Genomic DNA, 57,671 nt, shown 5'->3' on the forward strand with positions numbered 1-57,671 from the left:
CTAGCTTAAGTGCTTCGGCTTTAAATTCAGGAGCATGTTTGATTCGTGTTTTCTTAGTTGTCATTGTTCACCTCGTTAGTGATTGTACTCACTTAACTCAGTGTCCAAAACTTCTGGTGCGGATCAGGTATCTAAGCCCAGTTAACTTTGAACAGCAAAATATCGCTTAATGTAGTGTCCAGTCTTGCTGGAGCAGATCATACAAAGCAACTTAATGATAAACCTGAAATTGTCTTGACTGGTGATAGAGCGACAGGTCCATTACATCTCGGTCATTACGTCGGCTCATTAAAGCAGCGCGTAACTTTACAGGCAGATCATGAGCAAACGATCCTCGTTGCTGACATGCAAGGTCTTACTGATAATGCCCACAATCCGAAAAAAGTATCATCTAACATTCTAAATGTCGTTGCTGATTATTTGGCTGTTGGTATCGACCCCTCTAAAACTACTATTTGCCTTCAATCACAACTACCAGCCCTTGCTGAGTTAACTATGTATTACAGTAACCTCGTAACCATCAGTCGGCTAGAGCGAAATCCAACAGTAAAAAGCGAAATACAAAACAAAGGGTTTGAACGGTCTATCCCAGCAGGCTTCCTAACATACCCTATATCTCAAGCTGCTGATATAACAGGATTTAGTGCATCTTTAGTTCCAGTTGGAGATGATCAGTTACCTATGCTAGAGCAAACCAACGAGATTGTGAGGAAGGTGAACGCTCTAGCGGGTCGTAGTGTATTAACTGAGTGTCGACCTTTATTGAGCAATGCACCACGGCTTCCTAGTACAGATGGAAAAAATAAGATGTCTAAATCGATGGGTAATGCCATTAACCTTGGGGCTAGTGAAAGAGAAATCTCTGCCGCTGTAAAATCTATGTATACCGATCCCAACCATCTAAGGATCGAAGATTCTGGTAAGGTTGAGGGAAATGTTGTGTTTACCTACCTTGATGCTTTTCACTCTGATACAGATTATGTCAAGCAATTGAAAGAACACTATCGACGTGGCGGGCTTGGCGACGGTACAACGAAAAAGGTGCTGGAAGAGTGCCTGCAGGAAATACTTCGACCAATAAGAGAAAGTAGAAGCCAGTTTTTGAATGATAAAGCCCAACTAGTTGATATTTTAGTCAAGGGAAGTCAAGTCTCCAGAGAAAAAACATCCAAAGTGCTTTTTGATGTTAAAGACATTTTTGGTCTGAATCTTTTCTGAATATCATTTTTCAAAGTCAGCTTCTAGAAGTTCATTAGCTGAATACCTGGAAGCTTATTCCATACTTATGACAACCAAACTTATGCGACTGCAGCAGAAATTGGTCTCATGTAATTTATTTTTGTCCAAATCTGAGCTAGCTGATGTGGCTAGCTCAGATTTGTCGAGTAGACGACACCTGTTACCAAGTGTCGTCCCTCTAAGAACCCAGCATGCAACTTTCACCGCACTAGGCTCAAGCCTTCACGAAGGCACCGATTGGCACCCAGCAACTTATAAAGCAGTGAGAGCAGGCTCATGCCAAGAGTTACGGCATTGCTTCTTTGATTTTCTCTTAGCCAAGTATTCTTGGTATTGAGGATCAAAAGGTGTAGCGGCACTCCTGATTTTCACATGCCTCTCTATTGGCACCTTAGCTATTTGAAACAGATTGAACTGACAATCCATATTCATGATCTTCTGCCAACCGTGAAATTGCCATTGACCTTGACGGTTGATGAAGTATTTAAGGGCGATCCAAGTTCTCGATTTGGTTGGATGACGCCTTTTAGCCCAATGCCATAACGCATGGAATAGCTTGTGACCTACATATCCGAATACCTGTTTCGCAACGCAGTGTCGATAGTAATTCGACCAGCCCCTGAGTTTCGGGTTTATCAACTTGATAAGATCGTTCACAGGGATGGTTGCGTGCTTTTTGATGAGTTCACGCAAGTTACTCAAGAACAGTAGTGTGTTGGATTTGCTTGGTTTAATGAGCAATTTCCCTTTGTACTTCCTATGATTAAAACCTAGGAAATCAAAACCTCTGCTGATGTGGGTAATGTGCGTTTTCTCTTCGGAGAGTGTTAAGCCTCTTTCTGTTAAGAAATCAGCAATCAACGGTTTGATATCGTTCTCCAGCACTTCCTTTGAAGCACAAGTGACGACGAAATCGTCGGCGTATCCAATAAAGTTGGCTCTTGCACCCTTTTTGAGTGCGGTAGACTTTATGCGTTGCTCAAGCCCTGCAAGCGTCATTAGCATCAAGGTTGGGGATATGACCCCACCTTGTGGCGTTCCCTCGTCAGTGCGATAGAACAAGCCTTTATCCATAAAACCAGACTTTAACCATTGTTCCAACATACGTTTATCGATGGCAATGTTATCTATCAGCCATTGATGTCCGATCTTATCGAAACAAGCTTTGATGTCACCCTCAAGAACCCATTGAGCAGAGCGTTTCATAGCCAAGCACTTGAAGCACTGCGCAATAGCATCAGCAGTGCTTCGGTTTGGTCTAAATCCATAGCTGTTAGGGTCGGCAAGTGTTTCTGATACTGGCTCTAGTGCAAGAAGATGAAGCGCTTGCTGCGCTCTATCGATCATACACGGGATACCCAGTGGTCTGAGCTTGCCGTTTTTCTTGGGGATGTAGATACGCTTGAGCGGTTTTGCTTGATAAGCTTTTCTGCTCAATTGATTGGCTGCTTTCATGCGACGCGTATCTGTATTCCAGATAACGCCGTCAATTCCAGGCGTTTTACTGCCTTTGTTTTGTGACACCCGCTTAACAGCAAGAAGTTTTGCTGAGCGCGAGTGAGTCAGTATCCACTGCAATGCTTTCACTTTGCCGTGTTTACCTTCTCGTGTTGCCTTTGCAATACGCATCTGAAGCTTTAAAACGTGGGATTCAACGGCTTTCCAGTTTATGGATTGCCACTGAGCGCTGTCAGGAGAGGCACTAATCTCTTTTGAAATCATCATTTGCGTTTCTCCTTGAATAAAGTTCTTCAAATTCTCTTGCAACGGAAGACCAGTCGGAAGTCAGCTCACTTTCGTGATCAGATATGAATCTGTATCTGCATCGTTACAATACAGCTTTCGCTTTTTCCAACATCCTCTACCTGCATCACTATCGGTCGCAGAGACTTTCCCAGAGGGAGTAATACAGGCTTACCGTGTTCCGTATGTCGCGCAATGTCAGTGTAGATGCCCGCTATAGTGCGGAGAGTTCAATGATCACGAAAGAGCATGGGGCAATCTCTTTCCGACTCTCATGCCTTTTGGCCACAGCGTATTAACCACTTCCGCTGTTTCATAACATAACGCACCTTGGACGGATTCACATATGTTCATCATGCTGACTACCTAGCACTCACCCGAATTTGTGGTTATCAGGAGGATCGTCCTCTCACGATTTAGATCCCGATTGGCAAATGCCAACCTTCGTTACATTGTCAGAGCCGCTACTTTATTCAGGCTCCTAGGTTCATCTGGTGATACAGATGGTTCACTCGTTAAGCGGTGAACAGCGCTTCATACGGCTTCACGTCGCACGCCCCATTCTTTCTTAGAGTAGATGCCCTCAGCCTGTCTTAACCTACAAAACTGGTATGCCTCAACTGAACACGTAAGTAAAACCCAATAGAACAGTAGTAATTGATGGTAAGGGCACTGAGCGAGTTAGATATTGAACTGAATGCTTAAAGGTTGCATCATGTCGCCGGAAAGCGGCACGAGGCCGCATTAAAATAACCCCCTTTACACGTAGAAAGGCAGAAATGGCAGTTTTAAACATTCTAACCGCACCAAATCCTAAGCTAAAAGTTAAAGCCGAGAAGGTAACAGATATTTCTTCTGTGCAAACGTTAATCAACGATATGTTAGACACATTATATGCGACTGAAAATGGTATCGGTTTGGCATCAACTCAAGTTGGTCGGAAAGAGGCAGTTGTTGTTATCGATTTGTCCGAAAGTAGAGACCAGCCATTAATTCTTGTCAATCCAGAGGTTATTGATGGCTCTGATAAAGCTATGGGTCAAGAAGGTTGCTTATCTGTTCCAGACTATTACGCTGATGTTGAACGATTTTCTTCTGTTACCGTCTCTGCTTTAGATCGTGAGGGAAACTCAATTACGGTTGAAAGTGATGAGTTTTTAGCTGTTGTCATGCAGCATGAAATTGATCATCTATCTGGCAACTTGTTTATTGATTACCTTTCACCACTCAAGCGTCAAATGGCGATGAAAAAAGTTAAGAAGTACGTCAAAGCGCACTCCTGAAGCGGATAGTTGTTCGAACTTTCATGAAGGGAGCGTTGCCCTTAGTTCAAGTCAGATGGTTATTGCTGTGCAACGCACCTTTGCCCCTTTTTAATTTTCGACCAATTGATCCGGCAGATGGCTAAATCTACCTTTTACTGAATATTTCTAATGTGTGCTCGCCAGCTGCTCGTAGTAGTATACTACTTGAACTTACATGCTACGATCCTAAATTTTAAGACGGAAAGTAAGTAGTTAAAACAACACTTGAGACAAAGCACAGTGATACAAGCAGCAATTTTTGATATGGATGGCCTATTGATTGATTCTGAACCACTTTGGCAACTCGCTGAAAGAGAGATATTTACTTCGATTGGTGTGAGAGTGACAGATGAGTTGGCAGAGCAGACTGCAACCATGACAACGAGAGAAGTCACAAAGTTCTGGTTTGATCTTTACCCTTGGTCTGGCCTGCGTCTACATGAGGTGGAGAATGCAGTCATAAATAGGGTTGAGGCTTTAGTTGAAGAAAGGGGAAGTGAGTTACAAGGTGTGAGCACAACTCTCTCCCTGCTCGCAAGCAAAGGTATAAAGATAGGACTTTCTACAAACTCACCGTATCAACTTATCCCAGTCATATTAAATAAGTTAGGAATAGCAAGTTTCTTTGATGCGATATCGTCTTCTGATGACGTAAAAAAAGGTAAACCAGAGCCAGACGTCTATCTATCGACAGTCAATAAGTTAGGTGTTGAAGCTAGGCACTGTATTGCATTTGAAGACTCGTACTCAGGAATGCTCGCAGCAACAAGAGCAAACATCAAAACCATCGTTGTTCCCCACCCAAACAAATATCAGCAAGATTTTTCCGAATCACACTTAAAGCTACAGAGTTTGTCTGACTTCAATGAAAGCCACTTAGCAACTTTGATGAGCTAGATCATATTTGCCCCTTTTCAAGTCAGACTTGGTAGAGTCCTCTGTTCAGTTGCCTCTGGCTTGACTGCCTTTTGCTAATGTCGGTAATCTAAGTAAACTACATACAAAATAGTAAGTTAAGCGAGCAAAGTGGACATAAGGAAAGCGAACAAACAAGATTCAAGTAAGCTACTAGAGCTTATTGGACACAAAGCCGATTTCGACCGATCAATGAAAGGGTTTGACGGTGAAATCTCAACAACTAAGGAGAAAATAGAACAAACCTTATTTGGTGAATATCCGTTTGCTCACGCTTTGCTATTGGAAGTCAATGATGAAGTTCAAGGGTTTGTCTTATTTCATTATCGTTATTCCTCCTTTCGAGGAGAGCCGTCTATTTGGCTTGATGACCTGCTAGTTATCGCTAAGCATCGGTCAAAAGGTTATGGTTCGGAGCTTATGCAGGCACTCAAAACAGAAGCTAAAAAATCTCTATCTTCTAGCATTTCATGGACAGCTAGCCCATACAACACCAAAGCACACGAGTTCTACAAGAAATTGGGTGCAGAGATCGAACGGATGGATGGTATGCGACCGTACTTCCGTTGGTTAGAGCAAGACTAACAAAAGATTAGGTATACGGTGACTAAATCGAGACTGCCCCGAAATGCGTTAGCTAGATCTAGAGATCACGATGTCGATTCAGTCACTTATCTTAGCTTTTCTAATGTCCACAAAAGTAAGTTTTACTTATAGTGACAGCTTAAATAAAACGCGGACTAAGTGAGAATTTTATGGGTGACAAGGTTATCTTCCCATTTGTGATAACATTAGCGATGACTAGCATGTTAGTTTCAATACCCCTAGGACTAGCTGTGGCAATTGGCACTTCGAGGTATTTAATCCTTGATTGGTCAGTATGGCCTATCGTAGCTAATCTATTGAGCATGATTGCTGGAGCTATTACTTCGACACAATTAGGAAAATTTGCAAAACTATTATTAGACGACCTTCGAGAGTCAGATAAATAACGAGTTTTTGTCCACCTTTGAGCTAGCTGATGTGGCTAGCTCAGATCTGCGCCAAAGTGTGCCAGAGCTACCTGAGGCCCTCTGGCTGATTGGTCTCCCTTGACTTAGTTTTCTTAATGCCTGTAACGTGTGAGGAAGTTAGATCCCAAAGGGCTAGACAAATGGAATTCAGAGTAGAGCTGGTAAAAGCGTTTGTAGCAAACGGTGAAGGAGGAAATCCAGCGGGTGTTGTTCTCGATGCCGACAAACTATCGTATAGTCAGCGGCTGACAATCGCTCAAACTATTGGTTTTCCTGAAACAGCTTTTGTCTCACGAGATACCGAAGCAGACTTCAAAGTTTCGTTCTTTACGATAACAGAGGAGGTAGATTTTTGCGGACACGCAACCTTAGCAGCCTTTTCAGTAATGCATAAAAAGGGCATATTGCCCGCAGGTATTTACAAGCAGAACACCAAGGCTGGATTGTTAGAAGTTCAGGTCAACTCTGATGGAATGGTTATCCTTACTCAAAAAACACCTGAGGAACTGGGCACTTACAACGCCGAGGATATTTGTGACTTGATTGGCTTAAGCAAACATTTACTAGAAGAAACAAACTTGCCCATTAAGGCCATATCCACGGGACTTGCAGACCTAATAGTGGCAGTTCCAGATGGTCACCTTGATTCGATAAGACCAAATCACTCAGCAATCATTGAGTTTTGCCAAGAGAATAGCTTGATAGGACTTCACGCCTTTGAACTTTGCTCTCACGGAGAGGGTTTGTCTGCGAGGTGTAGAAACTTTGCACCTCTAGTAGGTATACCTGAAGAATCAGCCACAGGCAGTTCGTCTGGTGCCCTAGCTTATTATCTCACCAAGCATGTAGCCCCAAGCGATGAGTTTCTATTTGAACAAGGTAGAGCTATGAAGTGCACTTCTCATATTCATGCTTACGTTACTCGCCATCAGGAAAGCGTTGCCAAGATTGCAGTTGGAGGAATGACGAAGCATGTAGGGCAGCAACATGTGGTGGTATAGCCGACATAGTTATCTTCTATGTCTGATACCTCGAATATGCGCCATTCTACGTTAACGTATCTACTCGGTAGATAATCGTGTTAGTCGATTCTCCATACTTTTGTTACATTTATGATCTTCTATTCACCGTTAAATATATGTTTTAGTGTATTTTAATGTACCAAAACAACATAAAGGATTAGATATGTTGGGTTTTATCTTTATTTTAGCTTCGGTGATATTACAGGCATTTGCTTTGTCTCGTGTCAGTTTCCAGTTTAGTAGCGGGGAGATTATGATTTTCTCTACGACCTCCTTTGTCTTGTGCTCAGTATTTTTTCTGTGCAAACTGGTGGTTACGAAAAAGCTGAATCTCACTAGGGAGAAGGTGCTGTCGTTGGCCAAGATGAATTTATATACATTGCTAGCATTCTTCTCGTTTCATTTGGCTTTGACCTACATTCCAGCTTCAAGTGCAGCTCTATTTGAGTCGGCAGTGGCCGTTGTTGTAGTGTCTGTGGTCACTCGTGAGGCTTTAGGTAGGTTGGCGCAGGCTTTCACCATCGCTTTGCTTACTCTTTTGTTTGCAATTAAGGCCAACGTGATGGATGCAGCGTTGTTGCTGGGTTTGGTTTTAGCTGCATTGGCTGGAATCGGAGCCGCATTAATTTCATTAAAGTCGAATGCTAAGTTTATGGGTGATTTGTCTATTGATGAGATCTTGGCATTTCGTTTTCTATTATCAGGTATTGTCGCTATGGGGGTGATCTTCTCAACGGGTGCTAGTCTTGGCGGGGAGGTGGGTCTTGCCGAAGTGGCAGGGCTTTCTGTATTTGGTTTTGTACTCCCGTTCTTTTTACTTCAGAAAGGAATGGAAATCACTAAGCCTGTATTGACGGTCTGTATGCTATCAGTGATTCCTGCGATCTCTTACTTGTTTGAGTCGGCGCTATATTCGGAGCCTTCGGTTCAAGAGGTGATGTTAATAAGCAGTTCGGTGTCCTTGATAGTCTGGTTTTCGATATCGGACATTATAAAAACTCGAACCAAATCGGTATCGGTGGAAACTTAGTGAAACCTATAGAGACATCAATATGATGTCTCAGGCTGCTGACAAAGGTCTAGTTTTCGAGGTAGACCTTTGATCTAATAGGGGTATCGAAATATGGATACTCCGATATGTGTTCTTTACCAGCTAGACTGGACACTTAACCAAACGACTTTCTGATACTAAAAGTTATCCGTATTCTTCTAATTTAAGTGATTACTCTACGAAGATTCTGTCCAAAAATGAGCCAGAACACAAAAAAAGAGGTTGTCTAACCTCTTTGAAGGGCACGCATAGGCCCACTGGCCTACGCTACAATATCGATATTCCGTTGTTGGACTTTTACAATATTCCAATCTTGGGTCTCTTCTTCAACTCAAGGTGCGTAGTGCTCGCTGAGTGACACGGCTTTGGAAACTGTTCAATGGTTTTCACTTTCATAATACTAACTCCCTAAAGTCATTGTCGATGTCATCTTGGGTTACGCCGATATATCGCAGGGTGATACCCTCAGAGCTATGACGAAGCATACGCATCACTCGGGCGATATCTTTGGTGCTCTGGTAAAGGTGGTAACCCCGTGTTTTACGCATTGAGTGCGTACCGAGCGGCAGTTTCACTTCTTCACCTACAGATGCAAAAGCTTTGCTTACTGAGCGTCGGCTAAGTGGTGAGGCTGGTTTATTGATGGCTTGTTGATTCCGGTACGACTGGAACAAGTAGATATGGTGAGGGTTCTCCTCTTTGATGCGATGGATGATCTCCTGGCTTTTGGGGTTTAAGATGATCTGCGCTGTCTTTCCTGTTTTTTGCTCTCGAATAGTCAGTTTGTCTTCATCGATGTCGCTGAACTTAATTGACAGTAAATCAGAGATACGCAGAGCTAGATTCAAACCTACATTCCAGATGTCGGCCATTTGCTTACTATGCCGTATTTCTAAGAGGTGGCTGATAAGTTTAATTGTTTCGCGACTTTTCACTGCTTGTACTTCTGCCATAGGCTGGTTCCTTTTTTCGATTGAAATGCAGTTTTTGGGAACTTCAGCAGACTAGAAAATCATACTCCCTTGCAGCGCAAGGGCTAGCAAGTTCCCAAAATGCTAAAATGGGAACTTGGATGCTTTTCAGCTTTTGCTGACTTTGATTTGGTCAAACACACCGTCAGATAAATACTCCAAGAAGTTACCTTCCCACGTTCGATAGAAGGACTTCACTTCTCGATGTGCTAAAGCGCAAGGTGCTAAAAACATCTGTCTGAATATGTTGCTCTCAATATTGAAATCAAGCTCGATGGTTAGCTCGGGATACACCCCCCCAGAATAGGCAAAGTCGGTGATGTAACAGAAGTGCCACTGTTGCGCTTCGTCGCGTTGAACTCTGATCTCGATTGGGTGATAACCGCCGCTTTCAGCACCGTAATTGGAGTCACGAAAGTTAATAGTTAAAGAGTTGGATGAGAGTGGGGATGGATGTGCTTGCTGAATGTGTTTATTGATAGCGTTGCATAAGCGATTGGAGACAGGTAAACAACAAGGCTGGAATTGAATCATTTGGCTCTGGATTTTATTTGGCATTGTAAACCTCCTTGGGTTAACTAGATTGAATGGATGGGTGAGTGGGCGTGCTGATATCAACAAGCGTCGCTTGGATATCGTCAAACGAGCCATTTCGGACTTGTGCTAAGAAAGCACGCTCATAGCTCTTATATAACTCGGTCACTTGAGGCTGGTGGATCTCACAGTGTTGAATATCCGGTTGATAAAACCATCCACGAAGGAAGTTGAAGTAGAGCTCAACGTCTACTTTTGAGGCGTGCTCATCTGGATAAGCAAAGCTGGTGACAAAGACGATATGCCAAGGGTGGTCATGTAATTGGTCGCTAGTGCGATACAGCTGAATCTCAACAGGGTGAAATCCACAACGGTCTCGGTAATAGCTTGATACACGAAAATTAAGGGCGATTCGGTTTGCAAAACTTGGGATGTCTAATTGCTTAGTCAGAGCATTGAGATACCTCACTAAGAGCGGATGCGGCTTAGTTTGACTCATAGCCAGCCTCGCTCAGCGAAAGATACGCACTGCTCACCGACTACGATATGGTCTAACACTCTAACGTCAATCAGAGCGAGTGCATCACATAAGCGAGTGGTTATTCTTCTATCAGACTGGGAAGGCTCGGGTGCTCCTGATGGGTGATTGTGACCAAAGATCACAGCAGCGGCATTAGCATCTAAAGCTAGCTTTACGACTTCTCTAGGGTAGACGCTTGCAGCATCAATGGTGCCAGTAAACAGCTCTTCAAAGCGTATTAGTCGATTTTGATTATCCAGTAGCATCACAGCAAAGACTTCTTTGTCGTAATGAGCAAGTTTCATTTGCAGGAATTGCTTACTGGCTTCAGGATTAGCGAAGGTGCCTTGCCGAGCATATTTAGCAGCTAGCATAGATGCGGCTGTTTCTAAAATTTCACGTAGTTCGGTTGGCTGACTATGACGATAGCTTGGTGGGATTCTTGAGTGCATGAGTTCTCCTTTCTTTGGGTCATTGCACTCGGGTAATGTGTATCTGAAAAATTATGGGTTGATATAAAAAAGCAGCCCGCTTTGTATAATACAAGGCAAGGCTGCTTGGTTTTACTTACCGTCCTGCTTTTGAGCCCAGTTGTAGCCAGCAATTACCCCGAGAACAAATAGTTCAACAAGGCTCTTAGTCGCGACGATATGGATCATACCAGTCCTCCTTACTCATGTAGTAGAAACCTGCACCGACGACAAAGCCAGCGAGAAATGCGAAAGGCATGGAGACCTCCTTAGTGATTAGAATAGTGGCAGAAATAATCTGGCGTGAAACAGTAGTCCAGGGTGGCGACTACAGGCAGGTAATATGTGCCTGAAGAAAAGTGGAGTGGTGATTTACGTAGAGTCTTGCTTTTTGAGAGTGAGCAGCTTCAATCTTTCCACTCTATAGAGTATTGTATGCTTCCTTTTTCTCTAGCTGAATGATTACGTGTTTCGAAAAATCATTCTCACAACTAAGGAACATCATGAAAAATCTGCCCTTTCTGTTGGCTGCTTTTGCCTTAAGTGCTTGCACATCAATATCCGATGAACGTATTGAGCAAGTTGATGTACTGTATCCTAATACTGCTACGTTGTTTGATTTATCACCTTCAGGTGAACAGTTGGTCGCTGGAATGGCAATGACACAAAAAATGACTGATATTCACCGCTCTGGTGATAAAGCTTTAGTGTGTATTGAAAATCGTTGTGCATATTCGGTTGCTTTACCGAATGAAAAGTTCGAGTCATTACTTTCTGAGGGGCGGGTATTGCCTATGTCACAAGCGATTATTGAGCTTGATGGTGTTGAGTTACTCCATTAGTAACAGTAATCGAAGCTGATACCCAACTAAAAATTGTCCCCCCTTTAGAAGAGTGCTGAAGCGAATCTGATACATGAGCACTCTTCTAAAGCAAACATAGAACAAAGAGCTGACCATGTTGACTGGTCAACGGTAATAATCAACAACCCTTGAAATGGGATACCTTTCACACCACCAGGCAATTGATAAAGAGCAGAGTAAAAATAGGGTATTTCTGCTATTGACTAAACGCTTTGTTCGTTACCTTAATGAGTTTAGTCACTTGGCTGGTCGATGACTCGATTAGAGCCTCCTTTTCGTCATGAGTGAAGTAGCTAAGCGATATTCTGGAGGTTACATCAAATGGCTCCTCAGTTTGTAGGGCAACAACTTTGACTCCGTCCCCGATAAAATAATTATCTAGCTGTTTGATATCTCGACGTTTAATGTTGATGTTAAACAGTCCCAGATAGGCGAGTGCTTCGTCACCCTGAGTGGAGACAAAGAAAGGCACAACAAATAGAATGTCATCGAGCCTTGTTTGAGAACCCCCCTTTCTTGTAATACTCTCTTCATCCTTTAGGGGGGCATGGTTTAACGTCACTATCTTCAAATAATCAAGGTGTACACTTCCTCGTTCAGAGCCGTCCTGATAATCGCCGCTGACAAAGCGCCTGTCTCCACAGACCCCGATGTCGGTGAGTCTCACTTCAATCTGAGATATTGGCAGCTTGATCGACCAGTTGTTATCGGTTTTGATGCCAAAGAGAGTTAGCATTACCTTATCGCTATCCTCTTCGGTTACATAGAGATCGTTATTGATAAAATTAAAGTGATGCATACCCACCAGCACTATTAGACCCAATATCAACAACAAGAATTTACGCACCATACTTCCTTTTACCTCAATACCTCAAATACAAAGCGAGATTGCTTAAACTAGTAGCAGTACGATACGCTGAGTGAGACTCCTGTTCAATGATATGAGAAGAGAGCACATGCTCTCTTCCATTATGCTGACTTAGCGTCCACTATGGAACGCTATAGTAGGAGTTGAGCTCTATTTGGTACAGTCGTAGAATCCACCATTCCCATTGGTACATTCATACCAGAATGTGCCATCGGCAAATTCATGATAGAAGAAATAATCCGAGTAGCCTCCATTGGGCATTGTCTTATAAAAGTTCAGGCGGTGCTCAATAGTAAAGCTGCCATCTTCATGGTTAGTTCGCTCATCCCATTGCCATTTATCAGATCCCACACTGTTTTGATTCCCCCACTCTAAAGGCAATTGAGACATGTCTGCGATAAATGCATCACGGTCTAAGCCTGTAAGGTTGTCATGAAAGTTGGTCCAGTGAGCATACTCGGAAGGAGCCTCTTTCTCCCACAAGTACCAAGTCCTCAGTTGATTGATCCCCAAATCACGAATCCCAGTTTCTAGTAAGGTAGAGTTGAAAAAGTTCATGTCGCTGTAACCAAACTCTTCACACTCTTTTAAGGTTGTGCCATTCCTAGCTTTTTGGTTTTCAATAAAGTAGAAGTGAGGGGTGTCTTCGGTAAAGATGGTTTCTCCAATAGTACAAGTTGACGAAAAATCGTTGTGTTGAGTGAAGTATCGACGAAGTCCCACCGTTCCAAAGTCATCGAGCTCATTAATATCGTACTGTCTTAGGTACCACTTAACCATGGTCTCCCAGTCATCGTCTAAAATATCGACGCGCTCACGATAGTTCAATCCATCATCGATAACGGCTGACTTGTACCATAAAAGCTCGCTGGCTTGGTTGAGATTCCTAGGATCGTTAATGTAGTACGCAACACTAACATCGGCATCTGGGTGACTTTGCTCTAGCTGTAAGGTTTCATCGAAAGACTTACGAATTGCAATCATGAGATCTTGAGCAAGTTCGTAAACTTCAGAGTGACCAGAAGCGATATAGTCACTCCACAGCTCTTCTTCACTCATGTTGAAGTTGTGTACAAGATCATCAGTGACAGTGCGTATAGCGCTACTGATGCTTGATTTCATTGACTCATCATTTTTTACCAGCTCACAGCTGTAAGCTTCCTCTTTTTGTATTTCGATGCTACGAGCGGCGCTATCCCAAAGAACGGTACTGAATGGGGTGATATTGAGTGACTCTCCATGCTTATCGCTGTCATATACGAACGTGGGCGGAAAACGCAGCGTATATGGCTCTTTTACAATACCGAGATCTTCATCGACAGCCCCAACAGGGACATCAACAATGAGTGGAACATAATCTAAACAGCTTTGCTGCTCAGTAGTCAGGTTGCTTATATCAATGTCGAAAACCCCACCCTCGGTAGTAATCGAGTAAGGCATAGTTGGGTCGAATGTTTTATCACCATTAAAATCGTAGAACACGGTAGCGCCGACGATATACCCATCAATAGCGCGCCCCGATATATTGGTGCGCGGTTTATCAGGAGTTGTGTCGCTATCACTACTTCCACAGCCAGTGATAAGAGCACTTACAACAAGTGCAGAAACGAGAGTTTTTCTCATAGAAAGATCCTTTTTATTAAGGGAATACCGAATAACAGAGACACGGAACAATCATCGATGTATCAATGACTAATCGTCGTGGTTCGATGGTTCTAGTGTGTGTTTGTCCGTGAATTTACGAGTCAGGTTTAAAAGAATAAATTTAATGTAATGCCTGTACAGTTAGTGAGGGTATCAGTTGGTTAGGCATCTGGTGTCGCAGCTAGAGGTGATTAGCTTAGAGTGCTTGATGGTCGAGATTGAGGTTGAGAGCTGTCTATCGATGGCAATGTTACTTTCTTGACACTAGTGATATGCTTTTTGTGTGCCTCTAGCCAGGCCATAAATGGCAATGTATTTGAAACCGTCGCAGTCACATGTAAGAGCGAACATTGATCTAAGATGCATTGATCTTCAGAAAGCGGAGCATGGTAGAGGTGCTCTCCCGCTTGTTTGGTAATGGTGAACTCTATCGTGTAACTGTCGTAATAATTGCGAGTGTATGCCGTGAGTTCATCATGCAAATCAAAATCACGAGGGTAGTCGAATATGAACGTTGACAGTGTTGCTTTGTGTACTTGGCCAATATCAATAAAAGTCGTGTTTTTTGCTCCTTGTTTATAACACACCAACATCAATGTATTACTTTGCTGTACAAGGCCCAAAGGCATGACATTTTTTCGATGTGGGCTCTCTTTCGTACCACATTGCAGGCTTAACCAGCGATTGTGGTAGAGTCCTTGGCCTATGACAGCATAGATATCAGCACTGATATTCTTGCTTAACTTAGCAGTGTTCTGAAAAGCCACTTTTTTGAGCCATTGAGACTCTTTTGAATCTTGAGCTAGCGATCTGAGGCGATAGTTTGCGTCTTCGAACAAAGTATGAAGAGTGTTTGATACGTTTGGAGGGATTAAGTAATGAATATGAGACTCAGCCAAGCATAGCAGTAATGCTTCGTGAATGGTGAACCCAATTAGCGCTTTATGCTGTTTTCGCTGGTAGCCATAGGGCTTGTCACGATCATCGCGTTCAATATCAAAGTATTCGAGCAACACATCAAGGTTGCGTTGAATAGTTCGAATATCACGATGAATACCGACTTCTTCTAAGTGTGCTTTAAGTTTGGAGGCGGTGACTTTGTGCCCATAAGGAATGCGCTTATAGAGCTCTAGAGCGAGAACCATATGCTGGCGAGTGCTCACATGAGTCGTTTTACTCATATGCTCACCTAGGTTGAAGTTAGTCTAAATACGAGGGGATGCATGTAGCTGAGCGCCTGCTATAAATAGGCAAGATGATTGGTTTGGGTTGGTAATATCGCTCTTAGGTACATGCGGCTCTCCGAAAGTTTACTTAGGCGAGCCGATTGTATTGTTAGGTGTGGCATCTGGTGTCGGATCAAACGCCAAAATTGAACTTTGTTCTTATGCTCTATGTTGAGGGGGGGTATCAGCATGGTTTTCTCCTATGTTTGAAAATGCATAGGAGTGATATGTATTTGAAAAATTGTTGAGTAGTTGCTCCTGCCAGTACGTAAATTTGCGCATTTTTTCTTCATCTCATGAGTGAAACTACACAGGACAGAATCATGAGATTAATCAAACTAAAAGAAGTCATCGCAGTAACAGGTCTATCACGTTCATCCATCTATAAGTACATGGATGAAAGGCAGTTTCCACAGTCTGTTTCGTTAGGTGAACGTTCGGTTGCTTGGGTTGAAGATGAGGTCCAAGATTGGATCTTGGAAAGAGTAGCTGAGCGAGATCAGCAAGCAGGATAATCATGCAAATTAGCATAGAGGGAGCGACTAGCTCCCTCTATGCTGTCTTAGGGCTTTCGGTGATAAGTTTTAGCTATATTTAGTCAGTCACCAATAGTGGGGGCGTCAAAATTGGCTCTAGCAGTATCAGAGCAGTAAGCAGAGTCGTTTTTTGTTTGCCTGGTGCGTTTTCGTATCCCATTTAGGACTCTCCTTAGTTTAAATTTGCATGTTAGTTATTTAGTTGGTTTAACAGGCTGAATTTAAAGACCTAAAGTGGTCGCTGTTGGTAATACAATATGGGATTGTCGTTTCCATCACAGAACGCGCAGAAGGCAATGGGTTTAACATTTACGCATAGGCATCATTGCTCATTCCCCAATTTTCCCATATTCTCTCACTATCAATTCTGATAAATAAAACCAACATGAGATAACACTCTGAATGGTAGACCAAATTTTAACCTTGAAAGAGGTGGCTGCTTACCTAAAGTTGGCCGAAAAAACAGCATACAGATTAGCAAGCGAAGGAAAGCTTCCTGGTTTCAAAGTCGGCGGCTCTTGGCGCTTCAAACGTGAAGACCTTGAAGCGTGGATAGAAGAGAATAAGAGCAAGCAATGACATTAATAAATCTCAAAGACTTAGAAGCACACCTTTGGCATGCGGCCCACATTATTACGGGACCAATTGACGCTTCAGACTACAAAACCTACATCTTTCCAATCTTATTTTTTAAGCGTATCTGTGATGTTTACGATGAAGAGTTTGAAGAGGCGATGGAGCAAGTGGGTGATGAAGAGCTTGCAAAGGGCGATATGTTTCACCGCATTCAAATTCCAGCTAACTGTCATTGGAAAGATGTGTTTGCAGAAACCAAGGATATCGGGCAAGCCCTAAAAGATTCATTCCGTGGCATTGAGCTAGAAAACCCACAGCTACATGGCATTTTTGGTGACGCGAGTTGGACTAACAAAGAGCGCCTATCCGACGAACTACTATCAACACTACTCAACCATTTCAACAAGGTTAACCTTGGCGTATCGAGTGTGCGTAATGATGATATGGGCCGTGCTTACGAATACCTAATCAAGCGCTTTGCTGATAAAGCAAACAAGAAAGCAGGTGAGTTCTATACGCCACGTACCATTGTTCGTCTTATGGTCAATATTCTAGATCCACAAGCCAATGAGAGCGTATATGACCCGGCTTGTGGTACAGGCGGTATGCTGCTTGAAACTATCCACCATGTTAAAGAGAACGGTGGTGACCCACGTCTCCTTAAAATCAAAGGTCAAGAGAAGAACCTGACCACCGAAGCCATTGCTCGCATGAACTTGTTCCTACACGGACAAGAAGACTTTGAAATCGTTCGTGGTGACACGCTTCGTGATCCTAAGTTTCTGAAAAATGACCAACTAGAAAACTTCGACTGTGTAATCGCAAACCCACCATTTAGCTTAAAAGAGTGGGGCCATGACTATTGGACAAGTGATCCATATGGCCGAGCAAGCTTTGGTTTAGCGCCAAAAACTAATGGTGACTTTGCCTGGGTGCAGCATATGTTTGCTTCATTAAACGATGAAGGACGCATGGCGGTAGTACTGCCACATGGCGTGCTTTTCCGTGGTGGTGCAGAAGGTAAAATTAGAACCAAGCTATTAAAAGAAAACCGCATCGTGGCGGTAATCGGCGTGGCTTCAAATCTGTTCTACGGTACAGGCATCCCTGCTTGTATTCTCGTATTGCGTAAAGCGAGACCAGAGGAGCATAAAGACCATGTTCTGATTGTAAATGCGGAAGAGATCTTTACTAAAGGCCGAGCTCAAAACACCTTGTCAGAGCCTCAAGCTGATGAGATTTACGACATCTATCAGAAGATGCGTACCAAAGGCCCTAAGGCAGACGACATTGAAGGTGTTGCACGTTGGGTGCCACATAGCGAGATTGAAGAGAACGACTTCAATTTGAACATCGCTCGTTATGTACAAAAGCCGCTAGAAGAAGAAACCATTACCGTTGAAGAAGCATTGAAAGATTTCCAGCAAAAGTTAGTCGCCTTAGAAACGGCTGAACAGGAGCTCGAAGCTTTGTTGATCAAGGAAGGTTTTGAAATATGAAGTTAGAAAAATCCTATTCAATTGAGCTGCAACGAAACATTTCTCCTGTAGAAGCAGATCTTAAATATCGTGAAGGCAGAATTACATCCAAGTTCGCATTTGAATGTCCTGATGACAATTGCCATGCAGCGGTAACATGCGCCAATTTGGATAGACCAAAAGAAAAAAGAAAAGTAGAGCCTTACTACAAAGTCGTTGAGGTGCATTCCGAACGATGTTTGATAGGAAAAGATCTTTCTGGGGTTAAGAGAAAGAAATCTAAATATTCCGATTATTCTGATACTGATGAATATATTTCAAATGCAGTTAGGTTGAACTTGCGTCCTCACAGCACGAAGAGACCTGTTGAAAAAGACGGCGTGTCGGAAGATGAGTTTGTCATTAAAGGACGACCAATACGTGAAAGTGATGGAGAAGAGGGCAAAAGGAAAAAACAAGCTTCGAAAGTACTTTCATCCATGGTTGATTCATTTTTGAACAATGAAAACATCTTAGTGCAATTACCTGAAATAGGTACTATGCCAATTGAAGAGTTGTTCATTGAAATTGATGGGCAAAAGATAGAAAGCTTTGCTGATGAGTTCAGAATCTACTTTGGCAAAGCATGGTTCAATAAGCATGGAGCTGGCTATTCAGTCGTTTTTGCAAATAGGCTAGAGCATGACGAAAATGTTGTACGCCCTTCGTTTTTCATTCCCAATAGTTTAATAGAAGAGACATCTTACCGACTATTTCAAGAGAAAAAGCTAAATGGGCTATTGGATAAAAAGCCAAGGCTAGTTTTTATTGCTAGTGAAACAGGACCTTTTTGCAAGGACAAATACATCAATTTCTGGCTTGAAGGCCTTGAATACTTGGAATATCGCACACAATGAACAAAAACAAATTAGAAGACCTACTTTGGGGGGCAGCCGAGTTCCTGCGTGGCCAAATTGATGCGTCTGATTACAAGCAGTACGTCTTCCCATTGCTGTTCTTTAAGCGCTTGTCAGATGTATATCTAGAAGAATATAACGAAGCGCTAGAGTTGCACGAAGGTGATGCGGAATATGCCGCGATGTCGATGTACCACCGTTTCGATATTCCTGAAGAAGCAAGCTGGGAGAAAGTTCGCAATACCAGTAAAGACATTGGTGAAGCGATTCAAAATGCACTGCGTTTGATTGAAGCAAAGAACGAACGACTACACGGTGTATTTGGTGATGCGCAGTGGACCAACAAAGAGCGTCTGCCAGATCATTTGCTATCAGATCTTATTCAGCATTTCAGTAAAATCCCGCTAGGTATTAAGTCTGTCGCTCAAGATGACTTAGGAGAGGCTTACGAGTACTTGATCAAAAAGTTTGCGGATGACTCAGGCCACACTGCAGCCGAGTTCTATACCAACCGTACCGTTGTGCATTTGATGACCCGTATCATGAAGCTTAAGCCGGGTGAGAGTGCGTATGATCCAACCTGTGGTACGGGCGGTATGCTGCTTAATGCTGTGATGGATCTACGTTCTCAGGGTGAAGAGTGGCGTGGTGTTCATTTGTACGGCCAAGAAGTAAACCTGCTAACGTCCGCAATTGCACGTATGAACATGTTCCTGCACGACATTGAAGAGTTCGACGTCATGCGTGGTGATACCCTAGGCGACCCTAAGTTTATCGAGAACGATCAACTCAAACAGTTTGATGTCATCTTTGCTAACCCTCCGTATTCGATTAAAAAGTGGAACCGTGAAAAGTTCGCCGCTGACCCTTATGGACGCAATATGTACGGCGTTCCGCCGCAAGGTTGTGCTGATTACGGTTTCTACACCCATATCATCAAAAGTTTAAAGCCGGATACTGGCCGTGCGGCTATGCTTTGGCCTCATGGGGTTCTATTCCGCGATTCAGAACAAACTATTCGTAAACAGGTGATTGAGTCTGACATCATTGAGGCGGTGATAGGCCTTGGCCCAAATCTGTTCTACAACTCGCCTATGGAATCGTGCGTAGTGGTGCTTAATTGCAATAAACCAGTTGAGCGTAAAAACAAGATTCTGTTTATCAATGGTGTAGAGCATGTAACTCGCGAGCGTGCCCACAGCCGCTTATCTGGTGATGATTTGGATGTGCTTTGTGAAGCTTATTTCCAACCAGACAACCAAAGTGACATTACTGCTTTGGTTGATTTAGATGATATACGAGAAAACCAACATAATCTTTCGATTCCACTCTATGTGAAAGGTAAAGATGATGAACAATCACATGACGTCGAACACGCTATCGAAGCATGGAAAGTAAGTCGAGTGCAGTTGAAAAAACAGACTAGTAAATTATTCCAGAGCCTTGCAAAGCTTGGGTATACAGATGAAAGCAAGGTGGAGCAGTAAATGACAAAGCGACAATTACCTGAAGGTTGGCAAGTGGTAAAGTTTGGAGACATTGCTAAACATATCTCCAAGCGTGTTGAGCCAAGTGAGACTGGATTGAAAGTTTATGTGGGCTTAGAGCATCTAGACCCCGACAGCCTTAAAATAAAGCGGCATGGGGTTCCTAGTGATGTTGCTGGCCAGAAGTTGCTTGTTAAAAAAGGGCAAATTATTTTTGGTAAACGCCGAGCATATCAGCGAAAGGTTGCGGTAGCCGATTGGGATTGCATCTGTTCAGCTCATGCAATGGTTCTCGAGGCTAATTCTGAGAATGTAATCCCTGAATTTTTACCATTTTTTATGCAGTCGGACGTATTTATGAATCGTGCGATTGAGATTTCAGAAGGGTCACTATCTCCAACGATTAAGTGGAAAGCACTGGCTAGTCAGAATTTCGTATTTCCCTCAAAAGAAAAACAATCTGTCTTATTAAGATTATTGACTGAAGTAGACCGCAATATAGAGGCTTTAGATTTAGCGTTATATAGCCAAGAACAATTAATCGAAGCAATCGTTAATGAGACCCTCTTATGCCCTCAAAGAGTAAAGCAAAACTCGTGTTTAATAAGTGAAGTATGTGAAGAGAAGAGAATACGAGTTAGTCCAGAAGTCTTTGATAAAGAGAGTGTTTATGTTGGTTTTGAGCATCTGACTCCTAAACTGTATTGGGAAACGGGTCACTCAAATTTAGATGGTGTCGTTAGCCAAAAATTTCGATTTGAATCTGGTGATATTCTGTATGGAAAAATTAGGCCGTACCTTCGAAAAGCAGCTTTAGCTGATTTAAACGGTATTTGCTCTTCTGATTTGGTTGTTTTGCGACCACGTTTGGCTGAAATGGGACTGATTCTGGCAGCCCTATTTTGTAGTGATACTTTCTCTCGGATAGCAATGAACTCAGCTAAAGGAACTAAGATGCCAAGAGCAGACTGGAAGATATTAAGTCAGTTAAGGTTTTCAAAGTTGAGTTCAGAAGAAATTAAACAGGTAAGTGCAATCCTGAGGACATGTAAGGATTCTTTCCAGACTTTTAGAGATAAGAAAAGAGCACTTTTGGTTACAAAAATGACTTTACTTAAGGGGTAGTTGTAAATGTTTAACGAACAAACAGTCACTGAAGATGGAATAATTGACCGTTTAAAAGGTTTAAGCGGAGTAAAGTGGAATTACTGCCATGGTGAGAGCTTACCCAAGCAAACACACGATATCTTTGTTGATACTTGGCTAAAAGATGCGCTTTGTTCGTTAAACCCTGATATTGGCAAAAATCCTGATTATGCAGATGAGGTCATCTACAAACTTCGTGGCTTGATGTTGGAAGCAAAACATACAGGGTTAGTCAAAGCCAATGAGAATTTTCATGAATGGTTGATGGCAGAAAAAAGCCTACCGTTTGGTGAGAACGGCGACCATATCACTATCAAGCTGATTGACTTTGATACCCCGGAAAACAACCACTTTGTTGTTGCGCAGCAGGTTCACTTTATTGCCGCGACAGAGGTGTTTTTCGATATCGTTCTCTATGTAAACGGTATTCCGTTGGTGGTGGGGGAAGTAAAATCTGCCACTCGTCCAAGTGTCACTTGGCAAGATGGTGCTGCTGATTTTATGGGTGGTCAAAAGCACTATTGGAAAAATGTTGAGCCTTTCTTTGTACCAAACCTTTTGTGCTTTGCTTCTGAAGGTCGCACCTTCGCTTATGGTGCAATTAATGCACGAGTCAAAGATTGGGGCCCATGGCATAAAACCGACCAGCGAGATGAAATTCCAGCTAGCTTGGCTACCGTACTTGATAGCTGTGAAGGCTTATTAAACGCAGAAACTTTGCTGCAAATGTTAGAGTCATTTGCACTTTTTTCAACAGTGAAGACAGGTAAAGACACACCACCTAAACGCATTAAAATTCTGCCTCGTTATCCGCAATTTGAAGCTGCAAAGCAAATTGTAGAACGAGTAAAAAAGGGTTATCCAAAAAAAGGGCTTATCTGGCACTTCCAAGGTTCAGGTAAGTCTTTACTTATGCTCTATGCCGCTCGTATGCTTCGTGCTGATAACAAATTGAAAAACCCAACAGTGTTGATTGTAGTTGACCGTCGAGACCTTGATAATCAAATCAATGAAACCTTCGGTGGGGCAGATGTTAAAAACCTCATTAAAGTACAAAGCTGTAGAAAGCTTGGTGAGCACATAGAACAAGATAGTCGCGGTATTTTGATCACCACAGTCTTCAAGTTCAAAGATGTCGAAATCGATGAGAGTAATGAAAACGGCCTAAATAGTCGTGACAACATTATCGTGCTGGTGGATGAAGCGCACCGCACTCAAGAAGGCTCTCTCGGCGACAAAATGCGCTGGGCGCTACCTCATGCTCACTTTTATGGCTTAACCGGTACGCCGATTTCTGGTATCGACCGCAACACCTTCAAACTCTTTGGTGCAGAAGAGGATGAGGGGCGCTACATGAACCGCTACAGCTACAAGCAATCTATCCGTGATGGTGCAACGAATGCCGTTAAGTTTGAGCCTCGTTTGGCTGAGCTTCGTGTAGATCGTGCTGCCATTGATGAAGCTTTTGAACAAATGGTCAAAGACAACGACCTGGACGATGGTGAGAAAATGGCATTGTCTAAACGTGCTGGCCGTTTAGCGATTATGTTGAAGGCGCCAAAACGTATGGCGGCGGTAAGTGAAGATATTGCCAATCACTTTGTGAGCCATGTAAAGCCAAAGCAGATGAAAGGCATGGTCGTAGTGTATGACCGAGACGCTTGTGTTCAGATGTATTACTTACTCGGTAAGAAGCTTGGCTTTGATGCGGTTGAAGTGGTCATGAATGTCGACCAAGCACCAATCAAAGATGACGATGAAAGCAAAAAGGGTAAGGTCAATAAAGATTGGCGCAAGTGGAAGCAAGAGCTTGAGCTGCCTATCATCGAGTCAGACTTTGAACGCTGGCAAGAGATTGATGGTAACGACCAAAAGCAGAAGAGTTTGATCGAGGATTACAAAGATCCTAAACAACCACTACAATTGCTGATTGTGACCGCAAAGCTGTTGACTGGTTTTGATGCGCCAATCTGTTACTGCATGTACTTAGATAAGCCACTACGTGACCATACCTTGTTACAGGCAATGTGTCGTACTAACCGTTTGTATGAAACTGATAATGTTAGTAAGCAAATGGGCCTTATCATTGACTATCTTGGCGTGTTTGAAAATCTACGTACCGCACTCGCATACGATCCTGAAGAAATCGACGGTGTTGTAGAAGGTATTGAGGCCTTTAAAGAGCTACTGCCAGCTCAGCTAGACAAGTGTTTAAGCTTTTTCCCTAATGTCGACAGAACCATTGACGGTTTTGAAGGCATTATGGCAGCGCAAGCTTGCTTACCGACTAACGAGAAACGCGATGAGTTTGCGGCCTCTTTTGGTGTGTTAGCTAAGCTGTGGTCGGCGATTAACCCAGATGCTTTCCTTACGCCTTTCAGAGCTGATTATAAGTGGCTGGTACAAATCTATGAATCTGTCCGCCCTGTAGGGCAGACAGGCTCACTTATATGGGCTGCGCTAGGCCCAGAAACTATTAAGATGATTCATGAGCATACTGATATCAATCGCATTCGTGATGATATTGATGAGCTGGTTATGGATGAGCACGCTATCTTCACTTTGACTGAAAAAGAGCAAGAGAAACGAGCAAGTCAACTTGAGATTGACTTGATGGGCCGTCTGCGTGGCAGTGGCAATCCAAAGTTCGTTGCTTTGGGTGAGCGCTTAGAAAAGCTTCGCCAGGACTATGAAGCTGGTGTAATTAAAGCTATCGACTGGCTGAAAGGGCTACTTGATACTGCCAAAGACACGGTGCAAGCAGAGCGAGAGACGGGCGATTCACCAGTAACCCAAGAAGATAATAAACAAGCGCTAACCAAGCTGTTCCTGGAAACCCGCCCAGAGAGTACGCCGAAGCTTATTGGTGATGTTGTGGAGCAAATCGACAAGATAGTTCGTTCTACACGCTTTGAAGGCTGGCAGTCATCCAATAGCGGGCCACGAGAGATTCAGAAGGCACTGCTACTGACACTTGCTCAGTTTGGTTTAGGAAAAGACAAAGAGCTATTCGCTAAGGCGTACGGTTACATTGAGGAGCATTACTGATCATGCCAAGGGCGAACATCAGAGACCAAGCACTTTTATACCATATTACAGATCTAGATAATCTAGAGTCGATTTTGGCTAGTGGATTGCAACCAAGGAGCTTGTTAACCGAGTTTTCTGATGTTGCCGACCCAGGAATACTGCAAGGTCGTGAAGCCTTTGAGCTAGAACATAAAGTACCGTTTCATTTTTTTGCTAACAACCCTTTTGATCGATGCGTTCAAAGAGCTTCTCCCGAAAAAGAGTTTATATTTTTAACGGTCCGGCGGACGTTGGCGCAAGGCCGGAACTGGTCGGTGATTCCTAGACATCCTTTGGCAGCTGGTGAATTTACAGTTCTTGATTACAACCCAGGGATAGAGAGTATTGACTGGGATAAAATGAATGAAAGAGATTATGACGATCAGGAGTCTAAATTGACGTGTATGGCAGAATGCTTGGCTCCTTCCACTGTTGAACCTAGTTTGTTGCTTAGTATTTTTGTTCGGACTGAGCCTGTTAAAGCTCTCGTATTGGGTTTATGTCGCACATATAGTGTTAACCCACATGTCAATGTTCGGCCGCAAATGTTTGTAAATGGAGATTAAGTGAGTTATCAAGATAGCTTAAATCCTGAAAAGGCGCTGATTTGGCGAATAGTCCATCGTGATAACATAGAGTGGATTTTAAAAAATGGTCTTTATGCTGGTAATAGCCCAGTGTGCTCAGATAATTGGGTGAACATTGGTAATCCGGAACTGATTTCCAAGCGTTCTACGCACCCGGTGCCGATCGGGCCTGGAGGGACATTACATGATTACGTCCCTTTTTACTTTACACCTTTTTCTCCAATGCTTAAGAATATCCAAAGTGGCTGGGGTGGAATAAAAAAGCGAGATAACAGTGAGATTGTAATTCTTGTATCTAGTCTAAAAAACATAGATAAGCAGGGTATACCATTTGTATTTACGGATAGCCATGCATACTACATGTGGTCAAGCTTTTACGATGACCTGTCGGACTTAGACAAAATAGACTGGGAAATAATCCAGAAAAGAGATTTTAAACGAGATGCGGATGATCCTGCTAAGTTTGAACGTTATCAGGCAGAGGCTTTAATCCACAACCATGTTCCAGTTGAAGCCCTTGTTGGAATGGCGTGCTTTTCAGATGATGTTAAGCAATACTTAGAGCAATTAGTTCAAAAGTCTGGGCATAGCTTACAAGTTGTAACAAGGCCGGGGTGGTATTTTTCATGATTCATTATACAACAGGCAACCTTTTAGACGCAGACGTCGACGCATTGGTAAATACAGTAAACACGGTTGGTGTCATGGGCAAAGGCATTGCTCTGATGTTTAAAGAACGTTTTCCTTTAAACATGAGCCTATACGCTAAAGCATGCAAGGTAAACCAGGTTCAAACTGGGAAGGTTTTTGTTACAGACACGGGTGAGCTAGTTGGCCCTAAGTGGATTGTAAACTTCCCGACGAAGAAGCACTGGCGCTCTCCATCTAAAATGGAGTGGGTTGTAGATGGACTTGAAGACTTGCGAAATTGGATTGTAAAAAATGAAGTGAAGTCTATAGCAATACCACCTTTAGGGGCAGGTAATGGCGGGCTTTGCTGGGATGATGTTAAGCCCAAAATAGAAGAAGCTTTGAGCTCCTTGTGTGATGTTGATGTTTATGTATATGAACCCACAAAGAAATATCAGAATGTGACTAAGAAAAAAGGTGTTGAAGCTTTGACTCCTGCTCGAGCCATGATTGCTGAGCTTATACGTCGTTACTGGATTTTAGGTATGGAGTGTAGTCTCTTAGAGATACAAAAGTTAGCTTGGTTACTTTCTAGGGAGCTGGAAAGAGAAGGTAAAGCAGATCTATTAAAGCTCCGCTTTAAACCTCATAACTACGGGCCTTATGCAAATAATTTAATGCATCTATTGAACGCTCTTGATGGTAGTTATTTAGGTTCTGATAAGAGAATCCCAGATAGTGATCCTCTTGATGTTATTCATTTTAATGATGATAAAAAAGAACAGTTATCTGCTTACTTGAAATCAGAAGCTAAAGAATACTTACCTGCTTTAGAAAAAACTACAAAACTTATTGATGGGTTTGAGTCTCCATATGGAATGGAACTTCTAGCTACAGTCGACTGGTTGTTGTCAAAAGAATTATGCGATGGCACTCTTGAATCAGTTAAGAGTGGTATCAGAAGCTGGGAAGGGGGACCTAAGTGGGCGTCTAGAAAGTTAGCATTGTTCCAAGATGCCCATTTAGAAATGGTAATTGATAGGTTAGAGAGACTTAATGGTTAGGGTGTCTCTAAATTGGCCATAGTAAAATTTGAACTTGTTATAGAGAGGCTGCCTCGTGCAGCCTCTCTTATATGCCCGCTCCACCAGCACATCATTTCTCGGCGTTGCTCAAGATAATCTGTGCGATTATAAGCTGCTCGCACTTGGTTGCTGTCTACGTGTGCCAGCGCCGCTTCTATCAAGTCACGATTGAACTCTTTTTCATTTAATGTCGTGCTGGCTAAGGCGCGAAGGCCATGACTAACAAGCCTGTTGGCAAACCCCATTCGCTTTAGTGCCATGTTTGCAGTTTGGCTATTGCATGGTTTTTTCGGATCTCTATCTGAAGGGAATATGAACTCGCGATGACCACTGAGTGGGCGCATAACCTCTAACAGTGCAATCGATTCAGGTGTCAAAGGGATAGCGTGCTCACGATTTTTCTTCATTCGCTCAGCTGGTATGACCCAAACTTGCTTCTCTAAATCTATCTCTTCCCAACGCGCACCGGACGCTTCACTAGGGCGACTCATAGTGTGAAGCTGCCATTCAATCAAACAGCGTGTTGTACGTTTGATGCTAGCATTAGCAATAGCTGTGATCAGTTCAGGGAGTTCTTCGGGCCGAAGTGTTGGCATACTCTCTTTCTTTGGGGATTTGAAAACAGATTTGAGGCCCGCAATAGGGTTAGTTTGTATCAACCCACAGTTGACCGCATACACTGTAATTTCGTTTAGTCGCTGAACAACTCTTTTTAGTGTTTCGAGACTACCTTTTGCTTCAAGAGGCTTGAGAATATTGATAACGATAGGTGCGGTGATCTTTTCTATAGGTAGCTGGCCAATATGTGGGAATATGTTTCGCTCTAAAGAGCGCCAGATGTCCAGAGCATGATCGGGCGATACCTCAGATGTCTTTACACTAAACCATTGCTCAGAAACGCTTAGGAGTGTGTTCTCAGCCTGTTGTTTGTTTAGCGCTGCTTTTTCTTGTCTATCAGCCTTGGGATCAATGCCTTGAGCGACAAGCTCACGATTATATTGTTTGAGCTCTCTTGCCTTGGCTAGGGAGATATCGGGATATGTTCCCAGCCCTAAGTTGACGCGCTTCTTAGTCACTGGGTGAATATAATTGAAATTCCAAAGCTTGGAACCATGAGCACGGACTCGGAGTTGAAGGCCTCCCCCGTCCGAAAGAACAAAGTCTTTCTCTTTTGGTTTGGCAGATTTAATTTCTCTATCACTGAGCGGTTTAACTAATTTAGCCATCTAGACGTCCCTGGTTGATTTATGTATTCCTGAGTAGAGCATGTATTGCTAGGAATACCATAAGGAATACAACAGGTCAAAGATTGGGCTGGACGTTATAGGATGTTGATGTACGTTAAGTTATTGATTTTGCGTTGTTGTAGGCACAAAAAAAGACGCCCTAGGACGTCTTTAAATGTTGATTTGGTGGAGCTGGCGGGAGTTGAACCCGCGTCCAAAAATCATTCATCATTGGTACTACATGCTTAGTCGATCTTTAATTTCACCAGTAACCTGCGAACCGACACGCTAGTTAAAGGCTAACCTGAATTATAATTCGCGCTTTTCCTCTCAGGTGGGAGAAGCCACGCTAGCTAGTTTGGGTTTGATCTCTTGTTGGTCCCCGTCTTACGAGCGGAAGCTAGGGCAAGAGAGCTCTGAGCAGGTTATTAAGCTGCTAGTGCGTAGTTTTCGTCGTTTGCGACTATTTTTTTGCGGCTTTTAACGTGGCCAACCGCCCCACGGCATGCACCTCAGACTTCAAAATTCCTGTCGAATCCTAAATCAGCCCCAAGTGTTAAGTGCATAGTACCAGAAAAGCTTAACCTGTCTAGCACTGTGCGTTTAAGTGCTTAAAATTAACGCAAATTACTCTTCATAATTCGTGCTTTATCTCTCGCCCAATCTTTTTCTTTCATATCTGTACGTTTATCGTGCAGCTTTTTACCTTTCGCTACGCCAACTTTAATCTTCGCCCAAGAGCGAGACCAGTAAAGTGCGGTTGCGACAAGTGTCATGCCTTCACGGTTAATACGACCGATAAGATTGTCGAGTTCTTTTCTCGACATAAGGAGTTTACGGATACGTGTAGGGTTCGCCACGATATGAGTACTCGCCTGAGTTAGCGGAGTGATCGTCATACCACTGATGAATGCTTCGCCATCTCGGATGTAGACGTAGCTTTCTGCGATATTAGTTTTGCCTTCACGTAGGGATTTTACTTCCCAGCCTTGTAGCTCAAGCCCCGCTTCTATCTCATCATCGATGAAATATTCGTGGCGAGCTTTCTTATTAAGCGCAATGGTATTACTACCGGCTTTTGATTTTGATTTATTCTTTGCCATAATGGCCTCATTATACGGAATGCACCCTATTTGGGGAATCCTTTTTATTTGCGCTCTGGCCCAATACAATTAAAATTGCAGTTTGTGTTAATGTAACGCTGTCTTTAACAGGAGTCTATATGCCAAAGGTTACTCGTTCAGCATTAGTGTCTTTTAGTGCCGACCAGATGTTCAGCTTGGTCAATGATGTTGCTCGTTATCCTGAGTTTTTGCCAGGGTGTTCTGGTTCTCGTGTGATCGAATCTTCAGATTCTGCTATGGTGGCGTCGGTTGATGTTTCTAAAGCGGGCATCAGTAAAACATTTACCACATCCAACCGAATGTCTGATGGTGCCGAGATCTTGATGGAACTGGTAGATGGCCCGTTTAAGAAGCTACAAGGTGGTTGGTATTTTACTCCACTCGACGAGCAAGCTTGTAAGGTTGAACTTAAGCTTGAATTTGAATTTTCTAGTCGAATGATTGAAATAGCATTTGGGAAAATCTTCAATGAGCTGACGAGCAATATGGTCAGCGCTTTTACTCAACGAGCAAAACAGGTTTACTAAGCCATGACGATTGAATCAGATATGATCCACGTAGAAGTGGTATTTGCACTGCCGCACGAGCAGCGTGTGTTTACCTTGGTTGTTAATAAGAATACCAGTGTTGAAGATATCATTGCTCAGTCAGGTGTGCTGGAGTTGTACCCAGAGATCGACTTGACGAAAAACAAGGTTGGTGTGTTTAGTCGCAATGTTAAGTTAGATGCAACGGTTCGCGATAAAGACCGCATTGAGATTTATCGAGCGTTGCTAGCGGACCCAAAAGAGATTCGTCGTAAGCGTGCTGAGCAAGCGAAAGCGGCCGCTAAGCAGTAATTAACATCGCATAAGTTTAAATCATTGAGAGCTCGCATCGGCGGGCTTTTTGCGTTGGTGGTTGAGAAGAAACGAGTTTAGAGAGCTAAATCGACTAAAGAGTATTCAGCTAGAGAGTATAGGCATACTTGCTCGCCGAACTTAAAAAAACCTGCTCGTGTAAGCAGGCTTTGTAATGTTTATATAGCGAGCAGATGAAAGCTAGCGAAGGCTTTCGAAGAACTCATCACTGGCTTCAAAATCACCATTGATAGTTACTAAAGTTCCTGTCGCATCAAAATTAACAACGAGGTTCTTCTGAACAGGGTCTCCGTGACCTTTCGTTTGGTGGTAAATGTAATACCACGTATCTGGGTAGCCGTTTTCGATCAGCATTGGTGAGCCCATAACGTAACGAACTTGTGTTTTTGTCATGCCAAACTTGAGCTGGTCGACCGCTTCTTGCTCAACATAGTTACCCTGATTGATGTCAATTCGATAAACCAACTTCTCTAATAGAGAGCAACCGGTCAACATTGTTAGTGCAAGTGGAACTGCAACTAACCACTTTTTAATTCGCATAGTTTGAGATCTTTGTTCGCTAAAATACTGTCTGATAATAAACAAGCTCCAGCAAGAAGTAAAAAGCTCCTTGCGCTTTGAGCTTGTTATGACTGGCAATTTTGAGTTTAGTTGCAAAATTACAAAGAATTTTCGATAAATTATCAGAAGGTTGCTGAATATTTAGCCTAAGCAGCGACTAATAGTTCTTTTGCATTGGCTAGAGTCGAGTCGGTAATCTGGCTGCCACCAAGCAGACGAGCAAGCTCTGAAATACGTTGCTGCTCATCCAGAGTGTGCATTTGTGTTTCTGTCTTACCTGATTTAGTGCTTTTAGCGACGAATAACTGCTGATGTCCATAGCCTGCTACTTGAGGCAAGTGAGTCACACACATCACTTGCGTTGATTCACCTAAGGTACGCAGCATTTTTCCGACAACCGCGGCGGTTGGCCCACTGATCCCCACATCGACTTCATCGAAAATTAGGCTTGGTGTATCCACCTTTTGTGCAGTGATCACCTGAATCGCTAATGAGATACGTGATAACTCACCACCAGAAGCGACTTTAGCAATGGGCTGCATTGGTTGGCCGGGGTTGGTTGAAACAATAAAGGTCACATTATCCATCCCCAGTGGAGAAGGGTGAGTATTGGTGTGGTTTACTTCAATCGCAAACTGAGCTTTCTCCATGCTCAGTTCGTGCATACTTTGCGTGATCAGCTTATTGAGCTCTTTTGCATAGCGACTTCGAGATTTATGCAGTTTTTCGGATTTAGCGACGAATGATTGGTATTGGTTTTCTACCTCGTTAGCTAATTCATCCAGCCTTTCATCAGAGCAGTCCAGCGCTTCGACTTGGAGCAGTAGCTCTTGATGGTGTTGATACAGCTCTTCTGGCAATACATGGTGCTTACGAGACATCGACATTACTTTTGAGAAACGCTCCTCAACATAAGCCATACGAGCCGGATCAACATCAATGTTGTCTAGGTATGCTCTTAATTCGTTGTTGGTTTCTTCTATTTGAATAATGGCTTCAGACAGTAAGTTCGGCAGTTCCGTTAATTTTTCATCGAGTTCAGCTAGCTGAATTAGGGAGTTATTGGCTGTTTGCAGGATACCAAGCGCATTAACCTCGTCACCCTCATAAATAAGTTCGATAGCTTGTTGGCAGGTTGAGGCCAGCTCTCCGCTATTGGACAGGCGCTTATGCTCTTGTTCGAGTTCTTCATATTCTTCCTCTCCAATAGATAGCTCATTTAACTCTTTGATTTGGTACTCAAGGAGCTGTTTTTGAGCTTGGTTTTGTTGGCTATTTTCACGCAACTCTTTCAAGTGGTTATCCGCTTGTCGCCATGCTTGGTAAGCATTACGTGTCACCTTTAATAGGTTTAAATGACCGGCGTATTGATCAAGCATCGCAATTTGATGGTCGCTTTTCATTAATTGATGATGCGCATGTTGCCCATGAATGTTGATCAACAGCTGTCCAAGCGATTTCAATTGCGAAAGAGGGACAGGACTACCGTTGATAAATGCACGAGACCGTCCCTCTTTAGAGATAGTTCTGCGCAGGATACATTCACTGCCATCCAGTAATTCGTTGTCTTCTAACCAGCGAGTGGCATGCAGATTGTTCTCAAGTAAAAAAGCAGCACTGACTTCGGTTTTTTCTTCGCCTTGTCTTACCATTCCTGCATCGGATCTTCCCCCAAGACATAAGCCTAAAGCATCGATTGCGATAGATTTACCGGCACCGGTTTCTCCGGTGATTGTTGTCATGCCTTTAGAAAGTTCTAGCTGTAAAGACTTAACAATAGCGAAATTATTAACACTTAAATGAGCCAGCATTTTTAGTTACCTGTATAATTGAACAATACTGTATATAAGCTCAGTATATACTGTTTCTTTATACAGTAAAGGTGGCGAGTGAAAATTTTTTGCGACAGCTCTCAGATTTGAGTTTGTTGTAGATCACTGAAACCACTATAGATTTCCAACTAAGTCGTTCCTCCTTCTTGGGAATGACGGTTTAGTATGTGCTTGGAGCGAGTCATCGTCATTCCGTTAAATGAAGAAGGAGCGAGGATAGAGAATCTGTTTTGTGTTTTGTGTTCGTTGTCGTCATTCCCTACAGCGACGAGGGAACGTGATAGAGAATCTCTCAGGCAATAAAAAAGGCTGACGAATGTCGTCAGCCTTTCAAAATCATTCGCTTTTCTCTTAGAACAGTTTACTCGACCAACCTAACTTGTTACGTAGAACATGATAATAGTTGTAGTCTTTAGGGTGGATAAGTTTTAACACATTCGGACTCTGGTAGATGTGGATCTCATCGCCAGGGGAAACCGGCAGTGAGATTTGTCCATCGCAACTGACTTCCTGAGTTCCTTGATTATCAGGCGATACGATAAGCTTGATATGACGCTTACCATCTACGACTAATGGTCGACTAGAAAGGGTGTGTGGAAACATCGGCACTAATGAGATCGCATTGAGGCTTGATGATAAGATAGGGCCTCCACCAGAAAGTGAATAGGCGGTTGAGCCTGTTGGCGTCGATACGATCAAGCCATCAGAGCGCTGAGAGAAGGCAAAGCTATCATCGATATAGACTTCGAACTCGATCATGTGTGCGACTTGACCAGGGTGAAGGACCGCTTCATTGAGTGCGGCGTTGTGACTTTTTACTTGGCCGTGGCGATGGATTTCAGTTTCAAGTAAGAAGCGCTCTTCTTCAATGAACTCACCTTTCAGAACATCAGTAAGAGTGCTCTGAAAGTTCTCTGGGTTGAGATCGGCGAGGAAGCCAAGATTACCTCGGTTTACTCCAATCACTGAAATATCAAAACGTGACAAGATTCGAGCAGCACCGAGCATGTTTCCGTCACCACCGACGACAATGGCGAGATCGGCCCGTTTACCTAGTTCAATTAGGCTGGAAAAATGGTGTTTTGGGATATCGTCTAAAATACTGGCGAGTCTATCATCAACAAACACTTGGTAGCCTTCAGCACTTAACCATTGATAGAGCTCTCTATGCGTCTGAATTGCTTGCTGATCTCGTGGTTTTCCAATAATGGCGATGACTTCAAATGTCTTTTTCATAACGTTTCCAAACGAATTAGGCTTGAATCAAATTTCTTCATCCCCATAATAAAGGCAAGTTGAACGTCTATGCGAGTGTTTTATATCAATTTAAGGTGTAAACACGCCAGTCACTTGCATTGAAAACGAATTCTGGAGATATCATGAGCAACGAAGAAAATAAAGTAACCGAAGAAGAGCTAGATCAGATCATTGCTGAAGCTGAAAAAGTGGAAGCTGCAGAGCTGAGTGAAGACGCTGCTGATGAGCAGGAATCAAAGATTGCTCAACTAGAAGCGGCCTTGCTTTCTAGTGAGTCTAAAGTGAAAGAGCAGCAAGATTCTGTTCTTCGCGCAAAGGCTGAAGTTGAAAACATGCGTCGCCGTAGCGAGCAAGAAATTGATAAAGCGCGTAAATTCGCTTTGAACAAGTTTGCTGAAGGTCTACTTCCTGTCATCGACAATCTAGAGCGTGCAATGCAAGCTGCAGACGCTGAAAATGAAGTGGTTAAGCCATTATTTGAAGGTGTTGAGCTAACGCATAAAACATTTGTCGACACGGTTGCTAAGTTTGGTCTTAAAGAGATCAACCCAGAAGGTGAAGCCTTCAACCCTGAATTCCACCAAGCGATGTCTATCCAAGAAAGCCCTGATCACGAATCAAACACTGTGATGTTCGTAATGCAAAAAGGCTATGAGCTGAATGGCCGTGTTATTCGCCCAGCGATGGTGATGGTCTCTAAATAATCACCACTACAAATAAGTAAAAATAGAGAGGAGCCCTGTGCTCCTCTTTTTTTTACAAATTTTAAACCTTTCTATTGCTGACTTATCAATAATATTACACTGTCTTGTTTTTTATTAATTGGTTTTATATTTTAATTGTACAATTTTTTTTGGTTTATTATTCTTTATCTGAGTTTCTTGTGAATAGTTGGTAGTTCTTTTCTTTGGCGTCATGATGTGTAATATGACTGAATACTTGGCAGGTAGCCGAGTTTATAACTAATAATTAACACAGATGCATATAATAATCATTGGAGTTGAATGATGGATAAGTCGCTCTCAAGCAAAATACTCATAGGCCTTTTCACTGGCCTTATTTTAGGTACTGCTATTCAATACTTGTTTAGCGGTATCAATTTCATAGACACGTACCTGTTAGGCTTGGCTAACGGTGTCGGAACTATGTTTGTTGAAATGATTAAATTGATGGTTGTCCCATTGGTTTTCTTTTCAATTGTCTGCGGTATTGTTGATCTAAAGGACTTAAGTTCATTTGGTCGCTTAGGCAGTAAAACCTTTTCTCTATATATTTTAAATACTGTTATTGCGATCGTGCTTGCACTGACTATTGGAATGATTTTCCAACCGGGGGCTGGAGCGAATTTAGCGGGAACAGTTTCTGAGTCCGTTGAACTTGCGACAACCGAGACTCCTGATATTTTCTCACTTATCGTTAATATTATCCCAAGTAACCCAGCAGCAGCATTTGCAAGCGGCGATATGTTGCAAATCATCTTTATGGCGATTCTAGTTGGTATCGGTATTCAAGCGATGCAAGATCGCGGGGCACCAATCGCTAACGCATTTAAGCTTGGTAACGAGTTAATGATGAAGCTTATTGGGTTGGTGATGAGTTTAGCGCCTTACGGTGTCTTCGCGCTGATGATTAACTTAGGGGCAACGCTCGATTCAGGCACATTGATGTCGGTGGCGGGTTATGTTGCACTTGTTATCGCAATGCTTATGTTCCAAATATTCATATTTTACCCGACGGCTGTGGCTCTAACGACTCGCTGCTCTTCAAAAACATTTTTACGTGCGGTTCGTGAGCAAATCTTATTCTCGCTTTCAACAGCAAGTTCAAACGCAACGATTCCAGTTACGATGCGCACCTTGACTGAAAAATTAGGGGTTTCAAAATCAGTAGCGGGCTTTGGTGTTCCTCTAGGTGCTACGATGAATATGGCCGGTGTATCCGTTTATATTGCGCTTGGCACTATCTTCGTAGCCAACGCATTTGGTCAACCAATCCAAACCGCAGACATCTTTACGCTTGGTATTACTATTTTGCTACTGTCTATTGGTGCTGGTGGTGTTCCGGGAGGTGGTGTTGTTATGGTAGGTGTTGTATTACATCAACTCGGTTTACCACCAGAAGGCCTAGCTATCATTGCTGCAGTAGACCGTATCAACGATATGTTTTGTACTTCTTCTAACGTAGTCGGTGATACAGCGGTTAACACTATCGTGGCTCAGTCTGAAGGTGAAATCAGTGTTGAACTAAACGAAGACACTGCACTGCAGAAAGTCGAAGCTTAATTTTTGATTAAGACCTGATAATGAGGAGCCTCGCTTAATTTAGAGCGGGGCTTTTTGTTTCTGCTGATAAGAGCTTTGATGTGATTTAAAGGCGTTAGCTAAAAAGAGGAACGTGGTTGGTGCTAAATCTCTTTCGTTTCGAGTCTCAAGTGGCGAGGGATCGGTCAGCCGTTACTTTTATGCAAAAACTGGCGAAGAAAAAATAGATTTTTTTCACTTATTCCCTTGAAAACCAGTTTGCAGCCCTTATCTATGGTGCATACGAAAGCAAATTACATTTGCACTTTAATTTTGTGTATTAGGGTTGATTCTCTAATTACCACCCCCACATATGTGGGTATAGCAAAAACTTAATAGAATATATTTCGGAGATGGCCTGATGGGTAAAATCATTGGTATTGATTTAGGTACTACTAACTCTTGTGTTGCTGTTCTTGACGGCGACAAACCACGCGTAATTGAAAATGCTGAAGGCGAACGCACAACAGCATCAGTAATCGCATACACAGAAGGCGAAACGCTAGTTGGTCAACCTGCAAAACGTCAAGCTGTTACTAACCCTCAAAACACACTGTTCGCTATCAAGCGTCTAATCGGTCGTCGTTTTGAAGATGAAGAAGTTCAACGCGATATCGAAATCATGCCTTTCAACATTGTTAAGGCTGACAACGGTGATGCATGGGTTGAAGCGCAAGGCCAAAAAATGGCTGCTCCTCAAGTATCTGCTGAAGTTCTTAAGAAAATGAAGAAAACAGCTGAAGACTTCCTAGGCGAAGAAGTAACTGGCGCAGTAGTAACTGTTCCTGCTTACTTTAACGATGCTCAACGTCAAGCAACGAAAGATGCTGGCCGTATCGCTGGTCTAGATGTTAAACGTATCATCAACGAACCAACTGCTGCTGCTCTAGCTTACGGTCTAGACAAGCAAGGCGGTGATCGCACTATCGCTGTATACGACCTTGGTGGTGGTACATTCGATATCTCTATCATCGAAATCGATGAAGTAGAAGGCGAGAAGACTTTCGAAGTTCTTTCAACTAACGGTGACACTCACCTTGGTGGTGAAGATTTCGATAACCGCATGATCAACTACCTAGTAGATGAGTTCAAGAAAGAGCAAGGTATTGACCTTAAAGCTGATCCACTAGCAATGCAGCGTGTTAAAGAAGCAGCAGAAAAAGCGAAAATCGAGCTTTCTTCTACTACTCAAACTGACGTAAACCTACCTTACGTTACTGCCGATGCGACTGGTCCTAAGCACATGAACATCAAAGTGACTCGTGCGAAGCTTGAGTCTCTAGTTGAAGACCTAGTTCAACGTTCTCTTGAGCCACTAAAAGTAGCTCTAGCAGATGCTGATCTATCTGTAGGCGAAATCACTGACGTTATCCTAGTTGGTGGTCAGACTCGTATGCCTATGGTTCAAGCTAAAGTAACGGAATTCTTCGGTAAAGAGCCACGTAAAGACGTGAACCCTGACGAAGCTGTTGCAATGGGTGCTGCTGTTCAAGGTGGTGTACTAGCTGGTGACGTTAAAGACGTTCTACTACTAGACGTTACTCCTCTATCTTTCGGTATCGAAACGATGGGCGGCGTGATGACTAAGCTTATCGAGAAAAACACAACTATCCCTACTAAAGCGGATCAAGTGTTCTCTACAGCTGAAGACAACCAAAACGCAGTAACTATCCACGTTCTTCAAGGTGAGCGTAAGCAAGCGACTTACAACAAGTCTCTTGGTCAGTTCAACCTAGAAGGTATCCAACCAGCACCACGTGGCATGCCACAAATCGAAGTAACATTCGACCTAGATGCTGATGGTATCCTGAACGTATCTGCTAAAGATAAAGCGACAGGTAAAGAGCAGAAGATCACTATCCAAGCATCAGGCGGCCTGTCTGAGGAAGAGATCGAAGCAATGGTACAAGAAGCAGAAGCTAACAAAGAAGCGGACAAAAAGTTCGAAGAGCTAGTAACTGCACGTAACCAAGCTGACCAAATGATTCACGGTACTCGTAAGCAAGTAGAAGAAGCTGGTGAAGCTCTACCTGCTGAAGAGAAAGAGAAGATCGAAGCAGCTATCACGGCACTAGAAGAAGTTAAGTCTGGTGATGACAAAGAAGCTATCGACGCTAAAGTTCAAGAACTTATGCAAGCAGCTCAGAAGCTAATGGAAATCGCTCAACAACAAGCTCAAGCACAGCAAGCTGGCGCAGAAGCGGGTGAGCAACCTAAGCAAGACGACGATGTGGTAGACGCGGAGTTTGAAGAAGTTAAAGACGACAAAAAATAATTTTTCGTCGCTATAACACGTGATTTCCGCGTCGAAGGTACTCACTTACACTTGCCTTTTGGTTGGTTAAGAAAGTCCGTGCCTTCTCCTTGAACTAACGTGTTTTAGCTTAGAAAAAGTCGTTTTTCGATTTCTAAATATACGGGCGTCAGAGGTAACTCTCACGCCCGTAAATTTGTATTTAGACTTGTCGATCTAGATAATAGCTTTATTCGGCGTTTCAGCCAGCAGAACTTTTATCTAGATTGATACACAGACTACTGAAGTGATGATTCGGTAGTAGCAATTATTTGGTGACCTAGAACATGTCAAAACGTGATTTTTACGAAGTATTAGGCGTAAGCCGCGATGCATCAGAGCGCGATATTAAAAAAGCGTACAAACGCTTAGCGATGAAATTCCACCCGGACCGTAACCAGGGTGACGACACCGCAGCAGATAAGTTTAAAGAAGTAAAAGTAGCGTACGAGATCCTAACCGATCCTCAAAAGAAAGCAGCTTACGACCAATACGGCCACGCAGCTTTTGAACAAGGCGGCATGGGCGGCGGCGGTGGTCAAGGTGATTTCGGCGATATTTTCGGTGACGTCTTTGGCGACATCTTCGGCGGCGGTCGTCGTGGTGGCGGTCAACAGCGTGCACAACGCGGTTCAGATTTACGTTACAACATGGAACTTTCTCTAGAAGAGGCAGTTCGTGGTGTTTCTAAAGAGATCGAAGTACCAACACTTGTTGAGTGTGATACGTGTGACGGCAGCGGCGCCAAGAAAGGCTCTTCACCACAAACATGTGGTACGTGTCATGGCCACGGCCAAGTACAAATGCGCCAAGGTTTCTTTGCGGTTCAACAGACTTGTCCTACTTGTAATGGTAAAGGCAAGATCATCAAAGACCCATGTAACTCTTGTCACGGTCAAGGTCGCAAACAGAAGACCAAAACCCTTAACGTTAAGATCCCAGCGGGTGTTGATACTGGCGATCGTATTCGTCTATCTGGCGAAGGTGAAGCGGGAGAGCACGGTGCTCCGGCTGGCGACCTTTATGTACAAGTTCACGTTAAAGAGCACAATATCTTTGAGCGTGACGGCAACAACCTTTACTGCGAAGTGCCAGTAAGCTTCTCTATGGCTGCTTTGGGTGGTGAAGTTGAAGTTCCAACACTGGATGGCCGTGTAAACCTTAAAGTGCCAGAAGAGACACAAACGGGCCGTATGTTCCGTATGCGTGGCAAAGGCGTGAAAGGCGTTCGTGGCGGCGGTGTCGGTGACCTAATCGTTAAACTAGTGGTCGAAACACCGGTTAAGCTAAGTGCTCGTCAAAAAGAACTACTGCGTGAGTTTGAAGAAACCTGTGGTGGCGAAGCGGCAAGCAAACACAAGCCAAAATCAGAAGGTTTTTTCAGCGGCGTTAAAAACTTTTTCGATGACCTAACCAAATAGGATCAGGTTGTTCGTAAGTCTGCTTGAACTGACCTACAGTTAGTTGATAATCCCCACCAATCGCCTTGGTGGGGATTTCTTATTTCAGCTTGTCTAAGTCAGCTTCTATCTCGGCGATTTTGCTAGACACCACTTTTTCTAAGTGGCGCAGATCTGTGAGGATCTTCTGTTTCACATCCATCTCAGCCGTTGGGGTAGGTTTGGTGATCTTATTCAGTTCATCAATGACAAGGGTGAGATTACGGTTTATCTCTGTTATTTCTTTGTATTGATTGTTCCTACCGCTGACTGGCACACTTTTTATTTGTCGGGGATATTTGAACTTGACGCTTTTCGCGAATAGCTCACCTTTCTGCTTACGAAAATAAATCTTCAGGATATCTTTATGGGCTTCTTGGCGAAGGGAGTAACGTTCAATCTGTTTAGGTTCGTGAATACCTAAGCCAGTGAGGTTTGGATACATAAGCGACCTCTAGTTGATGATGTAATACGGATTATTAGCATTAATCAATGTAGCAGTCTAACCAAGAGCTAGATAGCTGACACTCATGAATTGACAGTAAGTTGTGGGCAAGATCGCTCTATCGTTACCCACACCTCTTGACTACTTTTTAGTTGAAAAGACTCAATGTGTAGTTTGCTTTACTTGGTTAGCCCATTTTCAAGCTACCTTGGTTTACTAAGGTGCCAGCTCAGATACATGCTCCGTTAACCTTTCTCTTAGCGCTTGCTCTTGCTCTTCAGAGAGTCTTCCTCCAGTTTCGCTGGTTAGGATAAACAAATCTTCTGCACGCTCACCAATAGTGGTAATTTTTGCGCCGTGCAAATTGATGTCTAATTCCGCAAAAGTTGCGCCAACTTGGGCCAGAAGCCCTGGCGTGTCGAGTGCTCTTAGCTCCATCAAGGTGCGTTTTTTACTCTTAGTTGGCAGGAATTCCACCAGAGTTTTGACTTTGAAATGCTGTAGATTACGTGGTGTGCGACGCGTCTTAATCTTGCTTGGTCTACCATCAGCCAGGGCATGAGTAAGGTGTTTAGCGACGGCTTTATGTCTTGCTTCATCAATCGCTTCACCATGTTGATCGAGTACGATAAAGGTATCCAAGACATGACCATCTTTGCTGACCATAACTTGGGCGTCGTGGACGTTAAAGTTGCGTCTATCAAGCTCAGCCACCACGGTCGCAAACAGTGCCGTTTGATCTCGACAGTAGACAAACACCTCAGTACCACCTCGGGTCGCTTTCTGGCTGATCAGCACTAAAGGCTGATCTGGGTCTTCAATGCGCAGCAGATGCTCACAGTGCCAAGCGATTTGCGTGTGGGTATGACGTAGGAAGTAGTCGGCTTTAAAACGCTGCCAAAGTACTTCAATCTCACGAGCAGTGAAGCCCTCTTTACGCAGCAGTGCGGATGCCAATTGTTGGTTGTGACGGATGCGGTCTCTCACATCAACCGGGTTTTCTAAGCCACGACGCAACGCACGCTGAGTCGAGTGGAATAACTCTGCAAGCAGGGTCCGTTTCCAACTGTTCCACAACTCTTGATTGGTTGCACAGATATCAGCGACGGTTAGGCATACCAACAGTTCTAATGATTCTTCATCGCGAACTTTTTTGGCAAACTCGGTAATCACATCGGGATCGTAAATATCACGGCGTTGCGCGGTGACAGACATCAATAAGTGGCTTTGTACCAACCACGCGACTTGTTTTGCTTCGGGCTTCGATAGCCCATGCTCAATACAGAAAGAGTAAGCCTCAACAGCGCCAATTTCGGAGTGATCGCCCCCACGACCTTTACCGATATCGTGGAATATGGCGGCGAGGATCAGTAATTCTTTCTTTTGAATTCGAGGGTAAACTTCACAGCAAATAGGGTGCTTATCGTGGTTTTCAATTTGATTGAAGCGGTTGATCTGCTTGAGAAGGCGAATACTGTGTTCATCAACAGTGTAAACATGGAACAGGTCAAACTGCATCTGGCCGACTATCTGGCTCCACTGGGGTAAGTATGCAGATAATACTCCCAACTCGTGCATCAAACTAAAGGCTTTGTGCAGTGCATTTGGGTGGCGAACGAGCGACATGAATTTTTCACGCGCCTCGGGAATGGTATGCAGGAACCGGTTTAATCGGCGGCGTGCAGTACGCAGTTGGCGTAAAGTGGGGGGACTTACTCCTTCGATAGAAGAGTCGTTGGCGATATGGATAAACATATCGAGAATCGTTTCCGGTCTCGCTTGGAATAGAGCCGGTTTGCGCGCTTCTATCAATGCACCACGGCGCTGAAAGTCGCTATCGAGGATTTCTGCGTCTCTTGTTTGACCGCCGTTAATGATCGCTTGATCAAACAGTTTTAGGAGCATTTTATTGAGCTCAGCCACACGGCGAAGGGTTCGGTAAAACTCCTTCATCATCATCTCGACACCACGGTTGCCTTCGCCTGTGTAACCAAGGTGCTCGGCGACTTGAGCTTGATGGGCAAACGTGAGTCGGTTGTCGTAGCGGCGCAATTCTATATGCAGTGCAAAGCGAACTCGCCATAAGAAATCTTGGCATTCGACCAACTCACGATATTCAGCATCGGTCAGAAAGCCGTATTTGCTCATCTCTAATAACGAGGTCGCACCAAAGTGTCGACGTGCTACCCAACTTAATGTGTGGATGTCTCGCAACCCACCTGGCGTCGACTTGATATCCGGCTCTAGATTGTAAGTGGTGTCATGGTAGCGAGCATGACGTTCTTTCTGTTCTTGAATCTTAGCTTTATAGAAGCTTTCACTGGGCCAAAATGAATCCGAATGAATTTTCATCTTTAGCTCTTGAAAGGTATCTTCACTGCCACTGAGTAAACGTGACTCTTGCAGGTTAGTTGCGACTGTTAAATCCTCGATACCGATATCAATACACTCGGCTATCGAGCGTACAGCATGGCCTACCTCGAGTCGTAGATCCCACAATAAGGTGATGAACAGGCAGACTTTTTCGCCAAGCGCTGGTGGCAATGTCTTTTGTGAGACGATTAAAATATCAATATCGGATAAAGGATGAAGTTCACCACGACCATAGCCACCCACCGCGACTAGAGAGATATGAGGCAGTTTGTTGAATCCGAAATGCTCCCATAAACGGTTGAGCAATAAATCCATGTATTCGGATCGCAGCAGTACTAAATCTGTGACTGGATGATGGTTTAGAAATTCACTTTTTTGATACTGGGTGAAGATCTCGAGTTGATTTTTTAGTTCGCTGATTTCAATTTGTTCGTCGCTGAACGTAAGAGGGCATTGATAAGACATAGTCTGCTTTCCGTGCAAGCAAATGAGAATATTAGATAATCTAACAGAAGCGGATGGAAAATCGAAATTGAGCGGATAAAAAAATATCCTCGGCAGTGCGAGGATATTTCAAAAGGTTTGCTTTAGCGCTATGGCTATAGATTGCAGATTCTAAACTAAGCGTTCTTCATTATGCGTGGAATCGTATCGTCACTGCGCAGTGTCAGTACTTCACAACCTGTGTCAGTCACAACTAAGGTATGTTCCCACTGAGCTGAGTTCTTGCTGTCTGCGGTGTATACGGTCCAGTTGTCTTGGTCGTCAAGACGACAGCCAAACTTACCCGCGTTGATCATTGGCTCAATCGTGAAGCACATGCCCGCTTTTAGTACTGTACGGTCACTGTTTTTGTAGTGAACCACTTGTGGGTCTTCATGGAACTCAGAACCAATACCATGACCACAGTAATCTTTAACAATAGAGAACTTAGCGCGTGGGTTGTTCTTATTGTTTGTTTTGATGTACTTCTCGATAGCCGTACCGATCTGGCCAAGTTGCACACCCGGCTTAACTTGGCGCATGCCTTCGTAAAGTGCTTCTTGAGCAACCATGCACAGACGTTTGTTTGCCGGAGAGACTTCACCCACTAGGAACATCTTAGATGTGTCACCGTGGTAGCCTTGAGGGCGAGTGCTTAGATCTGCGTTTTCGTCATCAGGGATGATAACTGTGATATCTACGTTCAGGATGTCGCCATCTTTCAGTACAGCAGGTTTGAATTGACCTGTGCTGCCTGTCTCATCTTGTGATGCTGGAATGCCGTGGCACACAATGTGGTTGATAGACGTACAGATTGACTTAGGGAAACCGTGGTAATCAAGTGGTGCTGAGTATGCGCCTCTTTCTAGAGCGTACTCGTGACAAAGCGTATTGAGCTCTTCCGTAGTGGTACCCACTTGGATGTGAGGTTCAATCATCTCTAGAATTTCAGAAGCCAGCTTGCCGGCGACGCGCATTTTTTCAATTTCTTCAGCAGTTTTAATTTTTACAGCCATTGCATATCTCTTAATTTGGTCGCACCTAAGTGTGCATATTGAGGCTATTCTATCAGTGCAGCAATTTAGCGCAACATTCCCATATCCGTACAATGTTGGTGGATACAGCTCAACCACAGTGAACAATGTTCGGTTGTTGATACCGAAGCGATTGGAAAGGGACACTATTTATAGAGGAAATTCGCCTTTAGGGATCAGTATAGCAGTCGCCATTTTTAGATTTTTTTCTAGCCATAGATAGACAAAATATGGTATAAAGCGCGCCGGACATCAGGACTGTTTTCTCCAATTGGCGAAACTGACTTTGTGTCTACTAACTTATATCTTTAAATCACACACATTCCGACACATGTTCCGGGGTGCCTCAACAACACGAATAACGGCTGAAAAGTGGTTAGTTGTTAGGGGTCGGATTCATGGGGGATGTGGAGGCCTAACCCCATAGAGGATTTTAAAATGGCAACTGTATCAATGCGCGATATGCTTAAAGCTGGTGTTCACTTCGGTCACCAAACTCGTTACTGGAACCCAAAAATGAAGCCATTCATCTTTGGTGCTCGTAACAAAGTACATATCATCAACCTAGAAAAAACTGTACCAATGTTCAACGACGCTCTAGCTGAAATCGCTAAAGTTGGCGAGAAGAAAGGTAAAGTTCTTTTTGTTGGTACTAAGCGCGCTGCATCTGAAGCTGTTAAAGAAGCTGCTATCAACAGCAACCAGTTCTACGTTAACAACCGCTGGTTAGGCGGTATGCTAACGAACTACAAAACTGTTCGTCAGTCTATCAAGCGTCTGAAAGAACTTGAAGCGCAAGCTCAAGACGGTACTTTCGACAAGCTTACTAAGAAAGAAGCTCTAATGCGTACTCGCGAAATGGAGAAGCTAGAGAAATCTCTTGGTGGTATCAAGAACATGGGCGGCCTACCAGACGCTCTATTCGTAATCGATGCTGATCACGAACACATCGCAGTTAAAGAAGCAAACAACCTAGGTATCCCAGTTTACGCTGTAGTTGATACTAACTCTAACCCAGACGGCGTTGACTTCGTTATCCCAGGTAACGATGATGCAATCCGTGCAGTACAGCTTTACCTAAACGCTGCTGCAGACGCGGTTAAAGAAGGTCGTAACAAAGATGTTGCTGCTGTAGCTGCTGAAAAAGATGGTTTTGTAGAAGCTGAATAATAGCGGCTCTGAATCACGCTTGGCTTAGCTAATTTAGATTTTGAAATCTTTATTAAATGTAAGCTAAGTTATAGTTAGATCGGGGGCCTCATTTTGGCCCCTGATTTTTACCTTATTTTCGAATCAACCGAGGAATAGAGAATGGCAACTGTAACTGCTGCTCTAGTTAAAGAACTTCGCGAGCGCACTGGCGCTGGCATGATGGAATGTAAGAAAGCGCTTGTAGAAGCAAACGCTGACATCGAACTAGCAATTGAAAACATGCGTAAATCTGGCGCAGCGAAAGCAGCTAAGAAAGCTGGTAACGTTGCTGCTGAAGGCGCAATCATCATCAAAGAAGAGAACGGCGTAGCTGCTCTTCTTGAAGTTAACTGTCAAACTGACTTCGTAGCAAAAGATGCTAACTTCACTGCATTCGCAGAAGAAGTTGCAGCTGCAGCAGTAGCTTCTCAAGCAACTGTTGAAGAGCTACAAGCACAGTTCGAAGAAACTCGTGTTGCTCTAGTTGCAAAAATCGGCGAAAACATCAACATCCGTCGCGTACAATACGTTTCAGGTGTTGCACTAGCTTCTTACCGTCACGGCGAGAAAATCGGTGTTGTTGTTGCTGGTGAAGGCGAAGCTGAAACTCTTAAGCACGTTGCAATGCACGTTGCTGCATCACGTCCTGAGTTCCTAAACCCAGAAGACGTACCTGCAGACGTAGTTGCTAAAGAGAAAGCAGTTCAAGTTGAAATCGCTATGAACGAAGGCAAACCAGCTGAAATCGCAGAGAAAATGGTTGTTGGCCGTATGAAGAAATTCACGGGCGAAATATCTCTAACTGGTCAAGCTTTCATCATGGAGCCTAAGCAAACTGTTGGCGCTATCCTTAAAGAGAAAGGCGCTTCAGTATCTAACTTCGTACGTCTAGAAGTTGGTGAAGGCATCGAGAAAGCTGCTGAAATGAGCTTCGCTGACGAAGTTGCAGCGGTACAAAAAGGTTAATCCTTAGCGTATTGTTTGAAAAAAGACCGTGGCCATTGCTACGGTCTTTTTATGAATAGTGAATTATTTTTGCTCGCAACGTTAGCTGTTATGAATGCGAACTGACATATTCAGTTTTTATCCATGACTGTTAATCATCAACTCTTTGGAAGGTAAACTCCATGACTACGAACCCTAAACCAGCTTATCAACGTATTCTGTTAAAACTTAGCGGTGAAGCGCTACAAGGCGAAGAAGGTTTTGGTATTGATCCAACGATCCTTGATCGTATGGCGCAAGAAGTAAAAGAATTGGTTGAACTAGGTGTTCAAGTTGGTGTTGTTATCGGTGGCGGTAACCTGTTCCGTGGTGCAGGCCTCGCTGAAGCTGGTATGAACCGCGTTGTTGGTGATCACATGGGTATGCTTGCAACGGTAATGAACGGCTTAGCAATGCGCGACGCCCTGCACCGCGCTTACGTAAACGCACGTGTCATGTCAGCTATCCCTCTTAAAGGTGTGTGTGACGACTACAACTGGGCAGATGCAATCAGCCAACTGCGTCAAGGCCGTGTTGTGATCTTCTCAGCGGGTACTGGTAACCCATTCTTCACTACGGATTCAGCTGCATGCCTACGTGGTATCGAAATCGAAGCTGACGTTGTTCTAAAAGCAACAAAAGTAGATGGTGTATTTACGGCTGACCCAGTAGCAAACCCAGACGCAGAGCTGTATGATACTTTGTCTTACAACACGATTCTTGAAAAAGAATTGAAAGTAATGGACTTGGCTGCATTTACGCTAGCACGTGATCACAAAATGCCAATCCGTGTATTTAACATGAATAAGCCAGGCGCATTACGTCGCGTGGTTATGGGTGAAACTGAAGGTACATTAATCAGCGACGCTGACTAATTTTTCGGGCTTACTGAAGGTTATACTTCGGTAAGCTTATCCTTATCACTCCAAATAAAAGCTTTCTTGAAGAAAGAACATAATCAAGGTGAAATTGTGATTAACGAAATCAAAAAAGACGCTCAAGAGCGCATGGTAAAAAGTGTTGATGCACTAAAAAACAGCCTACAAAAAATTCGTACAGGTCGTGCGCACCCAAGCCTACTTTCTGGTCTTACTGTTGAGTACTACGGTGCTCCAACTCCTTTGACTCAAGTAGCTAACGTTATCGCTGAAGATGCACGTACACTAGCAATCACAGTGTTTGATAAAACACTGACTCCTCTAGTAGAAAAAGCAATCCTAACATCTGACCTAGGTCTAAACCCTATGTCTGCTGGTACGGTTATCCGTGTTCCACTTCCACCGCTAACTGAAGAGCGTCGTAAAGACCTAGTTAAAATCGTTCGTGGCGAAGCTGAAGGTGGCCGTGTTGCGATCCGTAACATCCGTCGTGACGCGAATGGCGATCTAAAAGCGCTTCTTAAAGATAAAGAAATCTCTGAAGATGAAGATCGTAAAGCACAAGACGAAATTCAAAAGCTAACTGACGCTGCGGTTAAGAACGTAGACGAAGTTCTAGCAACTAAAGAAAAAGAGTTGATGGAAGTTTAATTTTCCCTATTCTTTTCTTTCCGGAAAAACGCTGTACTCACGGTGCAGCGTTTTTTTATGCTACTCTGTTCGACTATTAGAATTTGATTCCCTCTTTTATGCATAATTCTCAAGCGTTCACAGACTCTCTTCCGAAACACATTGCTATCATTATGGATGGTAATGGCCGTTGGGCAAAAGCTCAGGGCAAGCCTCGCGTCTTTGGTCATAAAAACGGTGTTCAAGCCGTTCGTAAAACCATCTCTTCTGCAGCCAGACTTGGCATCAAAGCTGTAACTTTTTTTGCATTTAGTAGCGAAAACTGGCGTCGTCCTGAGGAAGAAGTCGGTATTTTGATGGAACTGTTTATCTCCGTTCTTTCAAGCGAAGCGAAAAAAATTCATAAAAATAATTTACAGCTTCGTGTTATTGGTGACAAAAGTCGTTTTAATGAACGACTACAAAAGAAGATTGAAGAAGCAGAAGCGTTAACTCGCACCAATACCGGTATGGTTATTAATATTGCGGCGAACTATGGCGGCAAATGGGATATTCAGCAAGCAATGGTTTCTATTGCCCAGCAGGTAAAGTCTGGTGATATTAGTGTAGATGACATTGATGAAGCTATGATTACACAGCACCTGACCATGGCCGATATTCCTGAAGTCGATCTCCTGATCCGCACTAGTGGCGAGTGCCGCATTAGTAACTTTATGCTTTGGCAGTTGGCTTACGCCGAAATGTATTTCACAGAGCAATTCTGGCCAGACTTTAATGAAGACAGCTTAGTAGAAGCTGTGACTTGGTTTGTAAACCGCGAGCGTCGTTTTGGATGCACCGGAGATCAAATTAAAGCTCTGATGGACAGTTAATAAGGATTTTTTTTTGAAACAACGAATTATTACCGCGTTGATTTTAGCTCCTCTAGTTATTCTAGGTATTTTCGAGTTATCACTGCCTACGTTTATTCTTTCATTAGCGCTTATCTCGCTGTTGGGCTTCTGGGAGTGGACTCAGTTTGTTGAAAGTAAATCGCGTTATTTAGCCTTGATACCCACGGTTGTCGTAAGTGCAGCAAGCTTTGCATTTATCCCTTTTGATGCATTTAGTCTTAATAACTTATCGAGTGTCCACTATGCTATTTTAATCATTGGCTCTGTTTGGTGGGTAATCGCGAGTGCGATGGCGGTAACTTACCCTAGATCTATGCCGGCATGGAAAGACTCATCCATTCTTCGCCATGGGTTTGGCGTGTTAACTCTACTACCATTCTTTTGGAGTGTCGTGATCCTGCGCGCTACTGGTATCGACGTTGATCCTTATCATGGTGCGAAATTAGTGATGTTTGTCTGCTTATTAGTCTGGGCAGCCGACAGTGGCGCTTACTTTTCAGGTAAGAGCTTTGGTAAGCGAAAAATGGCACCCGCTGTCAGCCCAAATAAGACGATTGAAGGTCTTATTGGGGGCATTATTGCTGCCGTGATCGTAGCTTGGGTCTTTGCAGGTTTGTTTGATATTCAATTCACAAGCCCGCTTCACATGATCGTGATTACCTTAGTGACTGTTGTTATCTCAGTTCTTGGTGATCTTGTCGAAAGTATGTTCAAGCGTGTTTCTGGAGTAAAAGACAGTAGCAACCTGATCCCTGGTCATGGTGGTATACTGGATAGAATAGACAGCCTAACGGCTGCATTCCCTGTCTTTGCTCTGTTGTATTTAGCATTATAATTAAAAGGGCAGTGATACTGCCTACTGCCCTTTATTACATTTCTACGGTCCTATGTGATGCGAAATTTAACTATCCTTGGCGCTACCGGTTCAATTGGTGCAAGTACACTAAAAGTTGTTGAACAAAACCCAGACCTTTATTCGGTCGTTGCACTGGCAGCTGGCTCGAATGTTGAAAAGATGCTGGTGTTAGTCAAAAAGTGGCAACCAAGCTATGTTGCTATGGCTTGCCCTGAGGCTGCATCTCAGTTAGCTGGAGCGTTGTCAGTGAGTCACCCTAACGTCCAAGTGCTATCCGGCTCAGAGGGTATATGTCAGGTCGCTTCTTTAGATGAAGTGGATACGGTGATGGCAGCGATCGTTGGGGCGGCGGGTTTGCTGCCTACGATGGCTGCAGTTAAGGCCGGTAAGCGTATTCTACTGGCTAATAAAGAAGCCCTGGTGATGTCTGGTCAGTTGTTTATCGACGCTGTCGAGCAGTACGGTGCTGAGCTACTTCCTGTCGACAGTGAGCATAATGCTATCTTCCAGTGCCTGCCGCAAAAGATACAAGCGAACTTAGGCCGTTGTGATTTAGCGAAGAGTGGTATTAGCCATATTCTTTTGACAGGCTCCGGTGGTCCTTTTCGATATACCGATGTTGCAGAGCTACAATCAGTAACACCTGAACGCGCGATCGCTCACCCTAACTGGTCGATGGGACCGAAGATCTCTGTCGACTCTGCAACGATGATGAATAAAGGCCTAGAGTACATTGAAGCTAAATGGTTATTCAATGCTTCTCAGGACCAATTAAAGGTGATTATTCATCCTCAATCTGTGATTCATTCTATGGTTCAGTACAAAGATGGCTCTGTACTGGCTCAAATGGGCGAACCTGACATGGCAACGCCTATTGCTCTGACCCTATCTTACCCTGAGCGCATTGACGCTGGTGTTAAACCTCTAGATTTTACCAAAGTGGGTGAGCTTACCTTTTTAGATCCAGACTTTAGCCGTTACCCATGTTTAAGGTTAGCGATAGAAGCGTGTTACTTGGGGCAGCACGCCACCACCGCAATTAACGCGGCCAACGAAATTGCTGTCGATGCTTTCTTGAACAAGCAAGTGAGGTTTACCGATATTGCTGTGATCAATGAGCATGTTATGGGGAAAGTATGTGAACAACATAACTCTGAGGGCTTAGACAGCTTGGAAAGCCTGCTTGAACTCGATAATATGTCTCGTCAAATCGCCATTCAATTTATTAAAGAGCAGCTAGCATGAGTGGAATTTTGTGGAACTTCGCCTCTTTTATCGTAGCGCTTGGCATTCTGGTTGCTGTTCATGAATTTGGACACTTTTGGGTTGCACGCCGCTGTGGGGTTAAGGTTGAAAAATTCTCGATTGGTTTTGGTAAATCAATCTGGAGTAAAGTGGGTCGTGACGGTATCGAATACAGCTTGTCGGTGATTCCATTAGGCGGCTACGTTAAGATGATTGATAGCCGTGTTGATGATATTCCAGAAGATCAGCAGCACTGCGCTTTTGATAAAAAACCTTTATGGAAACGCACCGCGATTGTCGGAGCGGGGCCTGCATTTAACTTTATCTTTGCTGTTTTTGCTTATTGGTTAGTTTTTTTGATCGGTGTCCCGGCGGTTAAACCTGTGATCGGTGAAGTCACTCCGCAATCTATTGCGGCACAAGCCGGAATTGAAACTGGAATGGAACTTAAATCTATTTCGGGAATCAAAACCGCAGATTGGGAATCCGTTAATATGGGGTTGATATCCCATATTGGTGATCAGTCCATGACTGTCACGGTCTCTTCACAAGACGATGTTGGCTTTGAGCAACAAATAACATTGGATATCTCAGACTGGTCATTCAACCCTGAAACAGAGTCGGCAATGACTACGCTGGGCTTTAGACCGTATTCTCCTGAGATATCGACAGTAATTGCTCAAGTGATTGATGGTGGTGCGGCACAGTCAGCAGGGCTTGAAGCTGGTGATAAGATTGTTGAAATCAATCAACTACCCATTGAGCAGTGGCAGTCAGTGGTTGAGTTAATTCGTTCTAACCCGATGACACCATTAAACCTGGTCATATTGCGAAACGGTGTTGAGCAGCCTCTGGTTATGACACCTAAAAGTCGTGAGCTCTCTGATGGTTTGACTATTGGTTACGCCGGTATTGCCCCTGAAGTCGCAGAATGGCCAGAAGATTATCGCTTTGAGTTACAATTTGGTGTAATTGAGTCTGTAGGGAAAGCCGTTGATAAAACAGGTCAAATCATTGGTTTGACGCTGACAATGCTTAAGAAGTTGGTCGTGGGTGATGTCGGCTTAAACAACTTAAGTGGCCCTATTTCCATTGCTAAAGGTGCTGGCACAACCGCAGACTATGGTCTGGTCTACTTCTTAGGCTTTTTAGCTCTGATCAGTGTTAACTTAGGTATTATTAATTTGGTTCCGCTGCCGATGCTGGACGGCGGACATTTGCTCTTTTTCGCTATTGAGGCCGTTACTCGCAAACCTGTCCCTGAAAAAGTTCAGGAGATGGGGTACAGAGTGGGAGGGGCAATCCTCTTCTCTTTGATGGCTCTAGCAATATTTAACGATTTTACTCGTCTGTGAATGGTTTATTACAGGCATTGGTAGTAGCAAGGAATAATTAGAATAAGTATGGCGATTAAGCAAATTCTGTTCGCAAGTTTATTGGCGACGAGTGTGGCCGCGAACGGAGCACAAAATTTTGTAGTTGAAGATATCAAGATCGAAGGCTTACAGCGTGTTGCACTCGGTGCGGCTCTACTGAAAATGCCAGTACGTATTGGTGATGAAGTGAGTGGTGGTGATGTCTCTGAGATCATTCGTGCACTTTATGCTTCAGGTAACTTTGAGGATGTGAAGGTTCTTCGTGATGAAGGTGTGTTGATTGTTCAAGTTAAGGAACGACCAACCATTGCCAGCATCTCATTCTCGGGTAACAAGGCGATCAAAGAAGAGCAACTCCAGCAGAACCTTGATGCCTCTGGCGTGCGTGAAGGTGAAGCCCTTGATCGTACCGCGCTGAGTAATATCGAAAAAGGTCTTGAAGACTTTTATTATAGCGTAGGTAAATACAATGCGACCGTTCAAGCGGTAGTTACCCCATTGCCACGTAACCGTTCAGACCTGAAGTTTGTCTTTACTGAAGGCGTTTCTGCGAAAATTCAACAAATCAACTTTATCGGCAACGAAGTTTTCTCTGATGCAGAGCTTCTTAGCCGTTTCAATCTCAACGTTGATGTCGCATGGTGGAACTTTCTTGCGGATGATAAATACCAGAAGCAAGTTTTAGCGGGTGATATCGAAGCGCTCAAATCTTACTACCTTGACCGAGGTCACCTTAAGTTTAAGGTAGACTCGACTCAGGTTGCGATCTCTCCAGATAAGAAAGGCGTTTATATTACGCTGGGTATTGATGAAGGTGAGGCTTACACCGTGAAAGGTGTCGACTTCCGTGGTGAGTTGATTGGCCGTGAGGCTGACTTCGAAGCATTAGTACCGTTTGAAGACGGAGATACCTACAACGGCTCTGCGGTGACGTCTCTAGAAGAGAACGTGAAACGAATTCTTGGAGAGTCAGGTTATGCCTACCCACAAGTTCGTACTATTCCTGAGTTTGACGATGAAACCAAACAGGTATCACTATTGATCAATGTAGAAGCGGGCAACCGTGTCTACGTACGTGATATTCGTTTTACCGGGAATAACTCGACCAAAGATGAAGTTTTGCGTCGTGAAATGCGTCAAATGGAAGGCAACTGGCTCAACTCTAAAGCTATTGATACCGGTAAGGGGCGTCTAAACCGTCTAGGTTTCTTCGAAACGGTTGACGTACAAACGGTGCGTGTACCTGGCAGTGAAGATCAAGTCGATTTGGTTTATGACGTTAAGGAAGCGAACTCAGGCAGCATCAACTTTGGTGTGGGCTACGGTACGGAATCCGGTGTCAGTTTCCAAGTGGGTCTACAACAGGATAACTTTGCGGGTTCAGGTAACCGTGTCGGCGTAAGTGCTATGGTCAACGATTACCAAAAGAACGTGAGCTTAGACTACCGAGATCCTTACTGGAACCTTGACGGTGTCAGTTTAGGCGGTAAGGTCTTCTACAACGAATTTGAAGCTTCTGAAGCTGATATTATTGACTATACCAATGAAAGTTATGGTGCGAGCCTGACATGGGGTTTCCCTATGGATGAGCTTAACCGAATCGAATTTGGTGGTGGTTATACGCACAACAAGATTGGTAATGTACCGACTTATGTGCAAGCGATTCAATTCGCGAGAAGTATCGGCCAATATGGTGACGAGCACATCTTAACCAACGACTTCGATATCAATATCTCTTGGACGCGCAACAACCTTAACCGTGGTTATTTCCCAACTGCGGGTAATCACCAGCGTGCCTTTGTCAAAATGACGGTACCAGGCTCTGGCGCTCAGTACTTTAAGGGCCAGTACGACATAAAAAATTACATACCGGTGACCAAAAATCATGAGTTCTCTCTATTGATGCGTGGTCGACTAGGTTATGGTAATGGCTATGGTCAAACCGATGGTAACGATAACCTGTTCCCGTTCTACGAGAACTATTACGCGGGTGGTTTCACCACGCTGCGTGGTTTTGGCTCTAATTCGGCTGGCCCTAAAGCGGTTTATGGCAGCAGCACGGGTAACAACCCGACGTACAGCTCTGCAACCGATGATTCTGTTGGTGGTAATGCCATTGCATTGGCAAGCCTTGAGTTAATCGTACCAACGCCATTTGCATCGGATGAAGCACGAAGCCAAATTCGAACCAGCGTTTTTATTGATGCAGCAAGTGTGTGGGATACCGAGTTTGTGGATCGTGGCGCTCCAACTAGTGGTGGTAAGTACTATCAGGATTTCTCTGATCCAACGAACTACCGTGCATCTTATGGTGCTGCACTGCAATGGATGTCACCGATGGGCCCATTGGTTTTCTCTCTTGCAAAACCACTTAAAAGTTACGAAGGTGATGATGAGGAAGTCTTCACATTCACCATTGGTCAAACATTCTAATATCTGAAGGACAATATTTTGAAACATATGATTAAAGCAGCCGGTCTAGGCCTTGTAGTTCTTAGCTCTTCTTTCTTTGCAACCGCTGCAGAAGCCGCACAAAAAGTCGGCTATGTAAATACGGCACAAGTCTTCCAAGCTTTACCTCAGCGTGAAGTTGTTCTTCAAAAGATGCAGGAAGAGTTTAAAGACAAAGCGGCAGAACTGCAGAGCATTCAAGCGGAAGCTCAAACCAAGATGGAAAAGCTTCAGCGTGATGGTGAGCTGTTAGGTCCAGAAGAAGTTGAGAAGCTTCGCATTGAACTTGGTCAACTAGACAGCAAATACAAAATCAAGGCTCAAGCTCTAGAGAAAGCTAGCCAGCGTCGTGAAGCTGAAGAGAAGCAGAAGCTGTTCCAAGTGATTCAAGATGCTGTAACGGAAGTTGCGGATAAAGAAGGCTATGACATGATTGTTGATATCCAAGCGCTGCAATACGGCAAGCCTGAATACAACATCTCTGAGCAAGTAATTAAAGCACTGAAATAAGTTTTATGAAGAATCTGACTTTAGCCGAATTGGCAACGATTACCGGGGGAGAACTGCACGGAGACGGTAGCATTACTGTTTCATCGGTGGCTCCTATGGATAAAGCGCAAGAAGGTAACATTACGTTCCTTTCTAACGTGAAGTACAGCAAGCATCTAGGTGACTGTAAAGCATCCGCTATTATGGTTAAAGAGAGCGAGCGCGAACTGTGTAATGGCAATGTGATTGTGGTCAGCGACCCATACGTTGCGTTTGCTAAGGTTGCTCAAGCGCTTGATACTACTCCAGCACCGGCTGCGGCTATTGCTGATTCAGCTTCGATTGCGAGCGATGCAACACTTGGACAAAATGTGTCTATTGGTGCGAACGCCGTGATTGAGTCTGGTGTTGTTCTTGGTGACGATGTGATCATCGGTGCTGGTTGTTTTATCGGTAAAAACGCAAAGATTGGCGCTAGCACTAAGCTTTGGGCTAACGTCAGCGTTTACCATGAAGTCGTGATTGGTGAAGCATGTTTGATCCAGTCAAGCACGGTTATTGGCTCTGATGGCTTCGGTTACGCGAATGAGAAAGGTGAGTGGGTGAAGATCCCGCAAGTCGGTTCGGTTCGTATTGGTAACCGCGTAGAAATTGGCGCGTGTACTACCATTGATCGTGGCGCATTAGACGACACAATTATTGAAGACAACGTTATCCTAGATAACCAGCTTCAGATTGCTCACAATGTTCACATTGGATATGGTTCAGCGCTTGCTGGTGGTACTATTATTGCGGGTAGTACGACGATCGGTAAGTACTGTATTATTGGCGGTGGTAGTGTGATCAATGGTCACATTGAAATCACGGACGGCGTAACGATCACTGGTATGGGTATGGTCATGCGCAGTATCACTGAAAAAGGCATGTACTCTTCGGGCATCCCTTTACAGCCAAATAGAGATTGGCGTAAAACCGCTACTCGTGTACATCGTATTGATGAGATGAACAAGCGTTTGAAAGCCGTTGAAAAGCGTATTGATAAGAGCGCGGATTCATAATTATAGCATTTCTAATAAAAGGCTCGCGTATAGCGAGTCTTTTTCGTTTATAATCCTTCTAATTAAATAAAAGAATACATATAGGAATACGACTTTGACTACTGAACAGACAACGATGAACATCACTGAAATTCAGGAACTATTACCTCATCGCTACCCATTCTTAATGATTGATCGTGTTACTAGCTTCGAAAAAGAAAAGACACTGACCGCGATTAAAAATGTCTCTGTTAACGAACCTCAGTTTACTGGCCACTTCCCACAACTTCCTGTTTTTCCAGGTGTGTTGATCTTAGAAGCCATGGCACAAGCAACCGGTCTTCTTGCATTTAAATCGTTCGGTGCGCCTTCTGGCAATGAGCTTTACTACTTTGCTAGTGTCGATAAAGCAAAATTCCGTAAGCCAGTTGTCCCTGGCGATCAACTGATTATCGAAGTTGAATTCTTAAAAGAGCGCCGTGGTATTGCATCGTTCAACGGTGTCGCTAAAGTCGACGGCGTGGTTGTATGTTCAGCTGAACTTAAATGTGCTCGTAGAGAGTTTTAATATGATTCATGAAACAGCGAAAATTCACCCGGCAGCAGTGATTGAGGGTGATGTTACTATCGGTGCTAACGTGACCGTTGGGCCTTTCACTTACATTGCTGGTAACGTGACCATTGGTGACGATACGGAAGTAATGTCACACGTTGTGATTAAAGGTCACACGACGATAGGTAAAGAAAACCGTATCTTTCCGCATGCTGTCATTGGTGAAGAAAATCAAGATAAGAAATACGGCGGCGAAGAGACGACAGTTGTGATCGGTGATCGCAACGTGATTCGTGAGGCGGTTCAGATCCACCGTGGTACGGTACAAGACAAAGCAACCACAGTGATTGGTGATGACAACCTGCTGTGTGTCAATGCGCACGTCGCGCACGATGTGATTGTAGGTAACCACACTCATATTGGTAACAACGCGATCTTAGGTGGTCACGTTACCGTTGGTGACTACGCCGGTGTCATGGCACTTTCTGCGATTCACCCATTCTGTTCAATTGGCGCTTATGCATACATTGGCGGCTGCTCTGCGGTTGTTCAAGATGTACTGCCATACGTGCTTGCTCAGGGGAATCACGCCGCGCCATTTGGTCTAAACTTAGTAGGCTTGAAGCGTAACGGATTCGAAAAACCTGAAATCCGAGCGCTACAGAAAGCGTACAAAGAGTTATACCGTTCAGGTAAAACACTTGAAGAAGCGAAAGTATCTTTGGGCGAAATGGCGAAAGAGTTTGCTTCAGTGACTCCTATGCTAGAAATGCTAGAGAGCTCTGAGCGCGGTATTATTCGTTAATACTTGATAGGATTGCTTGGCAATCATATTAAGCTTGAATAATGACTGACTTTGATTGGTATAACAAAAAGATCGCTACTTAATTAGGCGATCTTTTTTGTTTTCGGCGAGAAGGGAATTGGAAAACTATGGCACATCAAGAAGCAGCAACCAATAGTTCGGACTTCGTTTCGAATGCACCAC

General features: G+C 43.7%; 53 protein-coding genes and 1 other RNA gene (1 of these 54 running past the window's edge). 37 read left to right on the top strand and 17 right to left on the bottom strand.

Translation table 11 applies throughout. The features are described 5' to 3' along the window. Positions 1 to 174 precede the first annotated feature (174 nt). Positions 175 to 1,218, top strand: coding sequence for a tryptophan--tRNA ligase (trpS, locus tag Q1A70_RS02615; protein WP_299686864.1), 1,044 nt, complete (start codon positions 175 to 177; stop codon positions 1,216 to 1,218). A gap of 273 nt (positions 1,219 to 1,491) precedes the next feature. On the opposite strand, the gene ltrA is transcribed toward trpS, so the two are convergent. Next, positions 1,492 to 2,964: a group II intron reverse transcriptase/maturase gene (gene ltrA / locus Q1A70_RS02620; RefSeq protein WP_299686712.1), complete on the bottom strand. Its 1,473-nt coding sequence runs from the start codon at positions 2,962 to 2,964 to the stop codon at positions 1,492 to 1,494. A gap of 797 nt (positions 2,965 to 3,761) precedes the next feature. Between ltrA and def the strand changes: the two genes are divergently transcribed. From def to Q1A70_RS02645, 5 genes are all read left to right on the top strand, one after another. Next, a complete protein-coding gene (def, locus tag Q1A70_RS02625; RefSeq protein WP_299686714.1) occupies positions 3,762 to 4,265 on the top strand; it encodes a peptide deformylase in 504 nt (167 codons plus the stop codon). Positions 4,266 to 4,526: 261 nt separating this feature from the next. Further along, entirely contained in the window at positions 4,527 to 5,183 is a 657-nt protein-coding gene (hxpB, locus tag Q1A70_RS02630) for a hexitol phosphatase HxpB (RefSeq protein WP_299686716.1), read from the top strand. A 129-nt stretch (positions 5,184 to 5,312) separates the two neighbouring features. Then, positions 5,313 to 5,786: a GNAT family N-acetyltransferase gene (locus Q1A70_RS02635; RefSeq protein WP_299686718.1), complete on the top strand. Its 474-nt coding sequence runs from the start codon at positions 5,313 to 5,315 to the stop codon at positions 5,784 to 5,786. Between the two features lie 568 nt (positions 5,787 to 6,354). Continuing rightward, the gene (locus tag Q1A70_RS02640; RefSeq protein WP_299686720.1) at positions 6,355 to 7,215 is read left to right on the top strand and encodes a PhzF family phenazine biosynthesis protein; all 861 of its coding nucleotides are present in this window, start codon (positions 6,355 to 6,357) and stop codon (positions 7,213 to 7,215) included. A gap of 184 nt (positions 7,216 to 7,399) precedes the next feature. After that, positions 7,400 to 8,266 (top strand): EamA family transporter, encoded by an 867-nt coding sequence (locus Q1A70_RS02645; protein WP_299686722.1) that lies wholly within the window; start codon positions 7,400 to 7,402, stop codon positions 8,264 to 8,266. 413 nt (positions 8,267 to 8,679) lie between these two features. On the opposite strand, the gene Q1A70_RS02650 is transcribed toward Q1A70_RS02645, so the two are convergent. The 4 genes from Q1A70_RS02650 to radC form a co-directional block, all read right to left on the bottom strand. Beyond that, positions 8,680 to 9,240: a tyrosine-type recombinase/integrase gene (locus tag Q1A70_RS02650; protein ID WP_290296853.1), complete on the bottom strand. Its 561-nt coding sequence runs from the start codon at positions 9,238 to 9,240 to the stop codon at positions 8,680 to 8,682. 126 nt (positions 9,241 to 9,366) lie between these two features. After that, a complete protein-coding gene (locus Q1A70_RS02655) occupies positions 9,367 to 9,816 on the bottom strand; it encodes a DUF2787 domain-containing protein (protein ID WP_299686727.1) in 450 nt (149 codons plus the stop codon). A 16-nt stretch (positions 9,817 to 9,832) separates the two neighbouring features. Beyond that, the gene (locus tag Q1A70_RS02660; protein ID WP_299686729.1) at positions 9,833 to 10,291 is read right to left on the bottom strand and encodes a DUF2787 domain-containing protein; all 459 of its coding nucleotides are present in this window, start codon (positions 10,289 to 10,291) and stop codon (positions 9,833 to 9,835) included. After that, a complete protein-coding gene (gene radC, locus Q1A70_RS02665) occupies positions 10,288 to 10,764 on the bottom strand; it encodes a DNA repair protein RadC (protein WP_299686731.1) in 477 nt (158 codons plus the stop codon). The genes Q1A70_RS02660 and radC overlap by 4 nt, the downstream gene beginning before the upstream one ends. Before the next feature lie 521 nt (positions 10,765 to 11,285). On the opposite strand from radC, the gene Q1A70_RS02670 reads away from it, so the two are divergent. Then, the gene (locus Q1A70_RS02670; RefSeq protein WP_299686733.1) at positions 11,286 to 11,624 is read left to right on the top strand and encodes a hypothetical protein; all 339 of its coding nucleotides are present in this window, start codon (positions 11,286 to 11,288) and stop codon (positions 11,622 to 11,624) included. A 217-nt stretch (positions 11,625 to 11,841) separates the two neighbouring features. On the opposite strand, the gene Q1A70_RS02675 is transcribed toward Q1A70_RS02670, so the two are convergent. The 3 genes from Q1A70_RS02675 to Q1A70_RS02685 all read right to left on the bottom strand — a co-directional run bounded on the left by Q1A70_RS02675 (position 11,842) and on the right by Q1A70_RS02685 (position 15,338). Beyond that, entirely contained in the window at positions 11,842 to 12,495 is a 654-nt protein-coding gene (locus tag Q1A70_RS02675) for a hypothetical protein (protein WP_299686735.1), read from the bottom strand. Between the two features lie 168 nt (positions 12,496 to 12,663). Further along, a complete protein-coding gene (locus Q1A70_RS02680; protein ID WP_299686737.1) occupies positions 12,664 to 14,136 on the bottom strand; it encodes a hypothetical protein in 1,473 nt (490 codons plus the stop codon). A 212-nt stretch (positions 14,137 to 14,348) separates the two neighbouring features. Next, positions 14,349 to 15,338: a WYL domain-containing protein gene (locus Q1A70_RS02685; protein ID WP_299686739.1), complete on the bottom strand. Its 990-nt coding sequence runs from the start codon at positions 15,336 to 15,338 to the stop codon at positions 14,349 to 14,351. Between the two features lie 368 nt (positions 15,339 to 15,706). Here Q1A70_RS02685 and Q1A70_RS02690 point away from each other — a divergent pair, with 368 nt between their 5' ends. The 10 genes from Q1A70_RS02690 (at position 15,707) to Q1A70_RS02735 (ending at position 26,852) form a co-directional block, all read left to right on the top strand. Further along, positions 15,707 to 15,898: an AlpA family transcriptional regulator gene (locus Q1A70_RS02690; protein WP_299686741.1), complete on the top strand. Its 192-nt coding sequence runs from the start codon at positions 15,707 to 15,709 to the stop codon at positions 15,896 to 15,898. A 423-nt stretch (positions 15,899 to 16,321) separates the two neighbouring features. After that, a complete protein-coding gene (locus tag Q1A70_RS02695) occupies positions 16,322 to 16,498 on the top strand; it encodes a helix-turn-helix domain-containing protein (RefSeq protein ID WP_009842282.1) in 177 nt (58 codons plus the stop codon). Then, a complete protein-coding gene (locus tag Q1A70_RS02700; protein ID WP_299686760.1) occupies positions 16,495 to 17,994 on the top strand; it encodes a class I SAM-dependent DNA methyltransferase in 1,500 nt (499 codons plus the stop codon). The genes Q1A70_RS02695 and Q1A70_RS02700 overlap by 4 nt, the downstream gene beginning before the upstream one ends. Next, positions 17,991 to 18,869, top strand: coding sequence for a hypothetical protein (locus Q1A70_RS02705; RefSeq protein ID WP_299686762.1), 879 nt, complete (start codon positions 17,991 to 17,993; stop codon positions 18,867 to 18,869). Before Q1A70_RS02700 ends, Q1A70_RS02705 begins: the two co-directional genes overlap by 4 nt. Then, a complete protein-coding gene (locus Q1A70_RS02710; RefSeq protein ID WP_299686764.1) occupies positions 18,866 to 20,356 on the top strand; it encodes a class I SAM-dependent DNA methyltransferase in 1,491 nt (496 codons plus the stop codon). Before Q1A70_RS02705 ends, Q1A70_RS02710 begins: the two co-directional genes overlap by 4 nt. Continuing rightward, positions 20,357 to 21,481 (top strand): restriction endonuclease subunit S, encoded by a 1,125-nt coding sequence (locus Q1A70_RS02715; RefSeq protein WP_299686766.1) that lies wholly within the window; start codon positions 20,357 to 20,359, stop codon positions 21,479 to 21,481. A 6-nt stretch (positions 21,482 to 21,487) separates the two neighbouring features. Next, entirely contained in the window at positions 21,488 to 24,550 is a 3,063-nt protein-coding gene (locus Q1A70_RS02720) for an HsdR family type I site-specific deoxyribonuclease (RefSeq protein ID WP_299686768.1), read from the top strand. A 2-nt stretch (positions 24,551 to 24,552) separates the two neighbouring features. Beyond that, entirely contained in the window at positions 24,553 to 25,137 is a 585-nt protein-coding gene (locus tag Q1A70_RS02725) for a DarT ssDNA thymidine ADP-ribosyltransferase family protein (protein ID WP_299686770.1), read from the top strand. After that, positions 25,138 to 25,788: a DUF4433 domain-containing protein gene (locus Q1A70_RS02730; RefSeq protein WP_299686772.1), complete on the top strand. Its 651-nt coding sequence runs from the start codon at positions 25,138 to 25,140 to the stop codon at positions 25,786 to 25,788. Further along, positions 25,785 to 26,852 (top strand): macro domain-containing protein, encoded by a 1,068-nt coding sequence (locus Q1A70_RS02735; protein WP_299686774.1) that lies wholly within the window; start codon positions 25,785 to 25,787, stop codon positions 26,850 to 26,852. Before Q1A70_RS02730 ends, Q1A70_RS02735 begins: the two co-directional genes overlap by 4 nt. On the opposite strand, the gene Q1A70_RS02740 is transcribed toward Q1A70_RS02735, so the two are convergent. The 3 genes from Q1A70_RS02740 to smpB all read right to left on the bottom strand — a co-directional run bounded on the left by Q1A70_RS02740 (position 26,849) and on the right by smpB (position 29,202). Next, positions 26,849 to 28,099, bottom strand: a complete 1,251-nt coding sequence (locus Q1A70_RS02740) for an integrase domain-containing protein (protein WP_299686776.1) — start codon at positions 28,097 to 28,099, stop codon at positions 26,849 to 26,851. The genes Q1A70_RS02735 and Q1A70_RS02740 overlap by 4 nt on opposite strands. A 184-nt stretch (positions 28,100 to 28,283) precedes the next feature. Beyond that, positions 28,284 to 28,650, bottom strand: a transfer-messenger RNA (tmRNA) gene (gene ssrA / locus Q1A70_RS02745). A gap of 66 nt (positions 28,651 to 28,716) precedes the next feature. Further along, complete coding sequence (gene smpB / locus Q1A70_RS02750; protein WP_004735156.1) at positions 28,717 to 29,202, bottom strand: SsrA-binding protein SmpB; 486 nt, start codon at positions 29,200 to 29,202, stop codon at positions 28,717 to 28,719. Between the two features lie 119 nt (positions 29,203 to 29,321). Between smpB and Q1A70_RS02755 the strand changes: the two genes are divergently transcribed. Both Q1A70_RS02755 and Q1A70_RS02760 read left to right on the top strand, forming a co-directional pair. Continuing rightward, a complete protein-coding gene (locus tag Q1A70_RS02755) occupies positions 29,322 to 29,750 on the top strand; it encodes an SRPBCC family protein (protein WP_299686779.1) in 429 nt (142 codons plus the stop codon). Positions 29,751 to 29,753: 3 nt separating this feature from the next. Next, the gene (locus Q1A70_RS02760) at positions 29,754 to 30,062 is read left to right on the top strand and encodes an RnfH family protein (RefSeq protein WP_299686781.1); all 309 of its coding nucleotides are present in this window, start codon (positions 29,754 to 29,756) and stop codon (positions 30,060 to 30,062) included. 201 nt (positions 30,063 to 30,263) lie between these two features. Here Q1A70_RS02760 and bamE read toward each other — a convergent pair whose 3' ends face one another. The 3 genes from bamE to nadK form a co-directional block, all read right to left on the bottom strand. After that, entirely contained in the window at positions 30,264 to 30,623 is a 360-nt protein-coding gene (gene bamE, locus Q1A70_RS02765; protein WP_299686783.1) for an outer membrane protein assembly factor BamE, read from the bottom strand. A 167-nt stretch (positions 30,624 to 30,790) separates the two neighbouring features. After that, positions 30,791 to 32,455, bottom strand: a complete 1,665-nt coding sequence (recN, locus tag Q1A70_RS02770) for a DNA repair protein RecN (RefSeq protein WP_299686785.1) — start codon at positions 32,453 to 32,455, stop codon at positions 30,791 to 30,793. A 372-nt stretch (positions 32,456 to 32,827) separates the two neighbouring features. Beyond that, on the bottom strand, positions 32,828 to 33,712 hold the full coding sequence (gene nadK / locus Q1A70_RS02775) for an NAD(+) kinase (RefSeq protein WP_299686787.1): 885 nt from the start codon (positions 33,710 to 33,712) through the stop codon (positions 32,828 to 32,830). Positions 33,713 to 33,855: 143 nt separating this feature from the next. Here nadK and grpE point away from each other — a divergent pair, with 143 nt between their 5' ends. From grpE to dnaJ, 4 genes are all read left to right on the top strand, one after another. Next, a complete protein-coding gene (grpE, locus tag Q1A70_RS02780; RefSeq protein ID WP_299686790.1) occupies positions 33,856 to 34,437 on the top strand; it encodes a nucleotide exchange factor GrpE in 582 nt (193 codons plus the stop codon). Between the two features lie 303 nt (positions 34,438 to 34,740). Next, positions 34,741 to 36,015 carry a dicarboxylate/amino acid:cation symporter gene (locus tag Q1A70_RS02785; RefSeq protein WP_299686866.1) on the top strand — a complete coding sequence of 425 codons (1,275 nt, stop codon included), beginning with the start codon at positions 34,741 to 34,743 and terminating at the stop codon, positions 36,013 to 36,015. 379 nt (positions 36,016 to 36,394) lie between these two features. Further along, positions 36,395 to 38,308: a molecular chaperone DnaK gene (gene dnaK, locus Q1A70_RS02790; RefSeq protein WP_299686792.1), complete on the top strand. Its 1,914-nt coding sequence runs from the start codon at positions 36,395 to 36,397 to the stop codon at positions 38,306 to 38,308. A 305-nt stretch (positions 38,309 to 38,613) separates the two neighbouring features. After that, on the top strand, positions 38,614 to 39,747 hold the full coding sequence (gene dnaJ / locus Q1A70_RS02795; protein WP_299686794.1) for a molecular chaperone DnaJ: 1,134 nt from the start codon (positions 38,614 to 38,616) through the stop codon (positions 39,745 to 39,747). Between the two features lie 79 nt (positions 39,748 to 39,826). Here the strand turns inward: dnaJ and Q1A70_RS02800 are convergent, their stop codons facing one another. From Q1A70_RS02800 to map, 3 genes are all read right to left on the bottom strand, one after another. Further along, a complete protein-coding gene (locus Q1A70_RS02800; RefSeq protein ID WP_299686796.1) occupies positions 39,827 to 40,210 on the bottom strand; it encodes a DUF3461 family protein in 384 nt (127 codons plus the stop codon). Positions 40,211 to 40,426: 216 nt separating this feature from the next. Next, a complete protein-coding gene (glnD, locus tag Q1A70_RS02805) occupies positions 40,427 to 43,048 on the bottom strand; it encodes a bifunctional uridylyltransferase/uridylyl-removing protein GlnD (RefSeq protein ID WP_299686798.1) in 2,622 nt (873 codons plus the stop codon). A gap of 155 nt (positions 43,049 to 43,203) precedes the next feature. Then, positions 43,204 to 44,082 carry a type I methionyl aminopeptidase gene (gene map / locus Q1A70_RS02810; protein WP_299686800.1) on the bottom strand — a complete coding sequence of 293 codons (879 nt, stop codon included), beginning with the start codon at positions 44,080 to 44,082 and terminating at the stop codon, positions 43,204 to 43,206. Positions 44,083 to 44,538: 456 nt separating this feature from the next. Between map and rpsB the strand changes: the two genes are divergently transcribed. The 14 genes from rpsB to lpxB form a co-directional block, all read left to right on the top strand. Next, complete coding sequence (gene rpsB / locus Q1A70_RS02815; protein ID WP_009847420.1) at positions 44,539 to 45,270, top strand: 30S ribosomal protein S2; 732 nt, start codon at positions 44,539 to 44,541, stop codon at positions 45,268 to 45,270. 141 nt (positions 45,271 to 45,411) lie between these two features. Then, positions 45,412 to 46,257 carry a translation elongation factor Ts gene (gene tsf, locus Q1A70_RS02820; protein ID WP_017630772.1) on the top strand — a complete coding sequence of 282 codons (846 nt, stop codon included), beginning with the start codon at positions 45,412 to 45,414 and terminating at the stop codon, positions 46,255 to 46,257. Positions 46,258 to 46,418: 161 nt separating this feature from the next. Then, complete coding sequence (gene pyrH / locus Q1A70_RS02825; protein WP_009847418.1) at positions 46,419 to 47,150, top strand: UMP kinase; 732 nt, start codon at positions 46,419 to 46,421, stop codon at positions 47,148 to 47,150. 96 nt (positions 47,151 to 47,246) lie between these two features. After that, positions 47,247 to 47,804, top strand: coding sequence for a ribosome recycling factor (frr, locus tag Q1A70_RS02830; protein ID WP_026084234.1), 558 nt, complete (start codon positions 47,247 to 47,249; stop codon positions 47,802 to 47,804). 98 nt (positions 47,805 to 47,902) lie between these two features. Then, positions 47,903 to 48,655: an isoprenyl transferase gene (locus Q1A70_RS02835; RefSeq protein WP_299686804.1), complete on the top strand. Its 753-nt coding sequence runs from the start codon at positions 47,903 to 47,905 to the stop codon at positions 48,653 to 48,655. Positions 48,656 to 48,668: 13 nt separating this feature from the next. Beyond that, complete coding sequence (locus Q1A70_RS02840) at positions 48,669 to 49,511, top strand: phosphatidate cytidylyltransferase (protein ID WP_299686806.1); 843 nt, start codon at positions 48,669 to 48,671, stop codon at positions 49,509 to 49,511. Between the two features lie 57 nt (positions 49,512 to 49,568). Next, a complete protein-coding gene (gene ispC / locus Q1A70_RS02845; protein ID WP_299686808.1) occupies positions 49,569 to 50,777 on the top strand; it encodes a 1-deoxy-D-xylulose-5-phosphate reductoisomerase in 1,209 nt (402 codons plus the stop codon). Continuing rightward, on the top strand, positions 50,774 to 52,132 hold the full coding sequence (rseP, locus tag Q1A70_RS02850; protein ID WP_299686810.1) for a sigma E protease regulator RseP: 1,359 nt from the start codon (positions 50,774 to 50,776) through the stop codon (positions 52,130 to 52,132). Before ispC ends, rseP begins: the two co-directional genes overlap by 4 nt. A gap of 48 nt (positions 52,133 to 52,180) precedes the next feature. Further along, complete coding sequence (bamA, locus tag Q1A70_RS02855; RefSeq protein WP_299686812.1) at positions 52,181 to 54,586, top strand: outer membrane protein assembly factor BamA; 2,406 nt, start codon at positions 52,181 to 52,183, stop codon at positions 54,584 to 54,586. A gap of 27 nt (positions 54,587 to 54,613) precedes the next feature. After that, positions 54,614 to 55,114: an OmpH family outer membrane protein gene (locus Q1A70_RS02860; protein WP_299686868.1), complete on the top strand. Its 501-nt coding sequence runs from the start codon at positions 54,614 to 54,616 to the stop codon at positions 55,112 to 55,114. A gap of 5 nt (positions 55,115 to 55,119) precedes the next feature. Beyond that, positions 55,120 to 56,151 carry a UDP-3-O-(3-hydroxymyristoyl)glucosamine N-acyltransferase gene (lpxD, locus tag Q1A70_RS02865; protein WP_299686814.1) on the top strand — a complete coding sequence of 344 codons (1,032 nt, stop codon included), beginning with the start codon at positions 55,120 to 55,122 and terminating at the stop codon, positions 56,149 to 56,151. Positions 56,152 to 56,245: 94 nt separating this feature from the next. Next, complete coding sequence (gene fabZ / locus Q1A70_RS02870; protein WP_299686816.1) at positions 56,246 to 56,698, top strand: 3-hydroxyacyl-ACP dehydratase FabZ; 453 nt, start codon at positions 56,246 to 56,248, stop codon at positions 56,696 to 56,698. Between the two features lies 1 nt (position 56,699). Next, positions 56,700 to 57,488, top strand: coding sequence for an acyl-ACP--UDP-N-acetylglucosamine O-acyltransferase (gene lpxA / locus Q1A70_RS02875; protein WP_299686818.1), 789 nt, complete (start codon positions 56,700 to 56,702; stop codon positions 57,486 to 57,488). 128 nt (positions 57,489 to 57,616) lie between these two features. Then, a protein-coding gene (gene lpxB, locus Q1A70_RS02880) for a lipid-A-disaccharide synthase (RefSeq protein WP_299686820.1) crosses the window boundary here: on the top strand, positions 57,617 to 57,671 show its 5' portion. It continues 1,142 nt past the right edge of the window; the window shows 55 of its 1,197 coding nt (coding positions 1-55); its start codon is at positions 57,617 to 57,619; its stop codon lies off the right edge, out of view.

Source organism: uncultured Vibrio sp. (assembly GCF_947488985.1).
GTDB lineage: Bacteria > Pseudomonadota > Gammaproteobacteria > Enterobacterales > Vibrionaceae > Vibrio.

What these genes read in the sequence shown, in the direction of transcription:
- Q1A70_RS02705 (WP_299686762.1), top strand. Translation starts at nt 17,991, where the DNA reads ATGAAGTTAGAAAAATCCTATTCAATTGAGCTGCAACGAAACATTTCT.
- ispC (WP_299686808.1), top strand. Translation starts at nt 49,569, where the DNA reads ATGCGAAATTTAACTATCCTTGGCGCTACCGGTTCAATTGGTGCAAGT.
- lpxA (WP_299686818.1), top strand. Translation starts at nt 56,700, where the DNA reads ATGATTCATGAAACAGCGAAAATTCACCCGGCAGCAGTGATTGAGGGT.
- def (WP_299686714.1), top strand. Translation starts at nt 3,762, where the DNA reads ATGGCAGTTTTAAACATTCTAACCGCACCAAATCCTAAGCTAAAAGTT.
- Q1A70_RS02800 (WP_299686796.1), bottom strand. Translation starts at nt 40,210, where the DNA reads ATGTATCCAAACCTCACTGGCTTAGGTATTCACGAACCTAAACAGATT.
- Q1A70_RS02860 (WP_299686868.1), top strand. Translation starts at nt 54,614, where the DNA reads ATGATTAAAGCAGCCGGTCTAGGCCTTGTAGTTCTTAGCTCTTCTTTC.
- bamA (WP_299686812.1), top strand. Translation starts at nt 52,181, where the DNA reads ATGGCGATTAAGCAAATTCTGTTCGCAAGTTTATTGGCGACGAGTGTG.
- dnaK (WP_299686792.1), top strand. Translation starts at nt 36,395, where the DNA reads ATGGGTAAAATCATTGGTATTGATTTAGGTACTACTAACTCTTGTGTT.
- Q1A70_RS02710 (WP_299686764.1), top strand. Translation starts at nt 18,866, where the DNA reads ATGAACAAAAACAAATTAGAAGACCTACTTTGGGGGGCAGCCGAGTTC.
- Q1A70_RS02660 (WP_299686729.1), bottom strand. Translation starts at nt 10,291, where the DNA reads ATGAGTCAAACTAAGCCGCATCCGCTCTTAGTGAGGTATCTCAATGCT.
- pyrH (WP_009847418.1), top strand. Translation starts at nt 46,419, where the DNA reads ATGACTACGAACCCTAAACCAGCTTATCAACGTATTCTGTTAAAACTT.
- recN (WP_299686785.1), bottom strand. Translation starts at nt 32,455, where the DNA reads ATGCTGGCTCATTTAAGTGTTAATAATTTCGCTATTGTTAAGTCTTTA.
- Q1A70_RS02735 (WP_299686774.1), top strand. Translation starts at nt 25,785, where the DNA reads ATGATTCATTATACAACAGGCAACCTTTTAGACGCAGACGTCGACGCA.
- Q1A70_RS02690 (WP_299686741.1), top strand. Translation starts at nt 15,707, where the DNA reads ATGAGATTAATCAAACTAAAAGAAGTCATCGCAGTAACAGGTCTATCA.
- Q1A70_RS02740 (WP_299686776.1), bottom strand. Translation starts at nt 28,099, where the DNA reads ATGGCTAAATTAGTTAAACCGCTCAGTGATAGAGAAATTAAATCTGCC.
- Q1A70_RS02640 (WP_299686720.1), top strand. Translation starts at nt 6,355, where the DNA reads ATGGAATTCAGAGTAGAGCTGGTAAAAGCGTTTGTAGCAAACGGTGAA.
- Q1A70_RS02835 (WP_299686804.1), top strand. Translation starts at nt 47,903, where the DNA reads ATGCATAATTCTCAAGCGTTCACAGACTCTCTTCCGAAACACATTGCT.
- ltrA (WP_299686712.1), bottom strand. Translation starts at nt 2,964, where the DNA reads ATGATGATTTCAAAAGAGATTAGTGCCTCTCCTGACAGCGCTCAGTGG.
- Q1A70_RS02755 (WP_299686779.1), top strand. Translation starts at nt 29,322, where the DNA reads ATGCCAAAGGTTACTCGTTCAGCATTAGTGTCTTTTAGTGCCGACCAG.
- nadK (WP_299686787.1), bottom strand. Translation starts at nt 33,712, where the DNA reads ATGAAAAAGACATTTGAAGTCATCGCCATTATTGGAAAACCACGAGAT.
- radC (WP_299686731.1), bottom strand. Translation starts at nt 10,764, where the DNA reads ATGCACTCAAGAATCCCACCAAGCTATCGTCATAGTCAGCCAACCGAA.
- Q1A70_RS02675 (WP_299686735.1), bottom strand. Translation starts at nt 12,495, where the DNA reads ATGGTGCGTAAATTCTTGTTGTTGATATTGGGTCTAATAGTGCTGGTG.
- map (WP_299686800.1), bottom strand. Translation starts at nt 44,082, where the DNA reads ATGGCTGTAAAAATTAAAACTGCTGAAGAAATTGAAAAAATGCGCGTC.
- Q1A70_RS02650 (WP_290296853.1), bottom strand. Translation starts at nt 9,240, where the DNA reads ATGGCAGAAGTACAAGCAGTGAAAAGTCGCGAAACAATTAAACTTATC.
- Q1A70_RS02720 (WP_299686768.1), top strand. Translation starts at nt 21,488, where the DNA reads ATGTTTAACGAACAAACAGTCACTGAAGATGGAATAATTGACCGTTTA.
- rpsB (WP_009847420.1), top strand. Translation starts at nt 44,539, where the DNA reads ATGGCAACTGTATCAATGCGCGATATGCTTAAAGCTGGTGTTCACTTC.
- Q1A70_RS02760 (WP_299686781.1), top strand. Translation starts at nt 29,754, where the DNA reads ATGACGATTGAATCAGATATGATCCACGTAGAAGTGGTATTTGCACTG.
- glnD (WP_299686798.1), bottom strand. Translation starts at nt 43,048, where the DNA reads ATGTCTTATCAATGCCCTCTTACGTTCAGCGACGAACAAATTGAAATC.
- smpB (WP_004735156.1), bottom strand. Translation starts at nt 29,202, where the DNA reads ATGGCAAAGAATAAATCAAAATCAAAAGCCGGTAGTAATACCATTGCG.
- grpE (WP_299686790.1), top strand. Translation starts at nt 33,856, where the DNA reads ATGAGCAACGAAGAAAATAAAGTAACCGAAGAAGAGCTAGATCAGATC.
- Q1A70_RS02670 (WP_299686733.1), top strand. Translation starts at nt 11,286, where the DNA reads ATGAAAAATCTGCCCTTTCTGTTGGCTGCTTTTGCCTTAAGTGCTTGC.
- Q1A70_RS02700 (WP_299686760.1), top strand. Translation starts at nt 16,495, where the DNA reads ATGACATTAATAAATCTCAAAGACTTAGAAGCACACCTTTGGCATGCG.
- lpxD (WP_299686814.1), top strand. Translation starts at nt 55,120, where the DNA reads ATGAAGAATCTGACTTTAGCCGAATTGGCAACGATTACCGGGGGAGAA.
- rseP (WP_299686810.1), top strand. Translation starts at nt 50,774, where the DNA reads ATGAGTGGAATTTTGTGGAACTTCGCCTCTTTTATCGTAGCGCTTGGC.
- Q1A70_RS02725 (WP_299686770.1), top strand. Translation starts at nt 24,553, where the DNA reads ATGCCAAGGGCGAACATCAGAGACCAAGCACTTTTATACCATATTACA.
- tsf (WP_017630772.1), top strand. Translation starts at nt 45,412, where the DNA reads ATGGCAACTGTAACTGCTGCTCTAGTTAAAGAACTTCGCGAGCGCACT.
- Q1A70_RS02645 (WP_299686722.1), top strand. Translation starts at nt 7,400, where the DNA reads ATGTTGGGTTTTATCTTTATTTTAGCTTCGGTGATATTACAGGCATTT.
- Q1A70_RS02785 (WP_299686866.1), top strand. Translation starts at nt 34,741, where the DNA reads ATGGATAAGTCGCTCTCAAGCAAAATACTCATAGGCCTTTTCACTGGC.
- Q1A70_RS02695 (WP_009842282.1), top strand. Translation starts at nt 16,322, where the DNA reads ATGGTAGACCAAATTTTAACCTTGAAAGAGGTGGCTGCTTACCTAAAG.
- Q1A70_RS02715 (WP_299686766.1), top strand. Translation starts at nt 20,357, where the DNA reads ATGACAAAGCGACAATTACCTGAAGGTTGGCAAGTGGTAAAGTTTGGA.
- bamE (WP_299686783.1), bottom strand. Translation starts at nt 30,623, where the DNA reads ATGCGAATTAAAAAGTGGTTAGTTGCAGTTCCACTTGCACTAACAATG.
- Q1A70_RS02685 (WP_299686739.1), bottom strand. Translation starts at nt 15,338, where the DNA reads ATGAGTAAAACGACTCATGTGAGCACTCGCCAGCATATGGTTCTCGCT.
- Q1A70_RS02680 (WP_299686737.1), bottom strand. Translation starts at nt 14,136, where the DNA reads ATGAGAAAAACTCTCGTTTCTGCACTTGTTGTAAGTGCTCTTATCACT.
- dnaJ (WP_299686794.1), top strand. Translation starts at nt 38,614, where the DNA reads ATGTCAAAACGTGATTTTTACGAAGTATTAGGCGTAAGCCGCGATGCA.
- Q1A70_RS02655 (WP_299686727.1), bottom strand. Translation starts at nt 9,816, where the DNA reads ATGCCAAATAAAATCCAGAGCCAAATGATTCAATTCCAGCCTTGTTGT.